The sequence below is a fragment of the Sphingomicrobium nitratireducens genome, assembly GCF_026157035.1.
In the GTDB taxonomy this organism is placed as follows: domain Bacteria; phylum Pseudomonadota; class Alphaproteobacteria; order Sphingomonadales; family Sphingomonadaceae; genus Sphingomicrobium; species Sphingomicrobium nitratireducens.
This window is the reverse complement of the sequence record NZ_JANJZA010000001.1, coordinates 1,888,684-1,944,555: the sequence shown is the minus strand read 5'-3', so window position 1 is coordinate 1,944,555 and position 55,872 is coordinate 1,888,684. Positions and strand designations below refer to the sequence as shown.

At 65.6% G+C, this 55,872-nt stretch carries 56 protein-coding genes and 1 tRNA gene (2 of these 57 cut by a window edge); 35 read left to right on the top strand and 22 right to left on the bottom strand.

Translation table 11 applies throughout. The features are described from left to right. The 5 genes from NNY25_RS09890 to NNY25_RS09870 all read right to left on the bottom strand — a co-directional run. Positions 1-1,586: the 5' portion of a putative bifunctional diguanylate cyclase/phosphodiesterase gene (locus tag NNY25_RS09890; protein ID WP_265571214.1), read on the bottom strand. The gene continues 1,087 nt to the left of window position 1, outside the view; only the first 1,586 of its 2,673 coding nucleotides appear in the window; its start codon is at positions 1,584-1,586; its stop codon lies beyond the left edge, outside the window. Between the two features lie 79 nt (positions 1,587-1,665). Continuing rightward, positions 1,666-2,592, bottom strand: a complete 927-nt coding sequence (gene cysK / locus NNY25_RS09885) for a cysteine synthase A (RefSeq protein WP_265571213.1) — start codon at positions 2,590-2,592, stop codon at positions 1,666-1,668. Continuing rightward, positions 2,589-3,854, bottom strand: coding sequence for an MFS transporter (locus tag NNY25_RS09880; protein WP_265571212.1), 1,266 nt, complete (start codon positions 3,852-3,854; stop codon positions 2,589-2,591). Before NNY25_RS09880 ends, cysK begins: the two co-directional genes overlap by 4 nt. A gap of 78 nt (positions 3,855-3,932) precedes the next feature. Then, complete coding sequence (locus NNY25_RS09875; RefSeq protein WP_265571211.1) at positions 3,933-4,310, bottom strand: hypothetical protein; 378 nt, start codon at positions 4,308-4,310, stop codon at positions 3,933-3,935. 107 nt (positions 4,311-4,417) lie between these two features. After that, the gene (locus NNY25_RS09870) at positions 4,418-5,749 is read right to left on the bottom strand and encodes a TolC family protein (protein ID WP_265571210.1); all 1,332 of its coding nucleotides are present in this window, start codon (positions 5,747-5,749) and stop codon (positions 4,418-4,420) included. Positions 5,750-5,899: 150 nt separating this feature from the next. Between NNY25_RS09870 and NNY25_RS09865 the strand changes: the two genes are divergently transcribed. From NNY25_RS09865 to NNY25_RS09840, 6 genes are all read left to right on the top strand, one after another. Beyond that, positions 5,900-6,280 (top strand): winged helix-turn-helix transcriptional regulator, encoded by a 381-nt coding sequence (locus NNY25_RS09865; protein ID WP_265571209.1) that lies wholly within the window; start codon positions 5,900-5,902, stop codon positions 6,278-6,280. Between the two features lie 68 nt (positions 6,281-6,348). After that, on the top strand, positions 6,349-7,722 hold the full coding sequence (gene radA, locus NNY25_RS09860) for a DNA repair protein RadA (RefSeq protein ID WP_265571207.1): 1,374 nt from the start codon (positions 6,349-6,351) through the stop codon (positions 7,720-7,722). Positions 7,723-7,755: 33 nt separating this feature from the next. Continuing rightward, complete coding sequence (locus tag NNY25_RS09855; protein WP_265571205.1) at positions 7,756-8,259, top strand: CvpA family protein; 504 nt, start codon at positions 7,756-7,758, stop codon at positions 8,257-8,259. Beyond that, the gene (cysS, locus tag NNY25_RS09850) at positions 8,256-9,563 is read left to right on the top strand and encodes a cysteine--tRNA ligase (RefSeq protein WP_265571203.1); all 1,308 of its coding nucleotides are present in this window, start codon (positions 8,256-8,258) and stop codon (positions 9,561-9,563) included. The genes NNY25_RS09855 and cysS overlap by 4 nt, the downstream gene beginning before the upstream one ends. Further along, positions 9,548-9,985 carry an iron-sulfur cluster assembly scaffold protein gene (locus NNY25_RS09845; RefSeq protein WP_265571202.1) on the top strand — a complete coding sequence of 146 codons (438 nt, stop codon included), beginning with the start codon at positions 9,548-9,550 and terminating at the stop codon, positions 9,983-9,985. Before cysS ends, NNY25_RS09845 begins: the two co-directional genes overlap by 16 nt. Continuing rightward, a complete protein-coding gene (locus tag NNY25_RS09840) occupies positions 9,975-11,765 on the top strand; it encodes a cation:proton antiporter domain-containing protein (RefSeq protein ID WP_265571201.1) in 1,791 nt (596 codons plus the stop codon). Before NNY25_RS09845 ends, NNY25_RS09840 begins: the two co-directional genes overlap by 11 nt. Here NNY25_RS09840 and aroB read toward each other — a convergent pair. Both aroB and NNY25_RS09830 read right to left on the bottom strand, forming a co-directional pair. Continuing rightward, entirely contained in the window at positions 11,762-12,811 is a 1,050-nt protein-coding gene (aroB, locus tag NNY25_RS09835) for a 3-dehydroquinate synthase (RefSeq protein ID WP_265571199.1), read from the bottom strand. The genes NNY25_RS09840 and aroB overlap by 4 nt on opposite strands. Beyond that, the gene (locus NNY25_RS09830) at positions 12,811-13,353 is read right to left on the bottom strand and encodes a shikimate kinase (protein WP_265571197.1); all 543 of its coding nucleotides are present in this window, start codon (positions 13,351-13,353) and stop codon (positions 12,811-12,813) included. Before NNY25_RS09830 ends, aroB begins: the two co-directional genes overlap by 1 nt. Positions 13,354-13,424: 71 nt before the next feature. Here NNY25_RS09830 and NNY25_RS09825 point away from each other — a divergent pair, with 71 nt between their 5' ends. The 5 genes from NNY25_RS09825 to NNY25_RS09805 all read left to right on the top strand — a co-directional run bounded on the left by NNY25_RS09825 (position 13,425) and on the right by NNY25_RS09805 (position 18,765). Next, the gene (locus NNY25_RS09825; RefSeq protein WP_265571195.1) at positions 13,425-13,577 is read left to right on the top strand and encodes a hypothetical protein; all 153 of its coding nucleotides are present in this window, start codon (positions 13,425-13,427) and stop codon (positions 13,575-13,577) included. Next, complete coding sequence (locus tag NNY25_RS09820) at positions 13,570-15,348, top strand: hypothetical protein (protein WP_265571194.1); 1,779 nt, start codon at positions 13,570-13,572, stop codon at positions 15,346-15,348. Before NNY25_RS09825 ends, NNY25_RS09820 begins: the two co-directional genes overlap by 8 nt. A gap of 35 nt (positions 15,349-15,383) precedes the next feature. Continuing rightward, positions 15,384-16,226 carry a tyrosine-type recombinase/integrase gene (locus NNY25_RS09815; protein ID WP_420854358.1) on the top strand — a complete coding sequence of 281 codons (843 nt, stop codon included), beginning with the start codon at positions 15,384-15,386 and terminating at the stop codon, positions 16,224-16,226. Positions 16,227-16,262: 36 nt separating this feature from the next. Next, positions 16,263-17,204 (top strand): acetyl-CoA carboxylase carboxyltransferase subunit alpha, encoded by a 942-nt coding sequence (locus NNY25_RS09810; RefSeq protein ID WP_265571191.1) that lies wholly within the window; start codon positions 16,263-16,265, stop codon positions 17,202-17,204. Between the two features lie 91 nt (positions 17,205-17,295). Further along, entirely contained in the window at positions 17,296-18,765 is a 1,470-nt protein-coding gene (locus NNY25_RS09805; protein ID WP_265571189.1) for a M48 family metalloprotease, read from the top strand. Between the two features lie 49 nt (positions 18,766-18,814). Here NNY25_RS09805 and NNY25_RS09800 read toward each other — a convergent pair whose 3' ends face one another. Then, positions 18,815-18,997: a Flp family type IVb pilin gene (locus tag NNY25_RS09800; protein WP_265571188.1), complete on the bottom strand. Its 183-nt coding sequence runs from the start codon at positions 18,995-18,997 to the stop codon at positions 18,815-18,817. A gap of 87 nt (positions 18,998-19,084) precedes the next feature. Beyond that, complete coding sequence (locus NNY25_RS09795; protein WP_265571187.1) at positions 19,085-19,867, bottom strand: class I SAM-dependent methyltransferase; 783 nt, start codon at positions 19,865-19,867, stop codon at positions 19,085-19,087. A 42-nt stretch (positions 19,868-19,909) separates the two neighbouring features. On the opposite strand from NNY25_RS09795, the gene NNY25_RS09790 reads away from it, so the two are divergent. The 12 genes from NNY25_RS09790 (at position 19,910) to NNY25_RS09730 (ending at position 28,726) form a co-directional block, all read left to right on the top strand. Further along, a complete protein-coding gene (locus tag NNY25_RS09790) occupies positions 19,910-20,647 on the top strand; it encodes a ComF family protein (RefSeq protein ID WP_265571186.1) in 738 nt (245 codons plus the stop codon). A gap of 32 nt (positions 20,648-20,679) precedes the next feature. Further along, positions 20,680-20,940 (top strand): glutaredoxin 3, encoded by a 261-nt coding sequence (gene grxC, locus NNY25_RS09785; RefSeq protein WP_265571185.1) that lies wholly within the window; start codon positions 20,680-20,682, stop codon positions 20,938-20,940. Continuing rightward, positions 20,940-21,764 carry a carbon-nitrogen hydrolase family protein gene (locus tag NNY25_RS09780; RefSeq protein ID WP_265571183.1) on the top strand — a complete coding sequence of 275 codons (825 nt, stop codon included), beginning with the start codon at positions 20,940-20,942 and terminating at the stop codon, positions 21,762-21,764. The genes grxC and NNY25_RS09780 overlap by 1 nt, the downstream gene beginning before the upstream one ends. Positions 21,765-21,798: 34 nt before the next feature. Further along, positions 21,799-21,875 (top strand) — tRNA-Arg (locus NNY25_RS09775). A 21-nt stretch (positions 21,876-21,896) separates the two neighbouring features. Next, on the top strand, positions 21,897-22,127 hold the full coding sequence (locus tag NNY25_RS09770) for a DUF6356 family protein (RefSeq protein WP_265571181.1): 231 nt from the start codon (positions 21,897-21,899) through the stop codon (positions 22,125-22,127). 7 nt (positions 22,128-22,134) lie between these two features. Next, the gene (gene folE, locus NNY25_RS09765) at positions 22,135-22,746 is read left to right on the top strand and encodes a GTP cyclohydrolase I FolE (RefSeq protein ID WP_265571179.1); all 612 of its coding nucleotides are present in this window, start codon (positions 22,135-22,137) and stop codon (positions 22,744-22,746) included. A gap of 63 nt (positions 22,747-22,809) precedes the next feature. Next, entirely contained in the window at positions 22,810-24,366 is a 1,557-nt protein-coding gene (locus tag NNY25_RS09760) for a PAS domain-containing protein (protein ID WP_265571178.1), read from the top strand. A gap of 441 nt (positions 24,367-24,807) precedes the next feature. Further along, entirely contained in the window at positions 24,808-26,040 is a 1,233-nt protein-coding gene (locus NNY25_RS09750; protein ID WP_276591671.1) for a GTA baseplate fiber-binding domain-containing protein, read from the top strand. Positions 26,041-26,044: 4 nt separating this feature from the next. Beyond that, a complete protein-coding gene (locus NNY25_RS09745) occupies positions 26,045-26,542 on the top strand; it encodes a DUF2793 domain-containing protein (RefSeq protein ID WP_265571176.1) in 498 nt (165 codons plus the stop codon). A 174-nt stretch (positions 26,543-26,716) separates the two neighbouring features. Beyond that, positions 26,717-27,595, top strand: coding sequence for an outer membrane protein (locus tag NNY25_RS09740; protein WP_265571174.1), 879 nt, complete (start codon positions 26,717-26,719; stop codon positions 27,593-27,595). A gap of 132 nt (positions 27,596-27,727) precedes the next feature. Next, positions 27,728-28,180: an OmpA family protein gene (locus NNY25_RS09735; protein WP_265571172.1), complete on the top strand. Its 453-nt coding sequence runs from the start codon at positions 27,728-27,730 to the stop codon at positions 28,178-28,180. Between the two features lie 9 nt (positions 28,181-28,189). Continuing rightward, positions 28,190-28,726 carry a superoxide dismutase family protein gene (locus tag NNY25_RS09730; RefSeq protein ID WP_265571171.1) on the top strand — a complete coding sequence of 179 codons (537 nt, stop codon included), beginning with the start codon at positions 28,190-28,192 and terminating at the stop codon, positions 28,724-28,726. Here NNY25_RS09730 and uvrA read toward each other — a convergent pair whose 3' ends face one another. The 4 genes from uvrA to NNY25_RS09710 form a co-directional block, all read right to left on the bottom strand. Then, on the bottom strand, positions 28,727-31,648 hold the full coding sequence (gene uvrA / locus NNY25_RS09725; protein WP_265571170.1) for an excinuclease ABC subunit UvrA: 2,922 nt from the start codon (positions 31,646-31,648) through the stop codon (positions 28,727-28,729). Positions 31,649-31,747: 99 nt separating this feature from the next. Beyond that, the gene (locus NNY25_RS09720; protein WP_265571169.1) at positions 31,748-33,061 is read right to left on the bottom strand and encodes a surface lipoprotein assembly modifier; all 1,314 of its coding nucleotides are present in this window, start codon (positions 33,059-33,061) and stop codon (positions 31,748-31,750) included. Positions 33,062-33,069: 8 nt separating this feature from the next. Then, entirely contained in the window at positions 33,070-33,969 is a 900-nt protein-coding gene (locus tag NNY25_RS09715; protein WP_265571168.1) for a HupA family protein, read from the bottom strand. Positions 33,970-34,076: 107 nt separating this feature from the next. Next, positions 34,077-34,997, bottom strand: a complete 921-nt coding sequence (locus NNY25_RS09710) for a hypothetical protein (RefSeq protein WP_265571167.1) — start codon at positions 34,995-34,997, stop codon at positions 34,077-34,079. 102 nt (positions 34,998-35,099) lie between these two features. Between NNY25_RS09710 and NNY25_RS09705 the strand changes: the two genes are divergently transcribed. Continuing rightward, positions 35,100-36,635 (top strand): winged helix-turn-helix domain-containing protein, encoded by a 1,536-nt coding sequence (locus NNY25_RS09705; protein WP_265571166.1) that lies wholly within the window; start codon positions 35,100-35,102, stop codon positions 36,633-36,635. Here the strand turns inward: NNY25_RS09705 and NNY25_RS09700 are convergent. Next, positions 36,623-38,626, bottom strand: coding sequence for a TonB-dependent receptor (locus tag NNY25_RS09700; RefSeq protein WP_265571165.1), 2,004 nt, complete (start codon positions 38,624-38,626; stop codon positions 36,623-36,625). The two genes, NNY25_RS09705 and NNY25_RS09700, sit on opposite strands and share 13 nt — an antisense overlap. A gap of 65 nt (positions 38,627-38,691) precedes the next feature. Then, entirely contained in the window at positions 38,692-39,234 is a 543-nt protein-coding gene (thpR, locus tag NNY25_RS09695) for an RNA 2',3'-cyclic phosphodiesterase (protein WP_265571164.1), read from the bottom strand. 209 nt (positions 39,235-39,443) lie between these two features. On the opposite strand from thpR, the gene NNY25_RS09690 reads away from it, so the two are divergent. Both NNY25_RS09690 and NNY25_RS09685 read left to right on the top strand, forming a co-directional pair. Then, positions 39,444-40,178 carry a Bax inhibitor-1/YccA family protein gene (locus NNY25_RS09690; RefSeq protein ID WP_265571163.1) on the top strand — a complete coding sequence of 245 codons (735 nt, stop codon included), beginning with the start codon at positions 39,444-39,446 and terminating at the stop codon, positions 40,176-40,178. A gap of 148 nt (positions 40,179-40,326) precedes the next feature. Then, on the top strand, positions 40,327-41,292 hold the full coding sequence (locus NNY25_RS09685) for an aspartyl protease family protein (protein WP_265571161.1): 966 nt from the start codon (positions 40,327-40,329) through the stop codon (positions 41,290-41,292). Here NNY25_RS09685 and NNY25_RS09680 read toward each other — a convergent pair. The 5 genes from NNY25_RS09680 to NNY25_RS09660 all read right to left on the bottom strand — a co-directional run bounded on the left by NNY25_RS09680 (position 41,289) and on the right by NNY25_RS09660 (position 48,071). After that, positions 41,289-41,915, bottom strand: a complete 627-nt coding sequence (locus NNY25_RS09680; protein WP_265571160.1) for a glutathione S-transferase family protein — start codon at positions 41,913-41,915, stop codon at positions 41,289-41,291. The genes NNY25_RS09685 and NNY25_RS09680 overlap by 4 nt on opposite strands. Beyond that, positions 41,912-43,642 (bottom strand): M1 family metallopeptidase, encoded by a 1,731-nt coding sequence (locus NNY25_RS09675; RefSeq protein WP_265571159.1) that lies wholly within the window; start codon positions 43,640-43,642, stop codon positions 41,912-41,914. Before NNY25_RS09675 ends, NNY25_RS09680 begins: the two co-directional genes overlap by 4 nt. 63 nt (positions 43,643-43,705) lie before the next feature. Continuing rightward, on the bottom strand, positions 43,706-45,358 hold the full coding sequence (locus tag NNY25_RS09670) for a M20/M25/M40 family metallo-hydrolase (protein ID WP_265571158.1): 1,653 nt from the start codon (positions 45,356-45,358) through the stop codon (positions 43,706-43,708). A 70-nt stretch (positions 45,359-45,428) separates the two neighbouring features. After that, on the bottom strand, positions 45,429-47,786 hold the full coding sequence (clpA, locus tag NNY25_RS09665; RefSeq protein WP_265571156.1) for an ATP-dependent Clp protease ATP-binding subunit ClpA: 2,358 nt from the start codon (positions 47,784-47,786) through the stop codon (positions 45,429-45,431). Between the two features lie 93 nt (positions 47,787-47,879). Continuing rightward, positions 47,880-48,071, bottom strand: a complete 192-nt coding sequence (locus tag NNY25_RS09660) for a DUF1192 domain-containing protein (RefSeq protein WP_265571155.1) — start codon at positions 48,069-48,071, stop codon at positions 47,880-47,882. 86 nt (positions 48,072-48,157) lie between these two features. Between NNY25_RS09660 and NNY25_RS09655 the strand changes: the two genes are divergently transcribed. Beyond that, a complete protein-coding gene (locus tag NNY25_RS09655; protein ID WP_265571533.1) occupies positions 48,158-49,135 on the top strand; it encodes an NAD(P)H-quinone oxidoreductase in 978 nt (325 codons plus the stop codon). Here the strand turns inward: NNY25_RS09655 and NNY25_RS09650 are convergent. Further along, positions 49,132-49,593 (bottom strand): Lrp/AsnC family transcriptional regulator, encoded by a 462-nt coding sequence (locus NNY25_RS09650; protein ID WP_265571154.1) that lies wholly within the window; start codon positions 49,591-49,593, stop codon positions 49,132-49,134. The genes NNY25_RS09655 and NNY25_RS09650 overlap by 4 nt on opposite strands. Positions 49,594-49,709: 116 nt before the next feature. Here NNY25_RS09650 and megL point away from each other — a divergent pair, with 116 nt between their 5' ends. Then, on the top strand, positions 49,710-50,948 hold the full coding sequence (gene megL / locus NNY25_RS09645) for a methionine gamma-lyase (RefSeq protein ID WP_265571153.1): 1,239 nt from the start codon (positions 49,710-49,712) through the stop codon (positions 50,946-50,948). On the opposite strand, the gene NNY25_RS09640 is transcribed toward megL, so the two are convergent. Then, positions 50,945-51,196: a hypothetical protein gene (locus NNY25_RS09640; RefSeq protein ID WP_265571151.1), complete on the bottom strand. Its 252-nt coding sequence runs from the start codon at positions 51,194-51,196 to the stop codon at positions 50,945-50,947. The two genes, megL and NNY25_RS09640, sit on opposite strands and share 4 nt — an antisense overlap. A 222-nt stretch (positions 51,197-51,418) precedes the next feature. Between NNY25_RS09640 and NNY25_RS09635 the strand changes: the two genes are divergently transcribed. From NNY25_RS09635 to tgt, 7 genes are all read left to right on the top strand, one after another. After that, complete coding sequence (locus NNY25_RS09635; RefSeq protein ID WP_265571531.1) at positions 51,419-52,093, top strand: DUF1013 domain-containing protein; 675 nt, start codon at positions 51,419-51,421, stop codon at positions 52,091-52,093. Positions 52,094-52,124: 31 nt separating this feature from the next. Continuing rightward, the gene (locus NNY25_RS09630; RefSeq protein ID WP_265571150.1) at positions 52,125-52,373 is read left to right on the top strand and encodes an exodeoxyribonuclease VII small subunit; all 249 of its coding nucleotides are present in this window, start codon (positions 52,125-52,127) and stop codon (positions 52,371-52,373) included. Then, positions 52,363-53,277, top strand: coding sequence for a polyprenyl synthetase family protein (locus NNY25_RS09625; protein WP_265571149.1), 915 nt, complete (start codon positions 52,363-52,365; stop codon positions 53,275-53,277). Before NNY25_RS09630 ends, NNY25_RS09625 begins: the two co-directional genes overlap by 11 nt. A 1-nt stretch (position 53,278) precedes the next feature. Continuing rightward, complete coding sequence (gene coaD, locus NNY25_RS09620) at positions 53,279-53,761, top strand: pantetheine-phosphate adenylyltransferase (RefSeq protein WP_265571148.1); 483 nt, start codon at positions 53,279-53,281, stop codon at positions 53,759-53,761. Positions 53,762-53,861: 100 nt separating this feature from the next. Further along, a complete protein-coding gene (locus NNY25_RS09615) occupies positions 53,862-54,518 on the top strand; it encodes a peptidylprolyl isomerase (RefSeq protein WP_265571146.1) in 657 nt (218 codons plus the stop codon). Further along, positions 54,518-55,546: a tRNA preQ1(34) S-adenosylmethionine ribosyltransferase-isomerase QueA gene (queA, locus tag NNY25_RS09610; protein ID WP_265571144.1), complete on the top strand. Its 1,029-nt coding sequence runs from the start codon at positions 54,518-54,520 to the stop codon at positions 55,544-55,546. The genes NNY25_RS09615 and queA overlap by 1 nt, the downstream gene beginning before the upstream one ends. 34 nt (positions 55,547-55,580) lie before the next feature. Continuing rightward, a protein-coding gene (gene tgt / locus NNY25_RS09605) for a tRNA guanosine(34) transglycosylase Tgt (RefSeq protein ID WP_265571142.1) crosses the window boundary here: on the top strand, positions 55,581-55,872 show its start. 839 nt of this gene lie beyond the right edge of the window; 292 of the gene's 1,131 nt are visible here — the first part of the coding sequence; its start codon is at positions 55,581-55,583; its stop codon lies off the right edge, out of view.

Sequence of the window (55,872 nt, the reverse complement as noted above, 5' to 3'; positions counted from 1 at the left end):
AGCATCTGACGCTCGGTCGCTTCGCTGTGCATCGAGGGCTCGAAGAAGAAATGCTTGCCGCGCCCTGCCGCCTTTGCGGCGTAGAGCGCGAGATCGGCGTTTCGGATCATGCTGTCGGCGCAGGCGCGGTCGGGATCGCCGATGGCAATGCCGATTGAGGCGCCGATGGTTACTCGGTGGCCTTCGACGACATAGGGCCGCGATACCTGGTCGATCATGGTGCGTGCGAGCGATTCGAGGAGGCCCGTCTCGACGATCCCGGGCAACACCGCTTTAAATTCGTCACCGCCGAGGCGACCGACCTGGCCGTGGTCGCCCATCACGGCGGTCAGGCGTTCGGCAACCTGGCGCAGCAGCGCGTCGCCGACGGGGTGGCCGAGCGTATCGTTGACGTTCTTGAACCGATCGAGATCGATCAGGAACAAGGTGCAGCCGCGCTTGCGGCGCGAGGCATTGCGCAGCGCTTCGTCGAGCATCTGCCGCATCATCGCACGATTGGGCAGGCTGGTGAGCGAATCGAACCGCGCGAGGCGCGAGATTTCCTGTTCGCTGCGGCGCTGTTCGGTAAGATCGGTGCCCATGCCGCGAAAGCCCAGGAAGCGGCCGTTCTCGCAGAAGATCGGGTTGCCCGACATCGACCAGTGGACGTCTTCGTCGCTCGCCGGGCGAACGACCACGTCGGAGAAGGGAAAGCGTGCCGAGAGGTGGAAACCGAGTGTGCGTTCCTCGCGCAGCGTCTCGCCCGGTGCCTGTTCGACGTTGAGCAGATCGGTGAAGCGGCGCCCGAGAAGGTCGGTCGGCTCGCAGCGGAAGTCGTCGGCGAGCTGGCGGCTGACGTAGGTAAGAAGGCCGCTTGCATTGGTCTCCCAGAACCAGCCCTGGCCGCTATTCTCAAATTCGTTGACGAAGCGCAGCGCCTTGTGGGCGTCCTCGTCGAGCCGCAGACGCTTGCGTGCGACGGCCAGCATGGCGCGGGCATTGGCAGTCGAATAGGCGGCGACGATGAGGCTCATCGCCCCGATCCCCGCCACGAGGTAGGGCGCCGACCCGAGGACGGACGTGGTCGCCACGCCCGACAGGCCGACCATGATCGCGATCGCTGGCGTGGCGATGGCGACGAGCGCAAGCGAAATGGCGCCGGTGCCGATAATGAATTCGGTTAACAGGTCGCCATGAACCGGGTCGATCGCGCCGACGCCGGTGCCGATTCCGCACCACAGGCAGGTGACGATGGCGAGATAGGCCGTCGTCAGCCTTTGGACATTGTGCGCGCGAAGTTCGAGCCGCGGCGCCGCCTTCAGCATGAGGCAGGCACCGAGATCGAGCGCAACGGTCGTGATGAACGCGACGGTCATGAGCGCCGGAACACTTGCGAAGGGGACGGTGAGGTAGAGGAACAGGCCCGCGAGCAAATGGGAGAAGGCGAGCAGGACGGGGAGCGGACGAAGCTGCGCGACGCGTTGTTCGGCGATCTGGCTGTCGGCTTCGGTTTCCGGAACCGAGACGTCGAACAGCATGGCGGCGCGCGCGGAGGTCCTTCCCTCCGGCGATTGCGGCATGCTGGCGGCAAAACGGTTACGCGTCATCGGTTCCACACACTCCCACGGCATGCGGCATAGCCCAAGGGTGTTAACCGGCTGTCTTACAGAGAAGGTTGAGGCTGGATTAACTTTCCTCGGGGAGGAAGTCCGGGACAGAAAGGTAACGTTCGCCGGTATCGTAATTGAAGCCGAGGATCTTCCTGCCGGGCCCCAGCTTTTCGATCGCCTTGCCGATCGCGACCAGTGTCGCGCCGGAGCTGATCCCCACGAGCATCCCTTCCTCGCGCGCCGAGCGACGGGCCATCTCGCGCGCTTCTTCGGCATCGACCTGGATCACCCCGTCGAGGATGTCGGTGTCGAGATTGGCGGGAACGAAGCCCGCGCCGATGCCTTGGATCGGGTGGGGCGACGGCTCGCCGCCCGAGATGACCGGAGACATTTCGGGTTCGACCGCGAACACCTTGAGGTCGGGCCAGGCCTTCTTCAACACGCGTGCGCAGCCAGTGAGGTGGCCCCCGGTGCCCACGCCCGTCACCATCGCGTCGAACGGCGTGTCTGCGAAGTCGGCGAGGATCTCCTGAGCGGTGGTCTCGACGTGGACGGCGATGTTGGCGGGGTTCTCGAACTGCTGCGGCATCCACGCACCCTCGGTTTCGGCGGTGATGGCTTCGGCGCGCGCAATCGATTCCTTCATGCCCTTTTCGCGCGGGGTGAGGACGAATTCGGCGCCGTAGGCTAGCATCAGTCTGCGGCGCTCGACCGACATGCTGTCGGGCATGACGAGGATCAGGCGGTAGCCCTTGACGGCCGCGACGATGGCGAGCCCGACCCCGGTATTGCCGCTGGTTGGTTCGACGATGGTCCCGCCGGGCTTGAGCGCGCCCGAACGCTCGGCGTCCTCGATCATCGAGAGCGCGATTCGGTCCTTGATCGATCCGCCCGGATTGGCGCGTTCCGACTTGATCCAGATTTCTGCGCTGTCCCCGAACAGGCGGTTGAGGCGCACGTGCGGGGTGCGACCGATGGTCTCGAGGATATTGGCGGCCTTCATGGCGAACGCTCCTGCTGGTCGGGGTCGGGGGGATCGAAATTGCGTGCCAGTCTAAGCTCGGGAAAGCGCCATGCCCAGAGGGCGACGACCGCCATTGCGCCGACCCCGCCCGCGATCACGGCGGCGACCGGGCCGATAAGCGCTGCAAGGAAGCCGCTTTCGGCCTCGCCCAGTTCGTTGGAAGCGCTGATCGCGAGCGTCGAGACTGCGCCGACGCGTCCGCGCATCGCATCGGGCGTATAGAGCTGGATGAGCGACTGGCGGACATAGACCGAGAACATGTCGGCCGCGCCGAGGATGGCGAGGCTGGCGAGCGAAACCGTCATGTTGCGCGACAGGCCGAAGGCGACTGTCGCCGCGCCGAACACGGCCACCGCCCACAACATCTTGGTGCCGACATTGGATTTCAGGGGACGAAAGGTGAAGAAGGCGGCGGTCAGCGTGGCGCCGACTGCGGGGGCGGCGCGCAGGTGCCCGAGGCCTTCGGGACCGGTGCCGAGAATGTCGCGCGCGAAGATCGGCAGCATCGCGGTCGCGCCAGCGAGGAGGACCGCGAACAGGTCGAGACTGATCGCGCCGAGGACGAGGCGGTTTTCACGCACGTATAGAAGGCCGCGCTTGATCCGGCCCCAGGGGTCGGGGTTTTCCGAAGTCTCGGCGCGGGCGGGGGTGCGCACCAGAAAGAGGCAGGCGAGGGCGAGCGCGAACAGGGCCGCACTGCCGAAGTAGGCGGTCGCGGCCGAGACGACGTAGAGATAACCGCCGATTGCGGGGCCGACGATCGTGCCCGCCTGCCAGGCCATCGAGGAAAGGGCGATCGCACGAGGGAGCATCGCGCGCGGGACGATGTTGGGGGCGAGTGCGCTGAGCGCGGGGCCGGCAAAGGCGCGGGCAACGCCGAGCAAGGCGGCAATGAGGTAAAGGGCGGTCAGCGTCATGGCCCCGGATAAGGCGAGGGCACCGAGCGCAGCTGCGCAGAACAATTCGAGCGCGAGGGCGGCACGAGCGATCACGCGGCGGTCGAACCGGTCGGCTACGTGTCCCGAGACCAGGGTCAGCGCGAACAGCGGCACGAACTGGACGACCCCGATAAAACCGAGGCGAAGTGCGGCGGCGTTGATGCCCATCGTCTCGCGCGCGATGTCGTAGACCTGCCAGCCGATGACGATGACCATCGCCATCTGCGCAATGGTGGTGGCGAGCCGCGCGGTGACGAAAGCGCGAAAGTCGGCGATGCGCAGCGGCTCGGGGAGGAAGCTCATGGCCTTGCGCGTAGTAGGAAAGGGCCGGCGCGGCAATGTCCGCTCTAGCCCTTTCCTTCGAATCGGTCTGCGGTTCGCCTAGAGCGGAGTGCAGACCTGGTTGGAGGTGTAGGCGCCGGTCGGCGTGATCCGCGAGTTGCCGACGCACGAGAGGCCGAACACGACATAGCTGACGGGCGTCACGACCGCGCTGTCCGGTGCGGTCTGGCCGTCCTGAAGCTGTGCGCTGTCATGATAGATGTAGTGCTGGATGTTGCCTTCGCGGTCGAGCTTGACCGTCGCGAAGGTGGAGCAGGCAGGGTCGAACAATTCGACGCCATTGGCGCCTTGCGTGAAGCAGCCCGTTCCCGAGCCAACCATCGATGCATTGATCGGTTTGTCGGGCGTCGCGCCGGCCACCGAAGCGCCGCCGACGCAAAGCGCAAAGCCGGATAGCAGCGTCAGAAACTTCGTCATAATCATCTCCTTATTCTCGTTCGCGAAACAGTCGCCAATTCAGTTGGACAATGGTGGCAAGTCTTTGCAATTAGGCACATTTGTGTGCCCGTTGAGGATCTGTCCCACTACGGGATGCCGAGTACGAACAGGTCTGTCCCGACCGCCCGGCTCAATGCGATCAGATTGTTGGCCTGCTCGCCCAGTGTCGAAGAACGGGCGAGGCGCGCGCTGCGAAGATTGTCGCGCGCAATGGTCACCTGGGCGAGCATGGCCGGCGCGTCGCGAGGAGGGGCGCTCAGCAGTCGCCCTTCGGCGTCAGCTAGCGTTGCCTCGGCACGTGCGATGTCGGGAAGCTTTTCCATTCGGGCAGCAAGCCGCGTTCGGGTGATGAGGAGCCGCTCGATCTCGTTCGTCGCACGCTCGAGCGCCTCGGCATGGTCCGACAAGGCCTGGTCGGCCTGGAGGTCGGCAATTGCGCGCTGGTTTCTGAGCACACCACCGTCGCGATGGAGCAAGGGGACGACCAGACGCGCGGCGACCCCCACACCGAGCGATCGTCCGCTATCAAGATCGCCGAACAAGGGCGTTCGCCCTGTCACGCCTTGATCGGCGAAAGCGTCGACCCCCAGATTGGGCCGACGCCCGTCCTTGGCCTGCTCGCGTCGAAGCATGGCTTGGTCGAGATTGATTTCGGCCTGGAGAAGATCGGAGCGATGCCGCGATGCAGTCGCGAAAAGCTGTTCTGCAGCCATTGTCGCGGCCAACGGCGTCAACTGGTCGCTCAAAGTCAGCGTCAAGCCCGAGGGAAGACGTAGCGATTGCGCCAATTGAGCGCGGGCAAGTTCTTCCTGCGTTACGGAAGAATCAAGTTGTTGCACGGCAAGGCCGCGCTCGGAATCGAGATAGGTAATGAGGTCGTCTTGGGCAGGGGGAAGGCGAGCCATGAGCTGCTCGATTTCCTGCTGGCTGGCGCGGTTGGCGTCGGCGCGTTCCTTCGACTGCAAGGCGAAGACATAATTTCCGCGGACTTCGAGCGCCGTGCCGAGAAACGCCTGATCAAAGGCCAGCGAAACCCTGTCGCGCGAATATTGGGCTTGCCGGATCTGCCGTCCGGCGACGCCCCAAAGGTCGATGGGAATACTGGCGACCGCGCCCATCGTCGCGGAGAAATCGGGCTTGGCGTTGCTGAACTTGAAGGCGTTGCCGGTGAATTCGCTGTAGTTCGCGGACTGTCCGGCGCGGAGATGACTGTCGAACTTTATGCGTTTTTGCGCACGGGCGCTGTCCACCTGATGATCTGCGATCTGGACGTTACGTTCGGCGCGCTGGACGCCAAAGCTCCGATCGAGCGCGAATGCCACCGCCTCGTCCATCGTGACGGCCATGGTCGTTTCCATCTCGCCCTTCGGGATCGGACTTGCCGCGATCATCGCCGCCAGCACAAGATCGAACGCCACGTCACTCTCCCGCCATTCTGAACGGGCATGCTCGACCAAAGTGACGGGTGGGCTCAAGAAGGCACAAAGATGTGCCTATCTTGCAAGGTGCGTTGGGACGCTTAGTGTCGAAACGGATTTGGCAAGGTCCGTCGGCATCTCGGGAGCTTCATGATGAACGTCGCCTACAAGGGACTGCATTTCGCCAACTGCAACGATGTCGCGCCGATCCTCTATCGACTGGCGGAGAAATGGCCGATCCTGGTGATGATGGTGCTCGCTACCGGTCCACGCCACTTCAATCAGCTTAGACGCGAAGCCGAAGGGATTTCGCAGCGCATGCTGACGCGCACGCTCAGGACACTCGAGCGCGACGGGCTCGTGAGCCGCACCGTCCAAGACACCTGTCCTCCCCGGGTCGATTATGCACTCACGTCATTGGGCGAGAGTTTTCGCGACCCGATCGCCGCGCTTGGCACCTGGGCTCTCCATCATGTTCACGACATCCGTCGCGCCCAGCTACGATATGATCGACTTCAAGCGGAAGCGTGAAAGGGTCGAGGCCGACTCCGCTTACGAAAAGGCTTTTCGTTCTTCAAATGTTCCGCTAGCGTGACGCCATGGCCAAACCCAAGAAACGCTATGTCTGCCAGGCTTGCGGGACGGTGACGTCGCGCTGGCAGGGGCAGTGTGCCGACTGTGGCGACTGGAATACGTTGGTTGAGGACGCCTCGGGCGTCGTCACGGCCTTTTCCAAGAAGCACAACCTTCAGGGCGGCGGCTCCCGGATCGAGATGGTCGGCCTGAATGCCGACATCGCGCTGCCCGAGCGGATGACGACCGGAATCGCTGAGTTCGACCGCGCGCTGGGCGGCGGGATCGTGCCGGGCTCGGCGACGCTGATCGGCGGCGATCCGGGCATCGGCAAGTCGACGCTGCTGCTGCAGGTCGCGGCCAATGTCGCCAAGGCCGGCCGGCAGGCGGTCTACGTGTCGGGCGAGGAAGCGGCTGACCAGGTGCGGCTGCGCGCGCTGCGGCTGGGCTTGGGCGAGGCGCCGGTCAAGCTCGCGGCTGCGACCTCGGTGCGCGATATCCTGACGACGCTCGGCGAAGGCGAGCCGCCCGCGCTTCTGGTGATCGATTCGATCCAGACGATGCACAGCGACATGATCGAAGGGGCGCCCGGGACGGTCAGCCAGGTGCGCGCATCGGCGCACGAGCTGGTGCGCTTTGCTAAGGAGCGCGGGAGCGCGGTCGTGCTGGTCGGGCATGTCACCAAGGACGGCAGTATCGCGGGGCCGCGCGTGCTCGAGCATATGGTGGATACGGTGCTGGGCTTTGAAGGCGAGCGCAGCCACCAGTACCGCATCCTGCGCGCGGCCAAGAACCGCTTCGGCGGGACCGACGAGATCGGCGTCTTCGCGATGGAAGGGAAAGGCCTCGTCGAGGTCGGCAATCCGTCCTCGCTATTCCTCACCGAGCGCGGCGAGGAGATGAGCGGCACGTCCGTTTTCCCAGCGCTGGAGGGCACGCGCCCGGTCCTGGTCGAAATCCAGGCGCTCACCGTCCGGCTTGCAAGCGGTGCGACCCCGCGGCGTTCTGCGGTGGGGTGGGATTCGCAGCGGCTCGCGATGCTGCTCGCGGTACTCGAGGCGCGCTGCGGCATCTCCTTTGCCTCGACCGAGGTCTATCTCAACGTCGCGGGCGGATACCGGCTCGGCGATCCGGCGGCCGACCTCGCGGTTGCAGCCGCCTTGGTTTCGGCCCTGTCGGAACGTGCCGTGCCCGCGGGCACGGTTGTTTTCGGCGAAGTCGCGCTTTCCGGGGAATTGCGTTCGGTTGCGCATGCCGGTCTCAGGCTCAAGGAAGCCGGAAAGCTCGGTTTCTCGAACGCCTGGGCGCCGGCGGCGACCGCCAAGGCAGGCGGCATGGCGGTCGAGGGGTTCGACCGGCTGCGCGCGCTCACCGATCACATATTGGGACGCGAGGGCTAGCGCGGGGCGCGACGGTTCGCTAGCCGAAGCGCGATGACTGCACTCGACATTTTCGTGATCCTGCTGCTCGGCGGCGGTTGCCTCCTCGGCTTCGTGCGCGGTTTCGTGCACGAGGTGCTGACCCTGTTCGCCTGGGTCGCTGCGATCCTTGCGCTGAAGACGTTCCATGCGCCGCTGACCGCGACGCTGGAGCCCGGTGTCGGCACCGATGCCGGCGCGGCGATCCTCGCGTTCGCACTCTTGTTCCTGCCGACTTACGTCATCGTGAAACTGGTGGCGCGCAAGATCGGTGGCAAGACGCGCCGCTCGATCATCGGACCGATCGACCGCCTGCTGGGCGGCGGATTCGGGATCATCAAGGGCCTGCTGGCGGCGACGATCGTGTTCCTGCTCGCCAATCTCGTTACCGACTTCACCTACGGCCCCGAGGCTGATCGTCCCGACTGGATGACCGACAGCCAGACCTTCCCGCTCCTGAATGCCAGCACGCGCGCGGTGGTCGATTTCGTCGAGGTGGTGCGGGAGGACGAGCTGTGATCCGTCTTCACGACACGATGGCGCGCGAGAAGCGCGAATTCGTGCCTGCCGATCCCGAGCGCGTCACGATGTATGTCTGCGGGCCCACCGTCTACGGGCGGGCGCATATCGGCAACGCGCGCCCCGCTGTGATCTTCGACCTTCTGCGGAGTGTGCTCGAACATCGCTACGGCGCGGACCATGTCGTCTATGCGCGCAACATCACCGACATCGACGACAAGATCATCGCCACGGCGCGCGAGGAAGGTGTCGACCCGTCGGTCGTGACCCAGCGGTTCGAAGAGTATTACCTTGCCGACATGGGCGCGCTCGGTGTGCGGCCGCCGCACCTCGCCCCGCACGCGACGCACGAGATTGCGCCCATGGTCGCGATGATCGAGGCGCTGGTCGAGAAGGGCAACGCCTACGAGGCGGAGGGCCACGTGCTGTTCTCGGTGGCGAGCGATCCCGATTATGGCGTGCTGTCGCGCCGCGACCGCGACGAGATGATCGCGGGCGCGCGCGTCGAGGTCGCTCCCTACAAGCGCGATCCGGCCGATTTCGTGCTTTGGAAGCCGAGCGACGAGAATGTCATCGGCTGGGACAGTCCGTGGGGACGCGGGCGCCCGGGTTGGCATATCGAGTGTTCGGCGATGATCCGTGCGCATCTGGGCGAGACGATCGACATCCATGGTGGCGGGCTCGACCTCATCTTCCCGCATCACGAGAACGAGATCGCGCAGAGCCGCTGCGCCCATGGTGCGCCGCTCGCGCGCTACTGGGTGCATAACGGTTTCGTCGACATGGGCGCGGAGAAGATGTCCAAGTCGCTCGGCAACGTCGTGACGCCCGAGGTGCTGCTCGAGAGCCATGACGGCGAGACGCTGCGTTTTGCATTGCTGACGGCGCACTACCGCCAGCCGCTGCCGTGGACGAATGCGCTGGTCGAGCAGGCCAAGGCGACGCTCGACGGTCTCTACCGTAAGGTCGGCGACGCAGAGGTGGGCGAGCCCGATGCGCAGGTCGTGGAGGCGCTCGAAGACGATCTCAATACGCCGCTCGCATTGTCGCGCCTGTCGGCAATCGAGGACGCCGCCGCGCTCAAGGCTAGCGGGACGCTGCTCGGGCTATTGGGGCGTACTGCGAGCGAATGGTTCCAGGGCGGCACTGACGATGCGGCGGACATCAAGGCGAAGATCGAGGCGAGGGCAGCGGCCAAGAAGGCTCGCGACTTCGCCACCGCCGACCGCATTCGCGACGAGCTGATGGCCGACGGCATCCTCCTCGAGGACGGGCCGGGCGGGACGACGTGGCGCAGGGCCTGAGCGCCCCTTACACCAAGGACATCCTGCGGCTTGCCGCGGGGCAGGAGCATCATGGCCGGCTCGAGGTGCCCGATGCGCGCGTCGAGCGTCGCAGCCGGACGTGTGGAGCGGTCTTAAAGCTCGATCTGGCGGTCGAGGACGGTAAGGTCTCTTTGATCGCAGTCGAGCCGGAGGCATGCGCGTACGGTCAAGCGGCGACGACCCTGATGACGCGTCATGCTGCCGGACAATCACTCGCCGGGATCGAGCAGGCGCTTGCCGCGTTGCGGGCCTGGCTTGCGGGGAAAAGCGACGATGCAGGACCATGGCCAGAAATCGACCGGCTCGAACCCGCGCGCGAGCGACCGGGGCGGCACGGCGCGGTACTGCTGCCGTTCGAAGCCTTGGCGGATGCGATGAAGGAGGCGACGCGTGACGATTGAGGACACGGCAGCGAGCCACGCCGAAGCGACCGGCCTGCTGCTGGTCGATGCCGCGATCATGCTCGGCGCGGCGCTTCTGTTCGTGACCCTGTTCCGCAAGGCGGGACTGGGGGCGACGCTCGGCTATATCGTCGGTGGTGCGGTCATCGGCCCGGGGCTGCTCGGACTGGTGGGCAATGCGGAATCGATCATGGCGGTGTCCGAATTCGGTATCGCACTGCTGCTGTTCATAGTCGGGCTCGAACTTCATCCCAGCCGGTTGTGGCGGCTGAGGCGCGACATTTTCGGGCTGGGAATTACCCAGGTCGTGACCTGCGGCTTGGCGCTCGCAGCGCTGATCCACTTCGTCCTCGGTTTCTCGATCGAGGCGAGCCTTGCGATCGGCCTGCCGCTCGGCCTGTCGTCGACCGCGCAGGTGCTGCCGATGCTGCGCTCGACGGGGGAGCTCCACCAGCCGCATGGCGAGCGGGCCTTCTCGGTGCTGCTCCTCCAGGACATCTCGATTGTGCCGATGATCACGATCATCGCGGCGCTGTCGCGCGCGCCGGCCGACCCCAACGATCCGTCGGGCGTGATGCTGGCGCTCTACACGGTCGGTGCGATCATCGCGCTGATCCTTGCCGGCCGGTTCGTCATCAATCCCTTCTTCCGCCTGATCGGCAAGATCGGGGAACGCGAACTGTTCGTGGTCGCGGGACTGTTCACGGTCATTGCGGCGGCCTCCTTGATGCACGCGCTCCACCTGTCGACAGCGCTGGGCGCGTTCGTCGCGGGTGTGATGCTTGCCGAAAGTCCCTACCGGCACGAACTCGAAAGCGATGTCGAGCCATTCCGCTCGATCCTGCTGGGCTTCTTCTTCCTGTCGGTAGGCATGTTGCTCGACCTTGGTGCGATTGCCGAGCGGCCGCTGCTGATCGCGGGGGTGGCAGCCGGTATCGTTCTCGTGAAGGGGGCGATCATTTTCGGGCTTGGCCGGGCGTTCGGCATGGCCAAGGGACCCGCCTTGCGGCTCGGCTTGCTGCTCAGCCAGGCAGGTGAATTCGGTTTCGTGCTGCTGACGCAGGCGCAGCAGGCGCAGCTCATCCTGCCGGAAGCGGTCTCGACCTTCGGTGCGGTCATCACCCTGACCATGGCGACGACCCCCTTCCTGATGATGCTGATCGAGCGGATGGAAGCGCGCGAGGCAGAAGCCGGCGACGGGCCGGAGGGTCCCGAACGTGCGCCCAGGCGGAGCGTCATCGTGGTCGGTTACGGGCGCTTCGGACAGACGGTCGCGCAGATGCTGATGGCCAAGAAGTTCGGAGTTACGCTGATCGACAGCAAGACGGCGCAGATCGAGCTGTCGGAGGAATTCGGAACCAAGGTCTATTACGGCGACGGCACGCGGCTCGATTTGCTGAGGACTGCGGGCGCGGACGAAGCCAGGGCGATCCTGTTCTGCCAGGACGGCAAGGGCCCGACTGCCGAGCAGCTCGGGAACGTGCTCGAAGCCTTTCCGCAGGCGGCCGTGTTCGTGCGCGCGTTCGACCGGCGGCATCTCATCGAGCTCGACGGGATCGATCTTTCGGGAGTGGTGCGCGAACTGTTCGAGAGCGCGGTGTTGATGGGGCGCACCGCGCTCGAAGAACTCGGCGTCTCCGCGCCGGAGGCGGAGCGGGTCGAGCAAGCCTATCGCGACCGCGACGAGGAACGGCTCGAACGCCAGAGCGAGACGGGTGATCTCCATGCCGCCAAGGAGCGCATGTTCTCCGCCGAGCGGTCCTTGCCGGAAGACGACTAGCCCGCGTCGCGCAGGAAGGCGGCGAGACGATCAGGTTCGACGTCGGGCGAGACGAAGGCGTCGCCGATGGCGCGAAGCAGGATCAGCGTCACGCGATCGTCGCGGTTCTTCTTGTCGCCGCGCATCGGGTCCAGCAGTCGCTCGCCCTTGCCAGCGAGGCCGACTTCGCTGAGCCGGAGCGGGAGGTCAGCGCGCGCGAGGAGCTGGCCGAGGCGCTCGACGATCGCGGGATCGCAATGGCCGACGGCTGCGGAATAACGAGCGGCGAGCATCATACCGACCGCGACCGCCTCGCCGTGATTGAGTTCGCCGAGGCCCGCCACCGCCTCGATCGCATGGCCGAAGCTGTGGCCGAAATTGAGGAGGGCGCGGCGTCCGGTCTGGTCTCGAGGATCGTCGGCGACGGTGTATTGCTTGGCGGCGAGGCAATAGCGGATGGCATCGGCGCAGGTGTCGAGATTGGCCGAGGCGAGCGCTTCCATGCCGCGTTCGAGAGCGGCGAAGAACTCCGCGTCGCCGATCACTCCATATTTGACGATCTCGGCGATCCCCGCACGAAATGCGCGCGGGTCGAGGGTGGTGAGATATACGGGATCGGCAATCACGAGCGCGGGGTCGTGGAAGGTGCCGACCATGTTTTTCCGGCCGGCGAAGTCGATCGCGGTCTTGCCGCCGACAGCGCTGTCGACCTGCGCGAGGAGCGTGGTCGGAAGCTGGATGACGGGGCAGCCGCGCCGGTAGAGCGATGCAGCGAGGCCCGCGAGATCGCCGACCGAGCCGCCGCCGAATGCGACGACGGGGCGCTGGCGCGGATGGTTTCGAGCGGTCAAGGCGTGGAGCAGTGTTTCGAGTTCGGTCCAGCTCTTTGCCGCTTCGCCCCGCGTCACGATGATCGGGTCGACCGGGAGCAGGTCTTCGAGCGCCTTGCCGTGAAGTCGCCAGATGTGCGCATCGGTGATGACGGGAAGGGGCGCGCCGTCGGCCAGCTCTTCCAGCCGTTCCGCATGGTCGCGCAGGGCGCCGACGAAGATGGGCGTCTTGCTCATCAGGCGCCCAGATGTTCCTCGACTGCCTCTATGATCTCCTCGACCACCTTGCCATGGGCCTGTTCATTGCTGATCACATGGAGATGTGCCTCAGCGTACAGCGGGCGGCGTTCCTCGTCGAGCTTGGCGAGGGTCTTGGCGCGGTTGCCGTCGCGAAGGAGCGGGCGCGTGTCGCGGCGTCCCGTGCGCTCTGCAAGGACGTCCACTGGGGCGTCGAGCCAGACGGTAATCGCCCGTTCGTTCAGGAGCTTTCGCGTGTCCGGGTCGACGTAGGCGCCGCCCCCGGTCGCGATCACGCCGACGCTCCCGTCGATGAGGCGCGCAACCAGCCGTCTCTCGCCGTCGCGAAAATCATCTTCGCCATATCGTTCGAAGACTTCGGCCGCCGAAAGACCCGCCGCATCCTCGATTTCCGCGTCGCTGTCGGTAAAGGGCAGGCCGAGCCTGCGCGCGAGCCTTCGCCCGACCGTCGACTTGCCCGCTCCCATCAGTCCGACGAGGACGATGGGCTTGTCGAGGCGTCTTGTCAGCGGGTGAGGCATGGCTAGGGGCTATACTGTGACGACTTGCTGGGGCAAAAGCCCGAAAAATCAATTTTGCGAAAGAGGCCTTCATGTCGCGCCCGGTACTGATTCTCGTTTTGCTGCTCGTTCTCGTCGTAGGTGGGCTCTTCTACCTCTCGAACGCGCCCGAACCGCAGCCGACCGCGCCGGTCGAAGTCGATGTCGACATGAGCGAAGGGGCGGACGACGCGGGCGATGCGTAAGCGATTTCTCGTCCAGGTCGCGGCGATTGCGCTGATTGGCGTCGCCGGCGCCGGCATGGCGCAGGATCGACCCGAATCGCTCCTGCCGCCCGGCTTCGACGAAACACCTGCTCCTACGCCTGCGCCTGCGCCTGCACCGGCGCCGTCGCCTCGTCCCGCGCCGGCCCCGTCCGCCGACGAATTCGAGGACGAAGACGCGGAAGACGCGGACGCCGAAGACGAGGAATTCGATCTCGAAGACGAGGAAGAGGCAGACGATTCGTCATCCTCTTCGGAGCGCTTCTCGTTGTCGACGGGGATCGGTGGTTTCGGCGAAGAACCGTGGGGCGCGCTCAAGGGGCGTTTCGCGAAGATTGCCCTGCGTCGGATGGATGCGCCACTAGCCTCCCGCTGGGCGCATATCGGGCTGCGCAATGCACTGATGGCGGACGGGCCCGCGCCCGAAAGCCTCGACGATGCGGATTGGGCTGCCGAACGCGCGTGGCTGTTGCTGCGCATGGGGGAGGCGGATGCGGCACGGCTGCTGATCGGCGGCGTTCCGCGCAGCGCTTACGATGCGAAGATGGCGCAGGTTGCGACGCAGGTCGCATTGGCCACATCGGACATGGCCGCGATCTGCCCGGTGCCCGGTGCGCTCGACCGAGCCGAACCGCGCGCCGAGCCGCTGGTCCGGGCGATCTGTGCCGCACTGGCCGGCCAGCCCGAAGTCGCCGCGGACGCGATCAGTCGCGCCCGGCGCCGCGGACCGGTCGGCGGGATCGACCTTTCCCTGGCGGAAAAACTGGTCGGCGCAGGCTCCTCGACCGCGCGCGCGGTGACCATCGAATGGGATCCGGTCGACCGGATGACCGCGTGGCGGTTCGGGCTGGCGAGCGCGACGGGGATGGAAATCCCCGACCGGCTGCTGCGCGCGTCGAGCCCACAGATGATCGCCTGGCACGCGCGTGCGCCGCTACTCTCGGCGCAGCACCGCCTGGCGTCGGCGAGGGTCGCGACCGGACTGGGCGTGTTCTCGGGTCAGGCGCTGACGGATGTCTATTCGCTCGTTTACGACGCCAGCGACGCGGACGCGCTGGCAGGGAGCGACGCGCTTGCGCTGCGCCGTGCCTTCGTCGCGGCCGAACCCGAAGGGCGTATCGAGTCGATGCGGGCGCTGTGGAATCTCGGGGCGACCAGCGATCTCGAGCTTCTGGCGTCCTGGGCGGCGACAGCGCGTGCGGCGTCGCGTATCACGCCGTCGACCGATTTCGAGGACGACGCGACGTCGCTGATCGCCTCGATGTTCGCAGCCGGTCTGGACCGCGAGGCGGCACGCTGGCTGCCGGTGATCGCGGAGATGGACGAGGATGACGCCGATGCGTCCTGGGCGATGCTCGCGGTGGGGGTCGAGAATCCCGCGCGTGTCGACACCACGCGCGACCGCGTTTCCGATTTCGTGGGGCGCGACGAGAGCAAGGACCAGATCAAGTCCAAACTGCTTGTCGCCGCGCTGGCCGGGCTGGGCCGCATCGATCCCGAGGCGACCGGGGCCTTCAACGCGCGGCTGGAGCTCGGACTGCAGCGGCATACCAAGGCGACCAAGGCGATCGACGGGGCATCGGCTCGGCGCGAGGCGGCAACGGCGATGCTGATGACCGCGATGACGATGCAGACGAAGGATCCCGAGAACCTCTCGCCGCTCTATCTCTTCCACGCGCTGACCGCGCTGCGGCGTACCGGACAGGACTATCTAGCCCGGATGATTGCTGCGGAGTTGATGTCGAGGACGTGAGCGACGACGCGGCGCTGATCGATCGCTTCCTCGACATGCTCGCCGCCGAGGCGGGGGCGGCGCGCAACACATTGCTCGCCTACCGCGCCGATCTGGAAGCGGCCCGCAAGGCGCTGGGCGGGCCGGTGTCGTCGGCAAGCGTCGAGGCTCTGAAGTCGCTCGGCGAGCAATGGTCCGATCTTGCCGCCTCGACGGTCGCGCGGCGTTCGGCGGCGCTGCGCCGTTTCTATGGCTTCCTCTTCGATGAAGGATTTCGCTCGGACGATCCCTCGTCGACCCTTCCGCGGCCCAAGCTCAGCCGCCCGTTGCCGCGGATTCTCGATCCCGACGAAGTGGAGCGGATGCTGGAGGGCGCGGCCGAGAAGGCGCAAGGCGAGCGACCCGTTGCGCTGCGCAATCTCGCCCTTCTCGAACTGCTCTACGGGTCGGGCCTGCGCGCGAGCGAACTGGTGTCGCTCCCGCGGCGCGGCGTACGTCCCGGAAGTCCGTTCCTGATCCTGGCGGGCAAGGGCGGCAAGGAGCGGCTGGTCCCCGTCTCCGACCGTGCGCACGCAGCGATCGCCGCATGGGATGCGGTCCACCCGGGCGGAAAATGGTTGTTTCCCGGCGGAAAGGCGCATCTTTCGCGCGTGCGCCTGTTCCAGATCGTGCGCGCGATGGCGGCGGACGTCGGAATCGCGCCGGACCGGGTTAGCCCGCACGTCCTTCGCCACGCCTTTGCGACACATCTTCTCTCGGGAGGCGCGGATCTGCGCACCTTGCAGGCGTTGCTGGGGCACAGCGATATCGCGACGACCCAGATCTACACGCACGTCGACGCCTCGCGACTGGTGGAACTTGTCAATGCGAGACACCCGCTTGCGCGTCGCGGCGATTGACGCCGCGCGAGGGCCGCTCTACCCGCCGAACCCAAGATGATGAGCTATCTCGACTTCGAACGGCCGATCGCCGAACTGGAATCGCGCGTCGCCGAACTCAAGGCCACCGCCGAGGGCGGTGAAGTGAACCTCGACACGGAAATCCGGCGTCTCGAGGTGAAATCCAAGAAGATGCTGCGCGACACGTACGGCAAGCTGACGCCGTGGCAGAAGGCGCAGGTGGCGCGCCATCCAAGCCGCCCGCATTTCAAGGACTACGTCGCAGGGCTTGCCGAGGATTTCATGCCGCTGGCGGGCGATCGTGCCTTTGCCGACGACGCGGCAATCATCGGCGGTCTGGCGCGGATCGACGGGCGCCGCGTGATGCTGATCGGTCACGAGAAAGGCGACGACACCGCGAGCCGCCTCAAGCATAATTTCGGGATGGCCAAGCCGGAAGGCTATCGCAAGGCGATCCGCCTGATGCAGTTGGCGGACGATTTCGGGCTGCCAGTGGTGAGCCTGGTCGACACGCCGGGCGCCTTTCCGGGCGTACAGGCGGAGGAACGCGGACAGGCGGAAGCCATCGCGCGTTCGACCGAGCAGTGCCTTGGCCTCAAGGTGCCGATGGTCGCGACGATCGTCGGTGAAGGGGGCTCGGGCGGAGCGGTGGCGATCGCCGCCGCCAATCGCGTCCTGATGTACGAGCATGCAGTCTATTCGGTGATCTCGCCCGAAGGCTGCGCCTCGATCCTGTGGCGGACCGCGGACAAGGCAGCGGATGCGGCCGAGGCGATGCGAATCACGGCCAAGCACCTCAAGGAACTCGGCGTGGTCGATCGGATCGTGAAGGAGCCGCTCGGCGGCGCGCACCGCGATCGGGGCAAGGCGATCGCGAGCCTCAAGCGGGCGATCGTCGAGGAACTCGACACGCTCGGCGCGTTGAGCAGCCAAGAACTTCTGCACCAGCGCCGCGAGAAATTTCTCTCCATCGCCTGATCCGGAAAACCGGAACCGAAACGAGCGCGGCGCCGTTGGGGCGTCGAAAGGGGCGGATCATCCGCCCCCGTCTGTCTCGCGGAGGTATTCGATGCGTCTTTCCACCCTGATCCTCGCCGCCGGTTCGTCGCTGGCCCTGGCCGCCTGCATGACCGCGCCGCCGGCCGATCCCGGGATTTCCCAGCGCGAAGCGCAAACGGCGACACAGCAGCACAGCCAGGTGATCGCGGAGTTCGGTGGCGAAGTGACCGGCGCGCGAGGCAACTATGTCGAAATGGTCGGCGACAAGGTCGCGGTCCATTCGGGTACCCCCAACGCGGCTGCCGCCTACGATTTCACGCTTCTTTCCTCGGCCGTCGAGAACGCGTTCGCGATTCCCGGCGGAAAGGTCTACGTGACCCGCCAGCTGATGGGGCTGATGGACGACGAGGCCGAACTCGCGTTCGTGCTCGGACACGAAGTCGGACATATCGCGGCCGACCATAGCCAAGCGCGCCAAGCCAAGGCCCAGCAGAACTCCATCCTCGGTGCGCTCGGCGCAATCGTCGGCGGCGTTCTGGGCGGCAATAGCGGCGTCGGCGACCTTCTGGCCAAGGGCGCGATGCAATATGCCCAGCTCAACACGCTGAGCTACAGTCGAGACCAGGAATACGAATCCGACACGCTGGGTATCCGCTACATGGGCGCGGCCGGCTACGATCCGAACGCCAGCGCCTCGATGCTCGCCTCGCTCGGCGCGTCAACCGCTCTCGATGCACGCATCCAGGGCAATAGCGGGCGTTCCACCCCCGAATGGGCCCGAACGCACCCGCTGAGCGAAAATCGCACGGCGCGCGCGGCCGACCTTGCACGGCAATCGCCGGGGCAGGGCGGAATCCGCAACCGCGACCAGTTCCTCGGTGCGATCGACGGGATGGTGATGGACGACGATCCCGAGCAGGGCATCATCGAAGGTCGCACCTTCACCCATCCCGACCTGAAGATGCAGTTCACCATCCCGACGGGGTTCCGCATGCAGAACGGGACGCGGCAGGTCAGCATTGCGGGATCGAGCGGGCAGGCGCTGTTCTCGGGCGGCCGCATGAACGGCAATCTCGATTCCTACGTCGGACAGGTCATCCAGAGCATCGTCGGGAACCAGGCGCAGGTCAGTATCCCCCAGCCGCGCCATACGACGATCAACGGGCTCCCGGCTGCCTACACGACCGCGCGGGTCAACACCGGCAATGGCGCGGTCGACCTGTCGGTGATGGCTTACCAATGGGACAATGGGACGGCCTACCACTTCGCCACGCTGACGCAGGCGGGAGCGGGGTTGCAGCCGTTCGCGTCGATGATCGACAGCTTCCGCCGCATCAGCGCGAGCGAGGCGTCGGCAATCCGTCCGCGCGTGATCGACGTCGTCACGGTCAAGTCGGGTGACACGATCCAGTCGCTGGCGAGCCGGATGGCTTATCGCGATTACCAGGTCGACCGATTTATGGTGCTCAACAGCCTGTCGAGCAGCAGTCGCCTGACCCCCGGTCAAAAGGTCAAGGTCGTCGTCTACGGCACACGCTAGGCGCGAGAAGAACAATGCGAGGGCGGGGCCTGTCCGGGGCCTCGCCCTTCTACATGACGTTCTTCAGGTCGTTGTCGAGGCCGCCCCACATGCCGGCAGAACCGCCGCCCATGGCTTGGAGGCCTCCCATCATCGCTATGACGATGAGTGCGGCAATCAACCCGTATTCGATCGCTGTAGCCCCGCGCCTGTCCTTGCGCAGGGTATGCAAAAAGTTTCGGATAGCGAGCACGCCACCCTCCTTCCGGTCTTGGTCCACGCCGGGCAGATTAAGGCAACTAACCTTAACAAGTCGGCATGACGAAAGGTTAATGACGGGTCATCCGTCTGCGTCGCGCCAACCGGTGAAATAGAGAATCTCGATCGTTTCGGGCGTTTTCCCGTCCTCGTCCGCCAGGCGCGCGAAGGTGTTGCGAGCGGCTTGCAGGGCCTGTTTGCCCAGCGGGCGGCGGGATCGTTCCACGAGCGTGTTGGTCGCGCCCATACCGCGAAGATCGGCCACCAAACTGTCGAATCCCCCGAAGCGTACGGTGACGCGATCGATGTCGACGACAGGCATCGCGAACCCAGCTTGCGACAGGAGACGCGTCAGCCCTGCCGGGTCGATCCGCGGATGGATGCGCGGCGACGCCCGACCGATGATCGCGTCGGCCGACGCCATGCTGGTGCGCAGCGCAGGCAGGCTGTCGCCGCCTGCAAGTGCGCCGAGGAGAAGTCCGTCTTTCGCCAGGGCGAAGCGCATTCGAAGCAAGGCGCCGGCAATGTCGTTGGCATCCGCCAGAAGGCCGAGACTGACGACGAGATCGTAACTCCCGGGCTGGACGTCGAGTGCTTCCTCGTCGCAGGCGACGCCGCATGCTGCCTGCGCCATCTCGAGCGACGGATCGACAACGTCGAGCCGACCGACCCTGGATGCGAGGCGCTCGGCGAGGCGCGGATCGGGGCAGCCGACAAGGAGGGCGCGTGGGAAGTCCCGCCGGACCATGTCGAGCCGATCGACCAGGTCTTCGAGCGCGCGGTCGTAGAGGTAGGTGACGGATCCCTTCCTGGCGGCGCGATCGCGCCTCTTGCGGCGAAGGTCGAGATCGAACGGTCCGGACATCGGGCGGCTTGTGGCGTGTCGCGAGGTAGGTCACAAGAGGGGATGTTGTCGTCGCTTTTCGGGCGCCTCGGGCGCGGCCTGCTCGATTTTGCCCTCCCGGCGCGCTGTGCCTCGTGCGGCGAGATCGTCGAGCATGCCGGCAGTTTCTGCAGCGCGTGCTGGACGTCCATTGACTGGATCGGGACGAGCGGGTGCACGCGTTGCGCGATGCCGCTCGAGGCGACCGAGCAGGACCAGTGCCTTGCGTGCGAAAGCGATCCGCCGCTGATCGAGGCGACGTCCGCCGCGACACGGTACGGCGAGACGAGCCGCGCGCTGGCGCTGAAGCTGAAATACGGACGGCGCGTGGCACTCGCCAAGGCGATGGCGGCGCCGATGGCGCGTTCGCTGGAAGGTGCGGATCGCGATGCGTTGCTGGTGCCTGTTCCCCTCCATCGCGGACGGCTGTGGCAGCGCGGTTTCAACCAGGCGGCGTTGCTGGCCCGCGAACTGTCGCGGCGCAGCGGGCTCGAGAACGATCCGTTCGTGCTCGAACGCACGCGTGCGACGCGCCCGATGACGGACATGACCCCGGCCCAGCGGCACAAGAACGTCCGCGGCGCCTTCGCCGTCGTCGATCGATCCCGCATCGAAGGACGGACGGTAATCCTCGTCGACGACGTCAGAACGAGCGGAAGCACCCTCGAAGCGTGCGCACGCGCCTTGCTCAAGGGCGGTGCGCGACGGGTCGAGGCGAATTTGTGGGCAAGGGTGGTTCGCCCGCGGCGTCTGGCGCGTTAGGGAAGCAACGAACACGTAACCGGAGTGATGTTTTGGCTACCGTCGAGATTTATACGAAAGCGACCTGTCCCTACTGCATCCGCGCGAAGCGGCTGCTGGACATGAAAGGGGTCGAGTATGTCGAATACGAGTTGCACTCGATGCCCGAGAAACGGGAGGAAATGATCCAGCGCGCGCATGGCCGCACGACGGTGCCACAAATCTTCATCGACGGCGAGCATGTCGGCGGATGCGACGACCTGTTCTCGCTCGAGATGGACGGGAAACTCGATCCGAGATTGAAGGCCGCCTGATGACGCGTATCGCGCTGTTCCAGGCGACGACGGGGATCGACCCCCAGCGCAACGCCGAGGCGCTCGAGCGAGCGATCGAGGAAGCGTCAGCCGGCGGCGCGGCGATGCTGTTCACGCCCGAAATGTCCGGCTTGCTCGACGGCAATTCCCAACGGGCGGCACGATCGGTGCGCAGCGAAGCGGACGACCCGCTGCTGGCGCGCGTCCGCGAGGCCGCCGCGCGCCGCGGTCTCTGGGTGCATCTCGGCTCGCTTGCGCTGGAGGGCGAGAACGGCAAGTTCGTCAATCGCGCCCTGGTGATCGACGCTACAGGCGAAATTCGCGGACGCTACGACAAGATGCACCTGTTCGACGTCGACCTGCCGACCGGCGAAAGCTGGCGTGAATCGGCGACCTACCAGCGCGGAGAAGCGCCGACTCTCGTCAAGGGAACGCCAGTCGGCTCACTGGGGCTGGCCATCTGCTACGACCTTCGATTCCCGGCACTGTTCGCGCGTCTTGCCGAAGCGGGCGCCGACGTCATCGCCATCCCGGCCGCATTCACCGTCCCGACCGGGAAGGCGCACTGGGAAGTCATGCAGCGTGCGCGTGCGATCGAGGCCGAACTGTTCGTGATCGCTGCCGCCCAGGTCGGAAAGCACGAGGACGGGCGCGAAACCTACGGCCACAGCCTCGTCATCGACCCATGGGGCGAAATCCTCCTCGACATGGAGGATCGGCCGGGTGTGGCGTTCGCGGACATCAATCTCGCCCGGATCGACGAGGTGCGTTCGCGCATCCCCGTGTTGCAGCACCGCAGGGCAATTGCACCGCTGGGCGATTGATTGCGCGCCTCATCCCCCATATGGGGGCAGGGACGGCTCCGTAGCTCAGCCGGATAGAGCGACGGTTTCCTAAACCGCAGGTCGCAGGTTCGAGTCCTGCCGGGGCCACCATTTTTCGCCGCGGAGAGAGACATGTTCGATCGCCTTTTCCAGGACCATCCCAGGAACATCGGGATGAGCTGGGGCGAGCACGGCTCCGGCGCGGCGCGGCTGGGACTGCTGATGATAGGCGGCGGGGTGCTGTGCCTCGTCCACGCCCTCGTCCCCGGCCTGTTCGTGCGCACGACCAGCAACCTTCTCGAAAACCTCAACGATACCGCGCGCCGCCGCAAGGCGCTCGACCATCCTGATTATGAAATCTGAGGATTCCATGGCCAACACTCCCGTCGATGGCGACCTCGTGGCACCGCCCAAGAAGATCGCGGTCCCGACCGACGTCGCCGAGGCGGTACGGACGCTCATTCGCTGGGCAGGCGACGATCCCGACCGCGAGGGTCTACTCGACACGCCGGCGCGGGTGGCGCGCGCGTGGAAGGAATATGCAAAGGGTTACGAAGAGGACCCGTCGCACCACCTGTCGCGCACGTTCGAGGAAGTGGGCGGCTATGACGAAATCGTGCTCCTGAAGGACATTCCGTTCCAGTCGCATTGCGAACACCATATGGCGCCGATCATCGGCAAGGCGTCGATCGCCTATCTTCCGAACGACAAGGTGGTCGGCATATCGAAGCTCGCGCGCGTGCTGCACGGGTTCGCGCGCCGGCTGCAGGTGCAGGAACGACTGACGGCGCAGGTCGCCGACTGCATCTGGGACCATCTTGAGCCGCAGGGGGTGGCGGTGGTCATCGAGGCGAGCCATGCCTGCATGACCGCGCGCGGCGTCAACACGCCGGGCGTAATGATGACCACCAGCCGGATGATGGGCACGTTCCGCAAGGACGAACGCAGCCGGCGGGAAGTGCTGGCCCTGATGGGTTACTGATCCAGGGAAGCATTCCGTCAAAAAGGGTTGTGAGTTCAACCCGATGGCCGTAGCGCATGCGTAATGAAACGCAGCGCTCCTTTTGCCGGTATGCCCGCCGCGACCTCGATCGATCCGATCTATGTCGATTCCGCGGGCGGCGAGGCCGCACGCCGGCGCGTGCTCGATCTCTACGATCTCGAGACGCTCGACGGCGACAACGAACTGCGCGCGATCACCGATTTCGCCGCCAACCTCTGCGAAGTCCCGACCGCGCTGGTGTCCCTCGTCGAGGAATCGCGCCAGCTGTTCCTCAGCCGGACCGGGATCGATGTGTGCGAGACGCCGCGCGGGCAGAGTTTCTGCCAGTATGCGATGTTGGGCAAACGGGTGATGGTCGTGCCGGACGCGGCACAGGACCCGCGCTTTGCGGCAAACCTGCTGGTCACCGGGCCACCTCACATCCGCTTCTATGCAGGCGCGCCGCTGATCAGCGAGGAAGGGGCGCCGCTCGGCGCGCTGTGCGTCATCTCGCCCGAACCGCGCGAACGGCTGACGTCATTGCAGCGGCAGGGGCTCGAAGTCCTAGCCAACGCGGTCATGCGCAGGCTGGCCGCACGGCGGCGCGAGCTGGAAAGTCGCGAGGACGCGGACGAGGCGACGCGCGCGCTGCGCGAGAGCGAGGAACGTTTCGAGGTCCTTGCCGACGCCATCCCGCAAATGGCGTGGTCGACCGACGGCGAGGGGCAGCCCGACTATTTCAACGCGCGCTGGTACGAGTTTACCGGCGGCTCCGAGGGCCAGCATTACGGCGATGCCTGGACCCAGGCGCTGCACCCCGACGACGCCGAAAGGGCGGCGCGGGTCTGGGCGGAAGCGGTCGAGAGCGGTGAACCCTACGAGGTCGAGTACCGACTGCGCCGCCACGACGGCGAATATCGCTGGGCATTGGCGCGCGGCCTTCCCGTTCGAAACCGGAATGCAGAAATCGTTCGCTGGTTCGGCACCTGCACCGACATCCACGACACGCGGCTCCTGATCGAAAGCCAGCAGCTCCTGTCGCGGGAGTTGAGCCATCGGATCAAGAACATCTTCTCGGTGGTTTCCGGCCTCGTCAGCTTCGCGTCGCGCGCGAACCCGGAAATCAAGGGCGTGACGGCCAAGTTGAGCGATCGCATCGCAGCGCTCGGCCGGGCCCATAATTACGTCCGGCCGATCAGCGACGAGCCGGCGCAGCGCACGCAGTTGTCGTCGCTCCTCAACGACCTGTTCGCGCCCTATGCGGAGGATGGCGAGCCGCGAGTCCTGATCGAAGGTGACGATGTCGAGGTCGGCGAGAAGGCGGTAACCCCGCTGGCCCTTGCCTTTCACGAACTCGCGACAAACGCGGTCAAGTACGGCGCCCTGTCATGCGAAGGGGGGCGCGTTTCCGTCCGAATGGCGAAACGTGACGACACGTTGGTGGTCGACTGGGTAGAGCAGGGCGGCCCGGCCGTGGATCACGAGCGCGGCGATCTGGGCTTCGGAACCGATCTTGTTGAGATGTCTGTCGTGCGGCAGCTCAAAGGGGGGGTCGAGCGCGAATGGGCGATAAGCGGACTTCAAGTCCACTTCCGGTTCCCTCTCGACCGCTTGAAATAACCAGAACGGTAAAAAATACTTGACATCGTCACGCTGTTTGGGTACATAAGTGAAGCATGAAGAATTGCGAATCGAGCGACGGGGCGCTCGGGTCGCCGACGGGCCGGGACGCAGACGCGTCGCCGGCCCTTTCCATTTGGAGAGAATGACTATCGAAAGCCGCTGAAAATCGGGGAGGGGCTGGTCGGAAGGAAAGCACCATGGCCACAAGCCGTCCGCCCGAAGCGGGCGACGGGCAGCGCGATGGCGTGCTGCCACGACCCGGACTTCCGTTCGATCTGACGGCATCCCAAGCACGGGTCCTTGCCCACTGGTTCGAACCATGGGCCGCCGAAGGGCAGCGGCCGCCACCGGGCGATTGGCGGACTTGGCTCATCCTTGCGGGGAGGGGCTTCGGCAAGACCCGGGCCGGATCCGAATGGATTCACTCGATCGCTGGAGATGCGAAGATCCGGGGCGGGGCGCCTGGAAGTCAGGGTCGACGCGCCCCTCGTGACGACTTCCCAAGAAGCGCGTGCTGCTGCCCAGAACATCCTTTCGCGTGCCTTTCGCGAGCGCGAGAAGGTCAGACTGAGGCTCGGGCCCGGCTTCATGGGGCTGCGCCCCGGCGATCACTTCGCGTGGCAAGGTGTTCAGTGGGCCGCGATCGACGTCGAGACCGAGCGAGGTGTCGTCATCGTCATCGGATCGCGGGCAGGGTTTCCATCGAATGTCGACACGCTTCCCTCCGACGCGGGGAGGATCGCGCCCAATCCAGATATCGTCCTCGCACCCACGCAGGTGGCATTGTTCGAGATACCAGACCTTGGCGATGGGTCGGGCTCAACGCATGTCGTCGCGGCGGCGACGGAAAGTCCCGGGTGGAAGCCCGTTCCATTGTCGTTGGACCTCGACGGCTCGACGACAGTCCTGAGTAGCGCAGCGACACAGAGCGTTTCCGGGGTTGCGCTGGGCGCGCTGGAAGATAGCGGACAGTTTTGCGTGATCGATCGCCAGAGTTCCGTCGAGGTTCAGCTTATCGATCCGCGGCACTGGCTTCAATCCGCGACCGAAAGCGACCTGCTGGGGGGAGCGAACATCGCGCTACTTGGCAGCGAGCTGATTCAGTTCGCTCAGGCGCTTCCGCAAGGGGAAGGCCGCTTCGTCCTGAAAGGTCTGATCCGCGGATACCGGGGCACGGACTGGGCCATGGCGTCCCACTCGATCGGGGAGCCATTCGCCATGGTCGAACCGGGGAGAGTTGTAACACTAGCCCTTCCAATCGAGCGCGTCGGGTCGACCATGACACTGCGGCCCGAAGGGCTGGCCGATGAAGACGCAATTCCCGTTGAAATGATCTTCGCCGGGGAAAGGTGGAAGCCGCCGCGTCCTGCCAACCTCGAGGCATCCTGGAAAGCCGACGGCTCGCTTGCTGTCAATTGGACGCCAAGAAGCCGTCAGGGCTGGGCTTGGATCGACGGATTGGACGCTGGAATTGGCGAGTCCTCCTGGTCCTACGAAGTGATCATCAGTTCGGAAGCCGGGGTCGCGACGGTCTCTACCTTCGAGGCCAGCGTCGTCATCGACCCCGCATTACTCCCGCCCACGTCGGCATCCAATTCTACCGTCTCGGTGTGTTTCGTCGGCGAGCAAGGGCGCTCGCATCTCACCAGTATCCTTATCCCTCAGGAGTGATCTTATGACCAAGACCGCGCGACTTGCGCTTCCGCTGCTGGTACCGGGGCAGTTGCAGAAGGAGATCGCCCACAATGAAGCCATCGAGGCGATTGAGATGCTCTTGCACCCCGAGGTTGTCGGACCCCCGCAGGCCACTCCTCCAGCCAGTCCCGTCGAAGGCAGTTGCTTCCTGATCGGATCCGGTGCCTCGGGCGACTGGACGGGGCGCGACGGGATGTTGGCGATGGCCGCCGTTGGCGGATGGCGATTTGTCGTCCCTCCTTCAGGAACGCGCGCCTTCGATCCTTCATCCGGCGGTTATTGGAAACATGTCGGTGGCAGCTGGGAAAGCGATCGACTGAGAGGCGTCCTCGAGGACTATACGGGGAGCCAGATCGTGGGTGCGCGCGGTGCGGCAGTCGACTCTCCGTCGGGGGGCGCGGTGGTCGATGTAGAAGCGCGGATCGCGATTGAAACGATCATTGCCCGCTTGGCCGAACATGGTCTGATTGGAGCTTAGTTCGCGTCGCCGTCAAAGTTTGCCAACGAGGGCAACTGTTTAGCAAATTCCCTTCGAAATAGTGCGGCATTTTGGCAACAGGCCGTAACGATCTCCTTCTTGCGCGGAAACCGCGTCGCTCATAAGGTGTTCAAGCAGTTCTTACCTAGGACGCGTTTGAAAGGGGATATCAATATGCGGAAGCTGGCCATCTCGGTGGCGCTTGCGTCGACGATGCTCGCAACTCCGGCTGTCGCTCGCGACAAGTCGTGGTACGTGGGGATCGAAGGCGGCGCCATGATCGTCGAGGACACTGAACTCGACCTCGCAGCCACTATCCTTCAAGTTGAAGACGATCCGATTCTGGTCGATGAAGCCAATGGCGTAGTCGTGAGCTACGACATGGGTTACGATGTCGACCTCATCGCAGGTTACGATTTCGGTATGATCCGCGCTGAAGCCGAACTGGGCTACAAGCGTGCGGGCCTCGACGAAATCCTGATTTCGCCGCTGCCGATCGGGCAGGTCGGTCCGTTCGAGGACATTGCCGGTCATGGCTCCGTCTACTCGGGCATGATCAACCTCCTCCTCGACTTCGGTGACGATGACGGTTGGTCGGGTTACATCGGTGGTGGTTTCGGCTTGGCGCGCGTCAAGCACACGATCGACATTCCGGCGGTCGTCGACTTCACCGACACCGACGGCACGCACGCCTGGCAGCTCATTGCGGGTATCCGCAAGGCGGTCAGCCCGAACATGGATGTCGGCCTGAAGTATCGCTACTTCCGCACCGGCGACTTCCAGTACAATACGACGGGCGAACTTCCGTTCACGGACATCGGCCTCGACAGCAACGGTTGGGGATCGCACAGCCTCCTCGCGAGCTTGATCTTCAACTTCGCGCCGCCGCCGCCTCCGCCGCCGCCGCCGCCGCCGCCTCCGCCGCCGCCGCCTCCGCCGCCGGAGACGATCACCTGCCCCGATGGCTCGGTGATTCTGGCGACCGAAGTGTGCCCGCCGCCGCCGCCGCCGCCGCCTCCGCCTGAGCCGGAGCCGGAACCGGAGCGTGGCTAAGGCCACCGGTCGGTAACGACAGAGAGAGGGTCGGTCTTCGGATCGGCCCTTTTTCTTTGTCCCACGACATGTTGATGGTTGCGAACCTGGCGACCATGCCGATACTCGGTCCTAGTCAGTCGGGAGCGATCCATGTCGATATTCATCATCAGCGCTGTTCTGGCCGGCATGGCCCAGCAAATGGCGAACGACGACGTAGCACCATGCACCAGTGGAACGGACGCGTGCGTGGCGAAAGAGGGTCTTCCCGGCCCCTTCATCCTCTTTTTCGACTGGGACGGCAGGCGGCTCGACCGGGACGCCGAAGAATTGCTCGGTCAAATCGTCGAAGCAGCCAACGCTAATCCGGAGCTTCGCATCAAGCTCGTCGGCCACAGCGATCGCTCGGGCTCAGCGAGCGTGAACGAAGTAATCGCCAGGCAACGCGCCGAGGCCGTTCGACAAGAGCTAGTCGAACGCGGGCTTAAGCGGGATGCGCTCAGCATTCGATCGGCAGGCGAACGTGAACTTCTCATTCAAACGGCCGATGGAGTCCGGGAGGCACAGAACCGCCGGGTCGAAGTCGAGTTTCTTGCAAGGAATTAAGGACAAGCCATGAAAAATTCGGTTTTCATCGGCACCGCCATCGCGCTCTTCGCTGTGCTTGCGGGATGCGAAAAAAGTTCGACCGCAAACGAAGGGACGCCACCTTCGATGGCTTCGGCAAAATTGCTCAGCGGGATCGAAGCCACTGTCGGGAACGTCAGCTGGACGCAAGATTCCAACGGGGTCACGATCAGCTTGGATGTGGACGGGATACTGCCGGGCCAGCATGCAGCTCATCTGCATGAATCCGGAGTATGCGAATTCCCGGATTTCCAGAGCGCAGGCGGCCATTGGAACCCCGCGGGCAAGCAGCATGGTCGGGATAATCCCGCCGGTGCGCATCTTGGGGATCTCTCCAATATCGCTGTCGACGACCAAGGTCGTGCCACGGCCCAGTTCCTCATCGGCGGAGTGTCGATCGAGGACATGGCCGACGCCGACGGAACGGCACTCGTCATCCATGAAGGAGCCGACGATTACCGGACCGACCCGTCGGGGGACTCCGGTGCTAGGGTAGCGTGCGCCGTCATCGCGCCGCCACGCTGACTATTTCGCTGCCTCCAGCGTCTTCGTTTGGCTGGAACGTGACGCCTTGGCCAGCATCGGCCGCAGGTAGTGTCCAGTGTGGCTCGCATCTGACTTGGCGATGGCTTCGGGAGTCCCCTCAGCGACGATCCGGCCCCCGTTGACACCACCGCCCGGACCGAGATCAAGGATATGGTCTGCCGTCTTGATGACATCGAGATTATGCTCGATCACCACGACCGTATTGCCCTGTTCGACAAGGGCGTGGAGCACTTCGAGCAGCTTGCGGACATCTTCGAAGTGTAACCCGGTGGTCGGCTCGTCGAGAATGTAGAGCGTGCGTCCCGTCGCGCGTTTCGACAACTCCTTCGCCAACTTCACGCGCTGTGCTTCCCCGCCGGACAAGGTCGTCGCCTGCTGGCCGACCTTGATGTAGCCAAGTCCGACCTTCTGCAGCATCGCCATTTTGTCGCGGATGCCAGGGACGGCTTTGAAGAATTCGACTGCGTCTTCTACGGTCATATCGAGCACGTCGGCGATCGACTTGCCCTTGAATTTCACCTCGAGCGTCTCGCGATTGTAGCGCTGGCCGTGACACACGTCGCACGTCACGTAGACGTCAGGCAGGAAGTGCATCTCGATTTTGAGCAGCCCGTCGCCCTTGCACGCCTCGCAGCGCCCGCCCTTGACGTTGAAGCTGAAGCGACCGGGCTTGTAACCGCGCGCACGGCTCTCGGGCAGGCCCGCGAACCAGTCGCGGATTTGGGTGAAGGCCCCGGTATACGTCGCCGGGTTCGAGCGTGGCGTGCGCCCGATCGGCGACTGGTCGATGTCGATGACCTTGTCGAGATGCTCGAGCCCGGTGATCTTGTCATGTTTGCCCGACAGGATGCGTGCGCCGTTGAGCGCACGTGCGGCCGCGGCATAGAGCGTGTCGATGGTGAAGCTCGACTTGCCCGACCCCGACACGCCGGTGATGCAGGAGAACGTGCCGAGCGGGACAGACGCGGTCACGTCGTCGAGATTGTTGGCGCGCGCACCGTGGACGGTCAGCTTCTTGCCTGAGCCCTTGCGGCGCCTTGCCGGCACCGCGATCTCGCGGCGGCCCGACAGATAGTCGGCAGTGAGGCTTTCCTCGCAGGACAAGATTTCGTCGAGCGTACCCGCGCAGACTACTTCGCCGCCGCGCACGCCGGCACCCGGTCCCATGTCGATGACATGGTCGGCGGTGCGGATCGCGTCCTCGTCATGTTCGACGACAAGCACGGTGTTGCCGAGGCTCTTCAACCGCTGGAGAGTCTCGAGGAGGCGGTCATTGTCCTTCTGGTGAAGGCCGATCGAGGGCTCATCGAGCACATAGAGCACGCCCGAGAGGCCCGAACCGATTTGGCTGGCAAGGCGGATACGCTGGCTCTCGCCGCCCGAAAGCGTGCCGCTGGTGCGGTCCAGGTTGAGATAGTCGAGCCCGACATTGTGGAGGAATCCGAGGCGCTCGTTGATCTCCTTGAGGATCGCGCGCGCGATTTCCTTCTGCTGGTCGGTGAGATGCTCCTCGACGCCGAGGAACCAGTCGCGCGCATCGGCGACCGAGCGGCGCGCCGACTGGCTGATGTCCTCGCCCGCAATCTTGACCGACAGCGCTTCGGGCTTGAGGCGCGAGCCGCCGCACGTCTCGCACGGATGGGCGGCCTGATACTTCTCCAGCTCTTCGCGCATCCACGCGCTTTCGGTCGTGCGCAGGCGCCGTTCGAGATTACCGATCACACCTTCGAACGGCTTCTTGACCTCGTAGCTCTTCCGGCCATCGACGAAGCGCAGCACGACGGGGCGGCCCTTGGTGCCGTAGAGGATAGCGTCACGCGCCTCGGCAGGCAGGTCGGCCCACTTGGTCTCGAGATCGAAGTCGAACGCGCGCGCGAGGCTGCCGAGTACCTGCATGTAATAAGGCGAGGGGGGCTGGCTCTTCGCCCAGGGCACGACCGCGCCCTTCTTGATCGACAGGCCGTGATTGGGAACGACAAGATCCTCGTCGAACTCCATCCGTTGGCCCAGCCCGTCGCACGCGGGGCAGGCGCCCTGCGGCGCGTTGAACGAGAAGAGGCGCGGCTCGATCTCGGCGATGGTGAATCCCGAAACCGGGCAGGCGTAATTCTGCGAGAACACGATGCGGCCCGGAGGCGCGTTTTCGAGCTTCATGGTCGAGGTCAGCGCCGCATCCTCGGGCGGGTCGACGGGATCGAGATAGGCAAGGCCTCCCGACAGCTTCAGTGCGGTCTCGAAACTGTCGGCGAGGCGTGCCTCGATGCCATCCTTGATGACGATGCGATCGACCACGATTTCGAGGTCGTGCTTGTACTTCTTGTCGAGCGCGGGTGCTTCGTCAATCGGGTAGACCTCGCCGTCGACGCGGATGCGGGTGAAGCCCGCTTTCTGCCACTCGGCGATTTCCTTCTTATACTCGCCCTTGCGGCCACGCACGACGGGGGCGAGCAGCAGATGACGCGACTTTTCGGGCAGTGCCATCGTACGGTCGACCATCTGGCTGACTTGCTGGGCTTCGATCGGTAGCCCAGTCGCGGGCGAATAGGGGACACCCACGCGCGCCCACAACAGGCGCATATAGTCGTAGATTTCGGTGACCGTGGCGACGGTCGAGCGCGGGTTCTTGCTGGTCGTCTTCTGCTCGATTGAGATAGCAGGAGAGAGGCCGTCGATATGTTCGACATCGGGCTTCTGCATCATCTCGAGGAACTGGCGCGCATAGGCGCTCAAGCTCTCGACATAGCGGCGCTGGCCTTCGGCGTAGATCGTGTCGAAGGCGAGGCTCGACTTGCCCGACCCCGACAAGCCGGTGATGACCGTCAGGCTTTCGCGCGGGATGTCGATGTCGACACCCTTGAGATTATGTTCGCGCGCCCCGCGCACCGAGATGTTGGTCAGCATGATCGCCAGAATGTTCCATATTTGTTCGCATCGCGCAAGGCGTCATTGAAGCGAACGGTTCTGGCGGCAGATGGGTTGCGGGCGGCAGGAATTCAAGCGTCAGAAGGCGCGGGCTAGCCCGAATTCGGCGCGGGTACGGCGGTAGTCATAAAAGGCGATGGTACTCGCATTGCGGTCGTTCGAGACGCGCACGAAAGGCGCCATGCCGAACAGGTCGAGTTGGCGAAACACCGCGCCGAGCTCGACTCGGCGGCCCTTGTCGCGGCGCTTGTCGGGAAACAGCGACAGTCGCTCGTCGGTCACCAGCCCGCTCAGCGACATGGACGCAGTCAGCGTCGTGCGGCCCCAGTCGCGCCACGCGAAGGCGCGCGCCTGCCACGACCAGTTCGAATAGCCCGGGTCGGCCAGGGCTGCACGTTCACCGCCAAGTGACAGGCCGATGCCGGTCACCGGGTTTAGCGCCTTTTCGAGCGAGGCGTTCAGCCCGTAGCGTTTGCCATCCTCCAGCGCATTGCGCTTGTTGTCGACGCCGACCAGGCTCGCCCCGAGCCCGCCGTGCAGTGTTCGCGACAGTGGATGCTGGCCCATCACCCCGATGCGCCAATAGTCGCGCACCGGTTCGCCCCCGAGCCACTGCCTGCCCAGCCCGCCTTCGAGCGCCAGCCGCGTGCGGCCGAGCTGGAGCCGCGGTCCTGCCCCCATGTCGAGCGCGTAGTTGGAAAAGTCGGACTTGCGGTAGAGGTTGGCGCTGGTCGCGGCCGTGCCGACGAGCCGCGCCGATCCCCCGAGGCCGACCTGTGCCTGGACGTTGCCGCGCAATGCCACCCCGATGCCGCTGCGTTCCTTCGATTCCTCGGTGATCGAGAAGTCGCCGATAACCGTGTCGAGCGTGTCGAGGCGGGTCGCGCCATTGACGTTGCTGTCGGGTGCGAAGGCGAACTCGAACCGGCCGAGGAAGGGCTGGCGCGCACGCAGCCCGTCCGTCATCCGGTCGACCATACGCGCGATCTGCGGCGGGAGCCCCGCGGCCTGAGCAGCGCGCAGTTCGCGAAGGGCCGCGTCCTCGTCGCCAATCTCGACCAGCATCGAGGCGAGGCCGAGCCGCGCCTCGAGGAAACCGGGGTCGTCGTCGAGCAGGCGGCGCAGGTGCAGCGCGGCTTCGCTCGTCTGGCCCGCTTCGCGCGCCATGACGGCGAGGCGGAAACGGGCAGCCTTGCGGACCGCCGGCTCGGGATCGGCAAGCAGCGCCTCGTAGATTGTCTCGGCCTGGCCCGTCCGTCCTGCCTGCTCGACTTCCAGCCCCAGCCGCAGCAACGACTGGGCATCCGTGCGGACCTGTCTGGACGACGGCGCGGTATCGACCGGCATGATCGTCGGCGGGGCCGAACTCGCAAGAACCAGCGCAAACAGCATCGCGAACTCTACTGCTTCTTGCCGTTGAACACGCCGTAGGCCGTCAGGAGGTCGGACGTGTAGGTGTCGCGGAACTGGAATTCGAACTGCCCGATCAGTTCCGCGGCCCCGGTGCCCGTGAATGCGCCGTTGAAGGTGCCGGCCAGGTTGGTCGACTTGTCCTTGAGCCCGCCGGAAAAGGTCGTCGATCCGGTCGAGTAGACCGTGTTCACGAAGTCGTACGTGCCGATGAAGTAGCCATCCCAGGCGTCGTACGCGCTCACCTCCATCGCGCCGGAGAGGCTCCCGGCACCGAAATTGAACAAGAAGTCGGCGGTGCCCCCGATATAGCCGCCACCCACGGCCAGTCCGGTCACGTTCGCAGCATAGGTCGCCGAACCTGTGACGGGCATGTCGCTGGCAAGGGTCGGGACGCCGAATACCAGATATCCGGCACTCTGGTCGTTGGCCGACAGGTAAGCGATCGTGCTGTACTCCAGGTTCTGATAGGTCAGGAGCGGCTTTTCGACATAGAGTTCCACGTTCTGTCGCTCGGTCGGGGCGGCCGGGTTGGCCAGGGTTCCGTACCAGCTCGTGTCGTAGTCCTCGTCGACGTAGAAGCCCCCCGATCCGTGATAGGGCAGCTCGACGATGTAGGCGCCTTGTGCCGCATCGTAGTGCACCGAGACGTCGTCGGAGACGTCGGCGCCTCCGGTCTTCCAGCGAATGTCGTACCCGAAGGCTGCGAGATCGGTCGACTTGTCGAGGGAGAAGACGTCCGCGAATGTCCCGACATCCGAGGGCGGCGGCGGCGGCGGGGCGGGAGTAGGGAGCACGCGACCGACCTGACCGGTGCCGCCGCTTCCTCCGCCACAGCCCGTCACGGCCAGGCAACCCGTCAGCCAAACGATGGTTCTTAGATGCTTCATCACTTCCTCCCACACTCGCAGTCACATGATGCGTGTTGCCTGAGACGTTCGGCGGGCCGCGCCGTCGGTTGAATGATGATCCGCCGATGATTTGCCGAGGGCGCGGCTTACGGACCGCTGATGTCGAACCCGACGAAGCCGCCGCCCATCTTGTAGGTGTTGCCGTTGTCAGGGTTGCGGAAGTCCGCCTGCCAGTTGCCCATGACGTTAATGCCGGCCCCGGAGAAGAAGCCGCTGAAGACGCCGGTCAGGCCGTTGGCGTCGTTCCTGAGCTTGCCGGAGAAATCGACGCTTCCGAACGAATAGACCGTGTTGACGAAGTCGTACGTGCCCAGCGGGATAAGGTCCCCTGCGCCCCCCGTGCTGAGGAGTTGGGGGGCGAGATGGCCAGTGAGCGTTCCTTCGGTGACGTCGAAATACATGTCGCCATTGCCGAAGACGAGATCGTAATACGGGTCTTCGGTGACGCCCGCGAGATCGAGCGCGAAGTGCGCGCTTCCATGCGGCAGGACTTGCGAGGGAAGGGCGCGCACTCCGATCGCAAAGGCGCCATAGTCGTCATAGTCGCTGTCGGAATAGAGGGCGATCGTGCTGCAGGGGCACCAGGACGAATCCGGCATGGTCTTGAACTGAATTCCGACACCCTCGCTGGTGCCGACATTGACGCCGCCGGAGCGCCATTCGTCGTTCATCTGGAAGCCCTGGTAATTGCCGGGCGAATGGTCGGGCAGCTCGATGCGATAGGTCTTCGCGCTCGCGTCGTAACTGACCTTGAACTCGCCTTCGACAAGCTTGCCGGAATTGTCGAGATAGTAGCCGGCGGCATCGAACTCGATGTCCTTCGTGCTGCTCGTTTCCATGATGTTGTCGAGCTCGGCCTGCGTCGGCGCGGGGGCCGGCGCGGGTTCGGGTGTCGGCGCCACCGGTGCCCGCGGAGTCGACGCGACCCCCGACCCCGATCCGCCGCCACACGAGGCGAGTGCCAGCGCCGAGGCGGCGACCAGCAATTTTCCCATCATCCCCATCATCGTCACTCCTTCGTGTTTCGTCGGCTCATCTTGCCCGTGAGGAGCCGATGGCCCATGATGATGGGCTGACGAACTGGTGACGGTCGTGCGTAAGGGGGTGTGATGCTGCGTCCCGCGGATCTCGTGGAAGAAGCCGACTTCGGGTTCGGACCGCTCGTCGTCAGTCCGTCGCGGCGCCTGGTCATCGCGCACGAGGAACAGCGCGCCGTCGAACCGCGCGTAATGCAGGTGCTCGTCCTCCTTGCAAGGGACGCGGGCAAGGTCGTCAGCAGGCAGGAATTGTTCGAACAGGTATGGGGCGGGGTCGCCGTCGGCGACGACAGTCTCAACCGCGCGGTCTCGGGGGTCCGCAAGGCGCTCGACCTTGCGCCGGGTGCCTTCGATCTCGAGACCGTGCCGCGCACCGGTTACCGGCTGTCGGTCATCGGGGAAGGGCCCACCTCGCCGCAGCCGCTCGGCGATGACGATGCGGAAACCGGCTACGACCGCCGCTGGCTCCTGTTCGGTGGCCCGGCGGCGCTGGCGGTCGTCGCAGGGGGAACTTGGTTCGCGTCACGCGAACGCGCGCCGTCTCCCGAGGCGCAGCGCGCGATCGAACGCGGGCTCGACGTATTGCGCAGGGCCATGCCCGGCACCGAAGATCGCGCGATCGAGGCCTTTACCGAAGCCGCCAGGATCGACGATCGCAGTGCACGCGCGTGGGGGCTCCTGGCGATGGCCTATCGCATGCAGGTCGAGAATGGCGGGCCCGACAAGGTGACCCTCGCGCTCGAGGCCGCTCAGCGCGCTGCGCGCCGTGCGCTCCAGCTCGACGACAAGGAGGGAAATGCGCGCGTCGCGCTGGCAACGCTGCGCCCGGAATATGGCGACTGGCTTTCGCAAGAAAAGGCGTTGCTCCGCGTCCTCGACGATCACCCTGACAATTTCTTCGCCCACAATTCCTTGGCCCTGCTCTTCCAGTCGGTCGGTCGGGTGAGCGACGGGTTCGAACATAACGAGATCGCCCTCTCGCTCGATCCGCTCAGCGTCACCCCACACTATAGAGGCGCGCTCAAGCACTGGATCCTCGGCGACAACGGAAAAGCGGAACAGGTGATGACCCGTTCGCTCTCGCTGTGGCCCAACCACCCGATCTTCTGGCACTCGAGGCTCATCATCCTCGCCTTCAGCGGCAGGGCGAGGGAAGCACTCGACTTCCTCCACACCTATCCAGTGCCCGCAAACGTCAAGAACAAGCCGCACTGGGAACTGCTCCTGCTGGCGTTGATCGACGGTGGACAGGCCAGCAGCGAGCGCGCGCGCGACGCTATACTCTCGCAGGTTGGCTTCGGCATGTCCTACGCGTCGTTTTCCGTCATGGGCCTGTCGAGCCTCGGCTATCTCGATGATGCGCTCGACGTGTGCAACGCCTACTATCTCGGTCGTGGCCCTTATGCGGGCAAGGTCCAGACGAAGACCCGCGCAGAGACGATCAACGACATGGGCTGGCGGCGCACGATGATGCTGTTCACCCCGGGCTGCGTGGCGCTGCGCGGGGACCCGCGATTCATGACGCTGATGGCCGGCATGGGGCTAGTCGACTACTGGAAAAAGACGGGGACGCGCCCCGACGCCTTCCTGTTCGCTCAGAAGTCGTAATCGAGCGCCACACCCACCTCGCGCGGGTCGTGGGCGAAGGCGTAGTCTGACGCGTAGTAATATTTGAGCGCGAAGCGGTCGAAGAGATTGCGCGCGAAGACGCTCAGCCGCGCCTTGCCGAAGCGCCGCTCCGCCCGCACGTCGACGAACACCACGCCTCCGACGCGCAGCTCGGGCGTATTCTCGTCGTCGCTGTAATAGCCGCTCGACCCGCGCAGCGTCGCCGACAGGCGCCAGCGTTGGGTCGGCGCAAAGGCGAGCGTGGTGTTGCCGCTGAAGGCCGGTGTCCGCGCGAGCTTTCCGTCCACCGCGACGCGGTCGATCCCGCCATTGTCGACGATCCGGCTGGTTAGCATACCGATCGCCGCCGTCCACTCCAGCCGCGGCGACAGCCGGTAGCCGAATTCGGCCTCGAGCCCGCCGATCCTCGCCTCGGGAACGTTGACGACCTCCGACACGAAGATCGGCGGGACGTCGGGGATCGCGAGCGCTTCGGTGAGCGGACGCTGATAGTCCTCGATCCAGTAGCGGAAGAGGTTGAACTGAACGCGACCGCGACCGTTCGCGAACCGGCCGCGTGCGTAGATCTCTGCGTCGAGCAATTTCTCCCCGCCGAACAGTCCGTCATCGCCGATGATGAGCGGGACGCTCGCGCCGGGAGGCGTCGAGGCGCGCTGGACGAGCAATCCGATGCGCCAGTCCGGATCGAGGTCGTAGTCGAGCGTCAGGCGGGGCTGCCAGCTCATGGTCTTGAGGTCCGCGTCGACCCCGAGCGACGCGGCTTCCGGCGCGAAGCTTCCGACCCGTAGCTGGCGATCGCGCTGGCGCCGGGCGGCGAGCGTCATGCCCAGCCGGCTCGTCAACTGCTGGCCGAGTTCGACATAGGCACCGCTGGCAGTCCTCTTGTCCGCGAACGTGCCGAAACCCACCGCGCGGCTGAGGTCGATGCGCTGGTCCTTGCGCTGGTCGAGATGGTGCGCGCCGAATGCGAGCGACGTGCGGTTCCACTGCCGCTCCACACGCGTCTCGATCGACCAGTCGTCGGCAAAGGTGAGCGTCTCCCCGAAGCGAGGCGGGGCGTGCCGCTGGATCCGCGACCAGCCGCGCGTCGCGATGACGAGCCCGCGCCATCCGCCACCGAGCGCGCCGTCATATTCCGCGCTCAGCGCATCGACGCGGGTGCGGAACACGCCGCCCGATCCGCGCTCGTCGCGACGTTCTTCGAACGGCGGTCGGATCCCGGCCCCCTGCGGTGACAGGCCCTCGCTGTGCGCGTAGGTCAGCCGGAACGCCCCCGCGATCCCGTTCGGTTTGACCAGGAGTTTGGCGCGTGCGATGCGCGAGCGTTCCTCGTTGGGCGATGCGCCGACCTGGATCGGGTTGGAGTAGAGCGAAGGTTCCCCGTCGCGCCATTCCCCCGACAGGCGCAGCGCCGCAACCTCGTCGGCGATCGGAAGCGAGACAGCGATGGCGCCGCTCAGCGTGTCATGGGTCGAGCCCATGGCCCGCGCGCTTCCTTCCCACCGGAACCGCGGATCGCGCGTCGTGACGTAGATCGCGCCGCCTGCCGTCGGGCGGCCCTGCGCGACGATCTGCGGCGAACGGAACATTTCAACCTGCGCGACGTCCCACAGCGGCATCGCGCCGAAGACGAGTTCGGCATAATCGGATTCGCGTCCGTCGATCTGGAGGGTCGTCCGCGGGAGCACGCCGGCGATGAAGGCAGTGAGGTCGCGCATCGGGCCGGTGCCGTCCAGTCCGCGCACTGCCGGGGCGATGCCTTCCGAGCCTTCCTGGACGTTGGGGACGATGGCGACGAGCGTTTCGACGCGATCGACGAGCGCATCGTCGACCTGCTCGTTGGAGAAGACGGCGACGCTCGATGCGGTCTCGCGCACCGTGCGACGCGACCGCTCTCCCGTGACGACGATTTCAGGCTCGACCGGCGGACCGCCGGCCTGCATCGCCATCAGGGCCAACGCACTCAACATCAACGCCAATCTCCCCCGAGCGGGCTTAACTTATATCAATTCGATGGGGCCTGCGAACGGATTCGTCACGATGCGGAGACAAAGCGGATTTCGCGGATGGCCTCGTAGCTCGGCCCGTGCCGCCCGAGCCGGCTCTCGAACAGGGTGAAACGATCTACTGTTACCGGCGCGCAGGTGAGGCCCGCGTGACGCGCGGCCCAACCGCGCGCATCGATCGCGCCGCCCGACCAGCGCGCCAGCGTGACGTGGGGAAGAAACGCGCGCCGCTCGGGTTCGAGGCCGAGGCGCACCAGCATCCGGTCGAGCTTCGCATGGAGCGGCTGCAGGGCCGCTTTCGGTACGATCCGCGCCCACAGCGCGCCATGTCGACGATGATCGAAGATGCCAACGCCGTCGACCGCGATGGTCGGGGACGGCACGACACACCCCGCAAGCGCGTCGGCGATTTCGTTGGCGAGGGGACGTTCGACCGGCCCGATGAATCGCAGCGTGCAATGCAGTTGTTCTTCGGGCACCCAGCGCAGGCCCTCGGGATCGCCGTCCATCGCATCGAGCAGCGCATCGACGAGCGCGGGCGGCAACGGGAGGGCGACGAAAAGACGGTGCATGTCCGGCATCTAGCATGCTCGCCAAGGCAATAGAAATTAAACTATAGCTTAAATATCACGCCCAGAAAATTAAACTATAAATTAAATTACCATTCCTTTTCTCGGGGTTGTGCGATGGCGAGCGATCGTCCTTGAAAATTTGTCGTCCGGCACCGATATTGCCTCTCGTAACAGAGGGCGAAAGAACGTCTTCGGACGAAGGAGTGACAATGCAGAACCAGTTCGACGAACGCACGGGCACGCAGGGCTTCGACCCCGCCGTTTCCGTCGGCGTACCGCGCGCCGCGCGCGATGCGGGCCTGAGGAGCTACATGCTCAAGGTCTACAACTACATGGCATCGGGCGTGCTGCTGACCGGCATCGTCGCGATGCTGTTCGCCTCGAGCGGCATGGCCGCGCAGGTCATGGTCACCCCGCTGCGCTGGCTGATCATCCTCTCGCCGTTGGCCATCGTCTTCGCGATGAGCTTCGGCATGAACCGCATGAAGACGTCGACGCTGCAGATGCTATTCTGGGCGTTCGCGGGGCTCATGGGCCTGTCCATGTCGACCATCTTCCTGGTCTTCACCGGCGTGTCGATCGCGCAGACCTTCTTCGCGGTGACCGCGGCCTTCATGGGTCTGTCGCTCTACGGCTACACGACCAAGAAGGACCTGTCGGGCTTCGGCACCTTCCTGGTGATGGGCGTGGTCGGCCTGCTGGTCGCGATGCTCATCAACCTGTTCCTGCAGTCGAGCACCTTCCACCTCGTCATCTCGGCGATCGGTGTGCTCATCTTCGCGGGCCTGACCGCCTACGATACGCAGAAGATCAAGAGCATCTACTTCCACGTCGCCGGCACCGACATGATGGGCAAGGCGATCATCATGGGTGCGCTCAGCCTCTATCTGGACTTCATCAACATGTTCCAGTTCCTGCTGAGCTTCATGGGCAGCCGCGACTAGTCGTACGCTCATGCGAGACTTCGAGGGCCCGGGGGGAAACTCCCGGGCCCTTTTCGTTGGCGCGGCGCGGCCTTCCGCCGCCCTTCGTGGAATGTTACTTTGTCGAGGCGACGATACAGGGGTAGACTGACGGTTCAGGAGACTGCCCATGACCATGACCGCGGCATTCGCGTATCTGGGAGCCCTTTTGGCGAGCGCATCGGATCCGCCCGCCTATGACAGCCAGACGATCAAGGAGGCGATCGAGGACGGTCGCCTGCTCAAGTTCCAGGTCGATCCGCACGATCGCATGACGTTGCCCATCGAGGTGACGGGTGGCGAGACACTCGACTTCATGATCGACACGGGAGCGGAGCGCAGCGCGATCTCGGCCGAGGCGGCGCGGCTCCTGGGCTACGAGACGCTCGGCGAGAAGACGGTCGTGAGCTTTGCCGGGCGTGCCAGTGTGGAAACGGTCAACATCCCCTCCATCCGCGTATCGCGCCGCGTGCTCCACGACCTCGAGGCGCTGAAATTCCGCGAGGCCGCGATCGGCGCGGACGGGCTGCTCGGCATCGACAGTCTCGCCGACCAGTTCGTGACGTTCGATTTCGACGACCGGGAAATGCGGCTGGGCAAGGCGCCCAAGTTCCGCACCAAGGGGCGCCGCGACGAGGTCGTCGTCGACCTGGTCGAGCGCGACGGGCGCATGGTGATGTCCAACGCCCAGGTCGGCAAGACGCGGCTCGACGTGATGATCGACACCGGCAGCGGCATCTCGATCGGCAATCAGATGCTCAAGCGCGAACTGATGGCGTCGGGCAAGATCAAGCGCCTGCGCCGCCTCGCCATGCTGACCGTCACCGGCGAGATCGTGCCGATCGACTACGGGCTGCTGCGCGACGTCGAGATCGACGGCATCACGATCCTGCGCATGCCGATCGCCTTCGCGCTGTCCGAACCCTTCGAGGAGTTGGGGCTGGCCGACCGGCCGACCTTGCTGCTGGGCATGGACGTGCTGCGCTCGTTCAGCGAAATGAGCATCGACTTCCGCAACCGGCGGGCGCACTTCCGCGCCGCCAACGCGAGCCAGTACAAGCCCGGCGCGCTGTGGGGTTTCGTCGACCGCAACTAGCCGTTCGCCATCCCCATCTCCTGCGCCAGCGCCGCATCCTTCTCGCGCGCCCGCGCCAGCGCCTCGCGGCCCGACAGGCGCGCCGCATAGGCCTTGAAATGGTCGCGCTCGGGAAGCGTGCCGAACTGCAGGCCCCACAGGATGTGGCTGCCGACATAGACGTCCGCCATGGTGAACCGGTCGCCGGCCACGTAGGGCGCGGCGCCGAGATGCTGCTCGATCGTCCCGACGGCGGTCTCGAAGTTGCCGTAGCCGGCCATCCGGCCCTGCTCCTCGGTCGGGGCGAAGCCCATCGCCTTGTTGGTGATCGCCGCCTCGAGCGGACCCGCCGCGAAGAACAGCCAGCGAAGATAGGCGGCGCGTTCCTCATCGGTCGGCGCAAGTCCCGCGTCGGGAAACGCCTCGGCAAGATAGGCGCAGATCGCCGCGACCTCGGTCACCACCGCGCCGTCATGGACGATGGCGGGGACCTTCCCCATCGGGTTGATCAGGCGATAGGCGTCGCTCTTCATTTCCGGCCCGTAGGGGACGGGACGCGTCTCGTAGGCGCAGCCGATTTCCTCGAGCGCCCAGCGCACGATCGCCCCGCGCGAATGGGGATTGGTGTAGAAGGCAAGGCTCATGGGTGGCCTCCTTGTGTCGCCAGGTGGGTCTGGTAGGCGTGGATCGCATCCGAAAACTTCAGGACGCGGGCGTCTGGATCGAGAATGACGCGCGCCTCGGGCGAGGGCAAGCCCACGCGGTTCCAGCCCGGCCCCATCTCCACGGTGCGCCTCTCGCCGTTGACGCTGATCTCGACCGGCATCGGGAAGGGAATGTCGTCCGGCGTCTGCCATAGCAGCAAAAGGTCGCCACCTTGCCGCTCGCTGGCGAGGCGCGGCAGCTGGGCCTTTCGCAAATAGGCATCGAAGAACCAGCCCATGTCGCGGCCCGCTTCCTCGCTGACGATCTCGACGAACTCGTTTGTGGTGCCGAAGCGGGGGCGGAAATTGCCGGGCACTGGGTCGGGGCGGCCGTAGACTAGCCGGCGCGTGGCGGTCCAAAACGCGTCCTCGCCGATCAGCCCGCGCAGCGTGTGCAGTACCCAGCTCCCCTTGACGTAGATGTCCTGCCCGGGCCCCATTTCGGGGTTGTAGACTTCATCCTCGAGCCGGTGCTCGCCCGAGACGACGGGGAAGCGGTTCATGATCGTCTGGCGCTGCTTCCACATTGCAGACTGGTAGGCCGCCTCGCCGTCGCGCCACTTGAGGAAGGCGGGCTGCATGTAGGCGCCGAAACCCTCGTGCAGCCACATGTCGTCCCAGTCCTCGTTGGTCAGCTGGTTGCCGAACCATTCGTGCGCGAGCTCGTGCTGGAACAGCCAGTCAAACCCTTCGGGAATGGGCACGAACTTTTGCCCGTAGGCGTTGATCGTCTGGTGCTCCATGCCGAGGTGCGGGGTCTCGACCGCGGCGAGCTTCTCGTCGCCGAACGGGTAGGGGCCGACCGTCTCCTCGAAGAAATCGACGATCTCGGGCCAGGTCGAGAACAGCGCCTCGGCACCCTTCTTGTTGCCCGGCAAATACCAGAAATGAAGTGGAATCGTGTTGCCGTAGCGGCTCTCGTAGCTGCCGCTCAGTTCCTCGTAGGGCGCGATGTTGAGCGCGACGGCGTAATTGTTGGGCTCGCGCGTCTGCCAGTTCCACTGCACGCGGCCGCCCGGCAGCTCTTCCTTGCCCATGAAGCGACCGTTGGCGGGCGCTACCAGGCCCTCGGGCACGATGACGTGGAGCGCGAGCGTGCCGATCTCGACGAGGCTGTTGTCGAAGCAGGGCCAGAACAGGTCGCAGCCTTCGCCCTGCACCGCGGTCGCGATCCAGGGCGCACCGTCCGGCGTCTGCGACCAGACGAAGCCGCCGTCCCACGGTGCGCGCGCAGCGACGTGGGGCTTGCCTGAATAGTCGATGCGCAGGCTGAGGGCCTCGCCCGCCTCGTAGCGCCGGGGCAGGGGGACGCCGACCTGCCCGTCGGTGCGGGTAAAGTCAGTAATCCGCGCGCCGTCCGCTTCGATTACCGAGATGGCGAGCCGCTCGTCGAGGTCGAACTGGATCCGCTCGATCGGCTTGTCGATGCGCAGCGCCATCACCATCCGCCCCTCGATCGCCTTGTCGTCGGGGAAGACTTCGATGGTGAGATCGGCAGCGCGAAACGCGACCGATTGCTGCTCGGCGGTCAGTGGGCGACCGGTGGCGGCGGTCCCTTCGGCAAGCGGGGCAGGCGGGCGGTTGGCCAGCACGAGCCCGACGAGTACCAGCGCGACGATTGCCAGGATCGCCCAGGGCACCCAGTCGCTTCTGCCCGCCTTCGCCATGCCTCGTCCCCTGTCGTTCAACCGCGTGCGAGGCTGGCGACCGGGGCGCGAGGTGGCAATGGCTTATCGACGATCGGCGGCGCTTTCCTCGCGCACGGCGCGAAATTCGCTGCCCTCGGCCCAGTTCGGCCACAGCGGTTCGTTGGCAAGCCGCGTGCCGACGCGATGGAGTAGCAGCGCGTCCTGGGCGATGCCCTCGAAATTCCAGTCGGACGACCACTCGTCGTCCTGCTGGTGGTAGAGTCGGCTGACGTAATTGCTCGCCATCTGTTCGGCGCGTTCGACGCCGCCATCCTCAAGGTCCTGTCCGGCCTTGAAGCTGATCGCCGGAACGCCGGCCAGCGCGAACGCGAAATGGTCGGAGCGGAAGAAACCGCCGGCTTCCGGTCGCGGGTCGGGCGTGAAGCCCTTGCCCATCGCCTTGGCCTCGCCGACGAGCAGGTCGAGCAATTCGAGCCGCGCGGTGCCGCTGATCGAGAAGTCCCTCGCACGTCCGAACACGCCCTGGCTGTCGGTGTTGAGGACGCCCGCGGTCTTGGCGAGCGAATAGATCGGGTTGGCGACATAATATTTCGCGCCGAGCAGCCCCTTTTCCTCCGCGCCGACCGCCATGAACACGACCGAGCGCTTCTGCGGCCCCATCTGCGCGAAGGCACGCGCCTGTTCGATCAACATCGCGACGCCGGTCGCATTGTCGAGCGCGCCATTATAGATCGTGTCGCCTTCCGCGTTCGCGTCGCCCGTTCCCAGATGGTCGTAATGCGCGGTGTAGATGACCGTCTCGTCGGGGGCCTCGCTGCCGGTCAGGATGCCGACCACGTTCTTGGTGACGACCTCGTCGGTCTCGGCGAGCAAGGTCGCGTCGAGCGCGGCGCCGAGTTCCAGCGGTTGGAAGTCGCGGCGACGCGCGGCGGCCTTGGCTTTCTCGAGGCTAGTGCCCGCGGCCTTGAGCAGCCGGTCGGCAAGGTCGGCGTGCATCCACCCCTCGAGCCCGGCATGGGCGGCCTTGGGGTCCTCGCGCACGATGTCGAACGTCTGTTCGTTGCCGTTGGCGACCACGTTCCAGCCATAGGATGCGGGCGCGGTCTCGTGGATCACGAGGACGCCCGCGGCCCCGCGGCGCGCGGCTTCCTCGTACTTGTAGGTCCAGCGGCCGTAATAGGTCATTTCCTTGCCGCCGAAATCGCCTTCGCCGCCTTCGAAGTCGGGATCGTTGACGAGGACGAGGATCACTTTGCCCGCGACGTCGACATCCTTGAAGTCGTTCCAGTCGCGCTCGGGTGCAGTCGTGCCGTAGCCGACGAAAACCATCGGCACGTTCTCGAGCTGGACGTGCGCTTCGCCGTTGATCGGGGCGCGCACGGCGACGTCCTGGCCCTGGGCCAGTCCGACGCGCTCGCCGCCGATGGTCGCGGCGACGAGCGGTTCGTCGACCATGGTCGAGCGGGCGAGCACGACGTCCTGCGTGAAGCTACGCAGTCCGTGCTCGTCGAGGTCGCCGCCCGGCTCGAGGCCGGCGGCCGCGAACGCGCCCGAGATGTAGCCGACCGACAGATGCTCGCCCGGGGTCGCGGGCGCGCGGCCACCGAACGCGTCGGACGACAGCGTGCGCACGTGCGTCGAGAGACGGTCGGGATCGAACGAGGGATCGTGCGCGGTGGCGGGGGCGGTGGCGAGCGCCAGGAGGCTGGCGGCGGCTAGCAGGCGAGTGGTCAAGGCAGGCTCCAACAAACAGAAACGGCGCGACCATAACGGCCGCGCCGCTGCTGTGAAGCCTCGGTGAAGACTATTCGCCGGACTTTTCCGCAGTGTCCTTCTTGCGCGGCGCCGCCTTCCTGGCCGCGGGCTTCTTCTTCGCGGGCGGCTTGCGCTTGGGCTTGGGCGGGGTCGGCACGATCTCGAAGACCGGCTTGTCGTCCTTGATGAACACCTTGACCTCGCCGCCATCGACAAGCTTGCCGAACAATAGTTCCTCGGCGAGCGGCTGCTTGATCTTCTCCTGCACCAGGCGCGCCATCGGACGAGCACCGTAGAGCTTGTCGTATCCCTTCGCGACGAGCCACTCGCGCGCCTTGTCGTCGAGGTCGATGTGCACGTTGCGGTCGGCAAGCTGCAGTTCGAGCTGGAGGATGAACTTGTCGACCACTCGCGCGACCACCGCGGGCGGCAGGTAGCCGAACGGGACCACCGCATCGAGACGGTTGCGGAACTCGGGCGTGAACATCTTCTTGACCGCGTCTTCCTGCGCGTCCTCGCGCGTGACGTTGCCGAAACCGATGCTCTCGCGCGCCATGTCGGCAGCGCCCGCATTGGTCGTCATGATGAGGATAGTGTTGCGGAAATCGACCGTCTTGCCGTGGTGGTCGGTCAGCTGCCCGTTGTCCATCACCTGAAGGAGGATGTTGAACAGGTCGGGGTGCGCCTTCTCGATCTCGTCGAGCAACAGCACCGAGTGCGGATGCTGGTCGACCGCGTCGGTCAGGAGGCCGCCCTGATCGTAGCCGACATAGCCCGGAGGCGCGCCGATCAGGCGGCTGACCGCGTGGCGCTCCATATATTCGGACATGTCGAAGCGCTGGAGCGGGATGCCCATGATCGAGGCGAGCTGGCGCGCGACCTCGGTCTTGCCGACGCCGGTGGGCCCCGAAAAGAGATAGTTGCCGATCGGCTTGTCAGGATCGCGCAGGCCCGCACGCGACAGCTTGATCGCGGAGGCGAGCTTCTCGATCGCGATGTCCTGCCCGAACACGACGCGCTTGAGGTCGGTCTCGAGCGTCTCGAGCACGCGCTTGTCGTCGGTCGACACGCTCTTGGGCGGGATGCGCGCCATCGTCGCCACGACCGCCTCGATGTCGGCGACCGCGATGGTCTTCTTGCGCTTGGACGGCGGCTTGAGCATCTGCATCGCGCCGACTTCGTCGATCACGTCGATCGCCTTGTCGGGCAGCTTGCGGTCGTTGATGTAGCGGTCCGACAGTTCGACCGCGCTCTTGATCGCATCGGGCAGGTAGCGGACCTTGTGGTGTTCCTCGAAATTGGACCGCAGGCCCATCAGGATCTTGATCGTGTCCTCGACCGTCGGCTCGGTGATGTCGATCTTCTGGAAGCGCCGCAGCAGGGCGCGGTCCTTCTCGAAATGGTTGCGGAATTCCTTGTAGGTGGTCGACCCGATGCAGCGGATCGCGCCCGACGACAGCGCAGGTTTCAGGAGGTTCGACGCATCCATCGCGCCGCCCGAGGTCGCGCCCGCGCCGATCACCGTGTGAATCTCGTCGATGAACAGTACCGCGTGGGGCATCTTCTCGAGCTCGGTGACGACCTGCTTCAACCGCTCCTCGAAGTCGCCGCGATAGCGCGTGCCGGCGAGGAGCGCGCCCATGTCGAGCGCGTAGATGACCGCTTCCTTGAGCACGTCGGGGACGTCGCCTTCGATGATCTTGCGCGCGAGGCCTTCCGCGATCGCGGTCTTGCCGACGCCCGGATCGCCTACATAGAGCGGGTTGTTCTTCGAGCGGCGACACAGGATCTGGATAGTCCGGTCGACTTCGCTCGATCGCCCGATCAGGGGGTCGATCTTGCCGTCCTTGGCCTTCTGGTTGAGGTTCACCGTGAACTGCTGGAGCGCGCTCTCCTTCTTGTCGCTTGACTTAGTCTCGGTCGGCTCGTCGTTGGAAGAGGTCTCGGGCGTCTCCGAGATGCTCGGCTCGCCCTTGCCCACGCCGTGGCTGATATAGGTCACCGCATCGAGCCGGCTCATGTCCTGCTGCTGGAGGAAATAGACTGCATAGCTCTCGCGCTCGGAGAAGAGCGCGACCAGCAGGTTCGCCCCCGTCACCTCGTCGCGGCCCGACGACTGGACGTGAAGAATGGCGCGCTGGACGACGCGCTGGAAGCCGCTGGTGGGGTTGGGATCGGTCGCGCTGTCGGACACCAGCGCACCCAGTTCGCTGTCGAGATACTGCTTGACCGTCGCGCGCAATTCCTCGCGGTCGACTCCGCAGGCCGCCATCACCTGCGCGGCATGCTCGTCGTCGATCAGCGCGATCAGGAGATGCTCGAGCGTCGCGTATTCGTGGCGGCGCTTGGACGCCTCGCCGAGGGCGTTGTGCAGCGTCTGTTCGAGTTCACGGGCGAAACTGGGCATCGATGACTTCTCCTTACCCAAACAACATCGGGAGGGCGGCGGGGGCAATCAAGGGCGAGCCCCGAAACGGTCGGCAAAGGCCCCCCGCACGCCTCATTTCTTGAACAGGGCGTCCGCGGCGCTGAGATGGCTGGACTTGCCGGCCTTGTGGGCCTCGGTGCGCACGATCTCGGCCTTCAGGAGCGCCACGCGGCTGTCGAGTTCGGCGAGCGAGAGAGGGTCGAGGTCTTCCTTGCCGAGCAGGTTGATGGGATCGTCGGCGCGGAAGTCGTCTTCTTCGTCCATGGCAGCAGCGTTGACCCGTGCGCCCCCCGAGTCAATAAGCCGACTCACGTCTTGCTAGGAGTTTCGCGTTGAGCCTGCCCACGACGATGCGCGCGATCGCGATCGCGGCTCCCGGAGGTCCCGAACAGTTGCAGATCGCCGAGCTGCCGGTGCCCCGGCCGGGCCCTCGCGAAGTGCTCGTCCGCGTCGCCGCGGCCGGCGTCAACCGCCCCGACGTGCTCCAGCGCATGGGCCTCTATCCGCCCCCGCCGGGCGCGCCAGACACGCCCGGTCTCGAGATTGCGGGCGAGGTGGTCGCAGGAGGCGAGGGGGCGACCCACTGGATCGGCCGCAAGGTGTGCGCACTTGTCGCGGGCGGCGGCTATGCCGACTATTGCCTCGCGCCTGTCGAGACCCTGCTCGACGTCCCCGAAATCCTTTCGATGGAAGAAGCCGCGGCGCTGCCCGAGACGCTGTTCACCGTGTGGACCAACCTGTTCGAACGAGGCTTCGCCGCCGACGGCGACATCGTCCTCGTGCATGGCGGGACCAGCGGCATCGGGACGATGGCGATCAAGCTCGCGCGCCTGTTCGGGCTGCAGGTCATCGTCACTTGCGGCAGCGAGGAAAAATGCGAGGCGGCGCTCGATTTGGGCGCCAACCAGGCGATCAACTACAGGACCGAAGAGTTCGAGAGCCGGGTCAAGGACATGACCGAGGGGCGCGGGGTCGACGTCGTGCTCGACATGGTCGGCGGCGACTATGTCCCGCGCAACCTGGCCTGCCTTGCGCTCGGCGGGCGTCACGTCTCGATCGCCTTCCAGCGCGGCGCCGAGGCCAGCGTCAACATCATGGACGTGATGCGCCGCCGCCTGATCCTGACCGGCTCGACGCTGCGGCCGCGCGGCCTCGACTATAAGGGCATGGTGCGCGACACGCTTCTCGAGACGGTGTGGCCCTATGTCGAGGGCAACCGCCTGCACCCCGCCATGGACAAGGCCTATCCGCTGGAAGAAGCCGGAGCGGCGCACGCCCGGATGGAAGCGGGCGACCATGTCGGCAAGATCGTGCTGACGACGACTTAGGGTTTGCGATAGACGCGCGCTTCCTTGACGCGCTTCAGGGAGAAGCTCGTCTCGATCGACGACACGCCCGTAATTTGGTGGATCTCCTCACGCATGAAGCGCTGGTAATCGTCGAGGTCGGCAACGACGACGCGCAGGAGATAGTCCGCGCTGCCGGTTAGAAGGTGGCACTCGACCACCTCCTCGAGCCCCGCGATCGCCTCCTCGAACCCCTCGACCGCCTCGCTCGAATGGCGTTCGAGCGAAATGCGCACGAACAAGGTAAGCGGCAGCCCGTAGGCCTTTTCGTCGAGGATCGCGGTGTATCCGCGGATGACGCCCGCTTCCTCGAGCTGGCGCACGCGGCGCAGGCAGGGGGAGGGGGAGAGGTGCACCTTCTCCGCCAAGGCGAGATTCGACTGGCGCCCGTCCTCCTGGAGGGCGCGCAAGATGGCGATATCGGTCTTGTCCAGCTTCATGATTGGCAGGTTATGCCAAATTTCACGCAGTAACCAGACATCATTGGTCACTCATGCTGCGACATTGCGCATATTTTGTCTTTCGAACAGCATCATCACCCATGGAGTCGCCCGAAATGGCCACCGATTTCTTCGACATGATCGACCGCGAGAACCAAGCCGCCGCCAAGAGCGAAGGCCGCCGCGACCGCGCTTTTGCGACCGAGGCGATTCACGCCGGGTACGATCCTGCCGACGAACAGGGCGCGCTGAGCGCCCCGGTGCATTTCTCCTCGACCTTCACCACCCAGACCGCCGAAACGCTCGGCGCACGCTTCGCGGGCGAGGAAGGCGGCCACATCTATTCGCGCATCTCCAACCCGACCGTCGACTTGCTCGAACGCCGCATCGCGGTGCTCGAAGGCGCCGAAGCCGCGCTGGGCACCGGCTCTGGAATGGGCGCGATCTCGGCGGCGCTGTGGACGCTGCTGTCGCCCGGTGACGAGCTGGTCGCCGACAAGACGCTCTACGGCTGTACCTACGCGCTGCTCCACGAAGGCCTCGCCAAGTTCGGCATCGTCGTGCGCCACGTCGACTTGACCGATCTCGACGCGCTTGCCGCAGCGATCGGGCCGAAAACCCGCGCGGTCTATTTCGAGACGCCCGCCAACCCCAATATGCGCATCGTCGACATCGAAGCCGTGTCTTCGCTGGCGCGCGGCGGCGGCGCGCTGACCATCGTCGACAACACCTATGCGACGCCATACCTCACGCGTCCCATCTCGTTCGGCGCCGACCTCGTCGTGCACAGCGCGACCAAGTATCTGGGCGGTCACGGCGACGTCGTCGCGGGTATCGTCGCGGGCTCGGCCGAGCTGATCGGCGAGATCCGCATGAAGGGCCTCAAGGACATGACCGGCGCGGTGATGAACCCGCTGGCCGCCATGCTGGTGATGCGCGGTCTGAAGACGCTGCCGCTGCGCATGGAGCGTCATTCGCACAGCGCCGGCATCGTCGCGCGCTGGCTCGACGCGCACCCTGCGGTCGACACGGTCTTCTACCCGGGCCTCGAAAACGATCCGGGCCACGCAGTCGCCAAGCGCCAGATGGCCGATTTCGGCGGTATGGTCGCATTCGAACTGAAGGGCGGCATGGGCGCCGGCATGGATCTCATCCGCCGCGTCGAGCTGATCCATTGCGCGGTCAGCCTCGGCAATGCCGAGACGCTGATCCAGCACCCCGCCTCGATGACCCATTCGACCTACGCGCCCGAGGCGCGCGCGCTTCACGGCATTTCGGAAGGGCTGGTCCGTCTTTCGGTGGGCCTGGAAGCGCCAGAGGACATCCTCGCCGACCTCGACGCGGCGCTGGCCTAGGCTTCACCCGTTCCGGCAGAGGTCGCGAGCACGCGCGCCTTGAGTGCTTCGGCCGCGCGATCGCGCGTGACGCCGCTGACGCTGGCGCGCTGTTCCATGGCCGCCTCGACGTCGGCGTGCCACAGACCAGGCCCCGCGCGCCAGACGTAACCCAGCCATTGCCCGCCATGGTAGACGTGGAACGCGTGGTCGGGGAGGCTGACACGCAACCTCGACCACCAGCCGATCTTCTTGAAGCGGAATTCCACGATTAACTTCCCGAACAACGCAACTCTTGAAAATGCCATTTAACGAGTCGAATCTTTAACACCAGTTAATTTTCGATACGTGTCCGCAACTGTCCGCAACGAGCAATTCAAGCGTGTCTTGCTCTCTTGGCGCGAAAAGCCTACATCGTCCCCCGACGCTGGCCGTCCCGGGGAGGGGCGGCCCTTATTGTTTTTGGAGGATCCACCGTGGCCCACCCCCTCATGCCGCACGCTACCGCCGCCTGGCTGGTCGACAATACTTCGCTGAGCTTCACCCAGATCGCGGAATTCTGCGGTCTTCACATCCTCGAGGTGCAGGCGATTGCCGACGATACCGCCGCGACCAAGCTGACCGGGCGCGATCCCATCCGTGCGGGCGAGCTGACCCACGAGGAGATCGAGAAGGGCCAGGCCGACGGCGACTATCGTCTCCACATCATCAAGGCGAACGACGCGCCGGTGCGCACCAAGGGCCCGCGCTACACGCCGGTCTCCAAGCGCCAGGACAAGCCCGACGGCATCGCGTGGATCATCAAGAACCACCCCGACGTCACCGACGGCCAAATTTCCAAGCTGATCGGCACCACGCGTACCACGATCGCCTCGATCCGCGACCGCTCGCACTGGAACATGGCCAACATCCAGCCCAAGGATCCGGTCACCCTCGGCCTGACCTCGCAGCGCGAACTCGATGCCGCGGTCGCCAAGGCGGCCAAGGCCAGTGGTAACGCCGTGGCCGACACCGCGCCGAGCGCCGAGGACCGCGAAGCGCTGATCAGCCAGCTGCGCGCCGAGCGCGAGCGCCAAGCCGCCCAGGCCGAAGCCGCGCTGGCCGCCGAGGCCGACGACGGGTCGGACGAGATCGTCCCGGGCATCAAGGACCCGTTCAAGCATTGATTCGGGGCCGGTCCCTCGGCACAGTCGCGCCATGACCGACCAGAAACCCGATGTTGCGAGCCTCGATTTCGAGGCCGCGCTCGCCGAACTCGAAACCATCGTCCGCTCGCTCGAGGCGGGGGACGAGAGCCTCGACGCCTCGATCGCGCTCTACCAGCGCGGCGAAGCGCTCAAGAAGCATTGCGAGGCGCGCCTCAAGGATGCGCGCATGCGGATCGAACAGCTGACCTTCGACGAGAAGGGGCAGCCGAGCGGTGCCGCCCAGTTCGATGCCGGCTGAGGCCGTGGCCGGACTTCCGCCGCTCCTGGGCGAGGAAGCCGCGCGCGTCGCCGCCAAGGTCGATGCGCTGTTCACGACTATTCTCGCGCTGCCCGGCGATCGCCGCGACCGCCTCTATGAAGCGATGGGTCATGCCGCGATCGGCGGGGGCAAGCGGATGCGTCCGCTCCTCACCGTGGCCGCCGCGCGCCTGTTCGCGATCGACGAGGAGCGTGCGCTGCGCGTCGGCACCGCGATCGAGGCGATCCACGTCTATTCGCTGATCCACGACGACCTGCCCTGCATGGACGACGACGACCTGCGGCGCGGCAAGGCGACCGTCCACAAGGCGTTCGACGAATGCACCGCGGTGCTCGCGGGCGACAGCCTCCATGCGCTTGCCTTCGACATCCTCGCCGACGAGGCCACGCACGAGCGTCCCTCCGTCCGCACCGAACTGGTGCGCGCGCTGGCGCGGGCGTCGGGACCGCAGGGCATGGCCGGCGGGCAGATGATGGACCTCGTCGCCGAAGGCGAGCAGCTCGACCTCGGCGCGATCACGCGGCTCCAGCAGTTGAAGACCGGCGCGCTGATCGAATATTGCGTCGAGGCCGCCTGCATCATGGCGCGTCTACCCGCCGACAAGCGTACCCCCTATCACGGATATGCCCGCAATGTCGGGCTCGCCTTCCAGATCGCCGACGACCTGATCGACCATGGCGGCGACGAGGAAAAGGCGGGCAAGCGGGTCGGCAAGGACGCTGCGGCCGGTAAGGCGACCTTCGTCTCGCTGCTCGGCGAGGAGCGTGCCCGCGCGCAGGCCGACATGCTCGTCGACCAGGCGATCGAACATCTCTCGGGCCACGGCAAGGAAGCGGACCTGCTTCGCGCCATCGCCCGCTATGCGGTGGAAAGGGACCATTGATATGACCCGGCGCATCGGCGTTTATCCCGGCACGTTCGACCCCATCACGCTGGGGCATCTCGACATCATCCGGCGCTCGGCGCACCTCGTCGACCGGCTGGTCATCGGGGTCACCACCAACCCGTCAAAATCGCCCATGTTCACGGTCGAGGAGCGGCTCGACATGGTTCGCCGCGAAGTCGAGGGGCTGCCCGGCGAGATCGACGTCGTCTCGTTCGATTCGCTGCTGATGGACTTCGCGCAAAGCCAGGACGCCTCGCTGATCGTGCGCGGTCTGCGCGCGGTCGCGGATTTCGAATACGAATATCAGATGGCGGGCATGAACCAGCAGCTGAACGACGAAATCGAGACCGTCTTCCTGATGGCCGACGTTTCGCTCCAACCGATCGCCTCCAGGCTGGTCAAGGAGATCGCGCGCTACGGCGGGCCGATCGACAAGTTCGTGACGCCCGCGGTCGCCGCCGACGTCGCCGCCAAGCTCTAGGCAGCGCCATCCGCCATTCATCTTTGCAGCGCTAAAGGGGCTGGCGAGCCGCCGGCCTTTTCGCTAGGCGGTGCAGGCATTTACCGGTGGAGGGGAAGACATGCGCAAGTTGGTTTTCGGTTTGGCTCTCGGTCTGGCGGCGATGAGCGCGCCTGCGGTCGCGAAGGACCCACTTCCGCTGCCCAAATATGTCTCGCACAAGGCGCCCGACGAGATCAAAGCCGATCCAGCCAACCACCTCTACCTCGACCTGTCGAACGGCGGCACGGTCGAGGTGCTGCTGCGTCCCGACGTCGCCCCGCTGCACGTCTATCGGATCCAGCAGCTGGCCAGCTCGGGCTTTTACAACGGCCTGAGCTTCCATCGCGTGATCCCCAATTTCATGGCGCAGGGCGGCGATCCGGCGGGTAACGGCTCGGGCGGCTCCTCGCTCCCCGATCTTCCGGCCGAATTCAATCGCCTGCCGCACGTGCGCGGCGCGCTCGCCATGGCCCGCGCCGAGGACGAGAACAGCGCCAACAGCCAGTTCTACATCATGTTCGACAGCGTGCTGAAACTCGACTTCGACTACACCGTCGTCGGCCGCGTGATGGGCGGCATGGACGCGGTCGACGCGATCGCGCCGGGCGAACCGCCCGCGCAGCCGACCAAGATTCTCGCCGCGCGCCTCGGGGGCCCGCTCCCGGCCGCGCCGATGGTGACCGAGACGGTCGCGACCGAGAGCGACGAGGTCGCCGAGGACAGCGCCGACAGCTGATGCGCGTCGACAGTTTCGACTTCGACCTGCCGCAGGAGCTGATCGCGCTGCGGCCGGCTTCGCCGCGCGACGCCGCGCGCCTGCTTCACGTCGTCGGCGACACGATCGCCGACCGCGCGGTACTCGACCTGCCCGACCTCCTGCGTCCCGACGACGTGCTCGTCTTCAACGACACGCGCGTCATCCCCGCCCAGCTCGAGGGGCGCCGCGGCGAAGCGAAGGTCGGCGCCACGCTCCACAAGCGTGAGGGGCTGCGCCAATGGTGGGCCTTCGTGCGCAATGCCAAGCGCCTGCGCGACGGCGAAACGGTCGACTTCGGCCAGGGTGTCGAGGCAACGGCACTGCGCCGCGGCGACGACGGCGCGATCCTGTTCGATTTTCACGGCGACGAGCCCGTCGAGGTACTGCTCGAGCGCGCGGGCACGATGCCACTACCTCCCTACATCGCCTCCAAGCGCGGCACCGACGAACGCGACCGCTCGGACTACCAGACCATGTTTGCGCGCGAGGATGGCGCGGTTGCGGCGCCCACCGCCTCGCTCCACTTCACCGACCGGCTGGTCGAAGCGATCGACGCCAGGGGCATCGCGCGCGAGACGCTGACCCTCCATGTCGGCGCGGGGACCTTCCTGCCGGTCAAGGTCGACGATACCTCCGACCACAAGATGCACGCCGAGTGGGGCCGCATCGACGCCGTCACCGCCAGCCGCCTCAACGCCGCGCGCGCCAAAGGCGGCCGCCTGATCGCCGTAGGCACAACGGCGCTGCGGCTGCTCGAAAGCGCGGCCGACGAGGACGGCACCATCCGTCCCTTCGAGGGCGACACCGACATTTTCATCACGCCCGGCTATCGCTTTCGCGCGGTCGGCGGGCTGATGACCAATTTCCACCTTCCCAGGTCGACCCTGTTCATGCTCGTCAGCGCGCTGATGGGGCTTGATACGATGCGCGCGGCCTACGCCCACGCGATCGAGGAAGGCTACCGCTTCTACAGCTATGGCGACGGCTCGCTGCTGATCCCGGCCTAGCGCGACGCGCGGGGAGCCGCTAACAGCGCGCCCGATGCCCCGTTTCCAATTCACCATCGCCGCGACCGACGGCGCCGCGCGCACCGGCACGCTCGCCATGGAGCGCGGCGAGATCCGCACGCCCGCCTTCATGCCGGTCGGGACCGCCGCCACCGTCAAGGCAATGAAAACCGAGGCCGTCCGCGCGTCGGGCGCCGACATCATCCTCGGCAACACCTACCACCTGATGCTTCGCCCGGGTGCCGAGCGCGTCGCCAAGCTGGGCGGCCTCCACAAGTTCATGAACTGGAAGCGCCCGATCCTCACCGACAGCGGCGGCTACCAGG

Coding starts and splice junctions, on each gene's coding strand:
- NNY25_RS09750 (WP_276591671.1), top strand. CDS start 24,808: ATGCGAAGATCCGGGGCGGGGCGCCTGGAAGTCAGGGTCGACGCGCCC.
- NNY25_RS09820 (WP_265571194.1), top strand. CDS start 13,570: ATGCGTAAGCGATTTCTCGTCCAGGTCGCGGCGATTGCGCTGATTGGC.
- radA (WP_265571207.1), top strand. CDS start 6,349: ATGGCCAAACCCAAGAAACGCTATGTCTGCCAGGCTTGCGGGACGGTG.
- NNY25_RS09745 (WP_265571176.1), top strand. CDS start 26,045: ATGACCAAGACCGCGCGACTTGCGCTTCCGCTGCTGGTACCGGGGCAG.
- NNY25_RS09650 (WP_265571154.1), bottom strand. CDS start 49,593: ATGAAGCTGGACAAGACCGATATCGCCATCTTGCGCGCCCTCCAGGAG.
- NNY25_RS09710 (WP_265571167.1), bottom strand. CDS start 34,997: ATGATGGGGATGATGGGAAAATTGCTGGTCGCCGCCTCGGCGCTGGCA.
- NNY25_RS09855 (WP_265571205.1), top strand. CDS start 7,756: ATGACTGCACTCGACATTTTCGTGATCCTGCTGCTCGGCGGCGGTTGC.
- NNY25_RS09615 (WP_265571146.1), top strand. CDS start 53,862: ATGCGCAAGTTGGTTTTCGGTTTGGCTCTCGGTCTGGCGGCGATGAGC.
- NNY25_RS09690 (WP_265571163.1), top strand. CDS start 39,444: ATGCAGAACCAGTTCGACGAACGCACGGGCACGCAGGGCTTCGACCCC.
- NNY25_RS09675 (WP_265571159.1), bottom strand. CDS start 43,642: ATGGCGAAGGCGGGCAGAAGCGACTGGGTGCCCTGGGCGATCCTGGCA.
- NNY25_RS09685 (WP_265571161.1), top strand. CDS start 40,327: ATGACCATGACCGCGGCATTCGCGTATCTGGGAGCCCTTTTGGCGAGC.
- NNY25_RS09880 (WP_265571212.1), bottom strand. CDS start 3,854: ATGAGCTTCCTCCCCGAGCCGCTGCGCATCGCCGACTTTCGCGCTTTC.
- NNY25_RS09720 (WP_265571169.1), bottom strand. CDS start 33,061: ATGCTGTTTGCGCTGGTTCTTGCGAGTTCGGCCCCGCCGACGATCATG.
- NNY25_RS09705 (WP_265571166.1), top strand. CDS start 35,100: ATGCTGCGTCCCGCGGATCTCGTGGAAGAAGCCGACTTCGGGTTCGGA.
- NNY25_RS09625 (WP_265571149.1), top strand. CDS start 52,363: ATGCCGGCTGAGGCCGTGGCCGGACTTCCGCCGCTCCTGGGCGAGGAA.
- queA (WP_265571144.1), top strand. CDS start 54,518: ATGCGCGTCGACAGTTTCGACTTCGACCTGCCGCAGGAGCTGATCGCG.
- NNY25_RS09810 (WP_265571191.1), top strand. CDS start 16,263: ATGATGAGCTATCTCGACTTCGAACGGCCGATCGCCGAACTGGAATCG.
- NNY25_RS09780 (WP_265571183.1), top strand. CDS start 20,940: ATGACGCGTATCGCGCTGTTCCAGGCGACGACGGGGATCGACCCCCAG.
- NNY25_RS09805 (WP_265571189.1), top strand. CDS start 17,296: ATGCGTCTTTCCACCCTGATCCTCGCCGCCGGTTCGTCGCTGGCCCTG.
- thpR (WP_265571164.1), bottom strand. CDS start 39,234: ATGCACCGTCTTTTCGTCGCCCTCCCGTTGCCGCCCGCGCTCGTCGAT.
- NNY25_RS09655 (WP_265571533.1), top strand. CDS start 48,158: ATGCGCGCGATCGCGATCGCGGCTCCCGGAGGTCCCGAACAGTTGCAG.
- clpA (WP_265571156.1), bottom strand. CDS start 47,786: ATGCCCAGTTTCGCCCGTGAACTCGAACAGACGCTGCACAACGCCCTC.
- folE (WP_265571179.1), top strand. CDS start 22,135: ATGGCCAACACTCCCGTCGATGGCGACCTCGTGGCACCGCCCAAGAAG.
- cysK (WP_265571213.1), bottom strand. CDS start 2,592: ATGAAGGCCGCCAATATCCTCGAGACCATCGGTCGCACCCCGCACGTG.
- NNY25_RS09795 (WP_265571187.1), bottom strand. CDS start 19,867: ATGTCCGGACCGTTCGATCTCGACCTTCGCCGCAAGAGGCGCGATCGC.
- NNY25_RS09815 (WP_420854358.1), top strand. CDS start 15,384: ATGCTCGCCGCCGAGGCGGGGGCGGCGCGCAACACATTGCTCGCCTAC.
- NNY25_RS09875 (WP_265571211.1), bottom strand. CDS start 4,310: ATGACGAAGTTTCTGACGCTGCTATCCGGCTTTGCGCTTTGCGTCGGC.
- NNY25_RS09700 (WP_265571165.1), bottom strand. CDS start 38,626: ATGTTGAGTGCGTTGGCCCTGATGGCGATGCAGGCCGGCGGTCCGCCG.
- NNY25_RS09630 (WP_265571150.1), top strand. CDS start 52,125: ATGACCGACCAGAAACCCGATGTTGCGAGCCTCGATTTCGAGGCCGCG.
- aroB (WP_265571199.1), bottom strand. CDS start 12,811: ATGAGCAAGACGCCCATCTTCGTCGGCGCCCTGCGCGACCATGCGGAA.
- NNY25_RS09790 (WP_265571186.1), top strand. CDS start 19,910: ATGTTGTCGTCGCTTTTCGGGCGCCTCGGGCGCGGCCTGCTCGATTTT.
- NNY25_RS09730 (WP_265571171.1), top strand. CDS start 28,190: ATGAAAAATTCGGTTTTCATCGGCACCGCCATCGCGCTCTTCGCTGTG.
- NNY25_RS09830 (WP_265571197.1), bottom strand. CDS start 13,353: ATGCCTCACCCGCTGACAAGACGCCTCGACAAGCCCATCGTCCTCGTC.
- NNY25_RS09680 (WP_265571160.1), bottom strand. CDS start 41,915: ATGAGCCTTGCCTTCTACACCAATCCCCATTCGCGCGGGGCGATCGTG.
- NNY25_RS09740 (WP_265571174.1), top strand. CDS start 26,717: ATGCGGAAGCTGGCCATCTCGGTGGCGCTTGCGTCGACGATGCTCGCA.
- NNY25_RS09735 (WP_265571172.1), top strand. CDS start 27,728: ATGTCGATATTCATCATCAGCGCTGTTCTGGCCGGCATGGCCCAGCAA.
- uvrA (WP_265571170.1), bottom strand. CDS start 31,648: ATGCTGACCAACATCTCGGTGCGCGGGGCGCGCGAACATAATCTCAAG.
- NNY25_RS09660 (WP_265571155.1), bottom strand. CDS start 48,071: ATGGACGAAGAAGACGACTTCCGCGCCGACGATCCCATCAACCTGCTC.
- NNY25_RS09635 (WP_265571531.1), top strand. CDS start 51,419: ATGCCGCACGCTACCGCCGCCTGGCTGGTCGACAATACTTCGCTGAGC.
- NNY25_RS09760 (WP_265571178.1), top strand. CDS start 22,810: ATGAAACGCAGCGCTCCTTTTGCCGGTATGCCCGCCGCGACCTCGATC.
- NNY25_RS09715 (WP_265571168.1), bottom strand. CDS start 33,969: ATGAAGCATCTAAGAACCATCGTTTGGCTGACGGGTTGCCTGGCCGTG.
- coaD (WP_265571148.1), top strand. CDS start 53,279: ATGACCCGGCGCATCGGCGTTTATCCCGGCACGTTCGACCCCATCACG.
- megL (WP_265571153.1), top strand. CDS start 49,710: ATGGCCACCGATTTCTTCGACATGATCGACCGCGAGAACCAAGCCGCC.
- NNY25_RS09865 (WP_265571209.1), top strand. CDS start 5,900: ATGATGAACGTCGCCTACAAGGGACTGCATTTCGCCAACTGCAACGAT.
- NNY25_RS09825 (WP_265571195.1), top strand. CDS start 13,425: ATGTCGCGCCCGGTACTGATTCTCGTTTTGCTGCTCGTTCTCGTCGTA.
- NNY25_RS09770 (WP_265571181.1), top strand. CDS start 21,897: ATGTTCGATCGCCTTTTCCAGGACCATCCCAGGAACATCGGGATGAGC.